The sequence below is a fragment of the Nocardia sp. NBC_01499 genome (assembly GCF_045040275.1).
In the GTDB taxonomy this organism is placed as follows: domain Bacteria; phylum Actinomycetota; class Actinomycetes; order Mycobacteriales; family Mycobacteriaceae; genus Nocardia.
This window is the reverse complement of record NZ_CP109426.1, coordinates 2,184,691-2,242,361: the sequence shown is the minus strand read 5'-3', so window position 1 is coordinate 2,242,361 and position 57,671 is coordinate 2,184,691. Positions and strand designations below refer to the sequence as shown.

At 67.3% G+C, this 57,671-nt stretch carries 48 protein-coding genes (2 of these 48 only partly in view); 33 read left to right on the top strand and 15 right to left on the bottom strand.

The window, feature by feature from the left end:
- Nucleotides 1-294: the 3' end of an adenylosuccinate synthetase gene (locus OG203_RS10170; protein WP_405165427.1), read on the top strand. It extends 960 nt beyond the left edge of the window; 294 of the gene's 1,254 nt are visible here — the last part of the coding sequence; the start codon falls outside the window, past its left edge; the stop codon is at nucleotides 292-294.
- A 611-nt stretch (nucleotides 295-905) separates the two neighbouring features.
- On the top strand, nucleotides 906-1,565 hold the full coding sequence (locus OG203_RS10165) for an NUDIX hydrolase (RefSeq protein ID WP_405167818.1): 660 nt from the start codon (nucleotides 906-908) through the stop codon (nucleotides 1,563-1,565).
- A gap of 439 nt (nucleotides 1,566-2,004) precedes the next feature.
- On the opposite strand, the gene OG203_RS10160 is transcribed toward OG203_RS10165, so the two are convergent.
- The 3 genes from OG203_RS10160 to OG203_RS10150 all read right to left on the bottom strand — a co-directional run bounded on the left by OG203_RS10160 (nucleotide 2,005) and on the right by OG203_RS10150 (nucleotide 4,380).
- Complete coding sequence (locus tag OG203_RS10160) at nucleotides 2,005-2,856, bottom strand: isocitrate lyase/phosphoenolpyruvate mutase family protein (protein ID WP_405165426.1); 852 nt, start codon at nucleotides 2,854-2,856, stop codon at nucleotides 2,005-2,007.
- A gap of 236 nt (nucleotides 2,857-3,092) precedes the next feature.
- Nucleotides 3,093-3,425, bottom strand: a complete 333-nt coding sequence (locus OG203_RS10155; protein ID WP_405165425.1) for a YnfA family protein — start codon at nucleotides 3,423-3,425, stop codon at nucleotides 3,093-3,095.
- A gap of 196 nt (nucleotides 3,426-3,621) precedes the next feature.
- Nucleotides 3,622-4,380 (bottom strand): metallophosphoesterase, encoded by a 759-nt coding sequence (locus OG203_RS10150; RefSeq protein WP_405165424.1) that lies wholly within the window; start codon nucleotides 4,378-4,380, stop codon nucleotides 3,622-3,624.
- A 370-nt stretch (nucleotides 4,381-4,750) separates the two neighbouring features.
- On the opposite strand from OG203_RS10150, the gene OG203_RS10145 reads away from it, so the two are divergent.
- The 18 genes from OG203_RS10145 (at nucleotide 4,751) to OG203_RS10060 (ending at nucleotide 25,415) form a co-directional block, all read left to right on the top strand.
- A complete protein-coding gene (locus tag OG203_RS10145; protein ID WP_405165423.1) occupies nucleotides 4,751-5,644 on the top strand; it encodes an alkaline phosphatase family protein in 894 nt (297 codons plus the stop codon).
- 293 nt (nucleotides 5,645-5,937) lie between these two features.
- Complete coding sequence (locus OG203_RS10140) at nucleotides 5,938-8,349, top strand: RelA/SpoT family protein (protein WP_405165422.1); 2,412 nt, start codon at nucleotides 5,938-5,940, stop codon at nucleotides 8,347-8,349.
- 385 nt (nucleotides 8,350-8,734) lie between these two features.
- A complete protein-coding gene (locus tag OG203_RS10135; RefSeq protein ID WP_405165421.1) occupies nucleotides 8,735-10,363 on the top strand; it encodes a cutinase family protein in 1,629 nt (542 codons plus the stop codon).
- 54 nt (nucleotides 10,364-10,417) lie between these two features.
- Nucleotides 10,418-11,380, top strand: a complete 963-nt coding sequence (locus OG203_RS10130; RefSeq protein WP_405165420.1) for a hypothetical protein — start codon at nucleotides 10,418-10,420, stop codon at nucleotides 11,378-11,380.
- Nucleotides 11,381-11,396: 16 nt separating this feature from the next.
- The gene (locus OG203_RS10125; RefSeq protein ID WP_405165419.1) at nucleotides 11,397-12,275 is read left to right on the top strand and encodes a MinD/ParA family protein; all 879 of its coding nucleotides are present in this window, start codon (nucleotides 11,397-11,399) and stop codon (nucleotides 12,273-12,275) included.
- Nucleotides 12,272-12,940, top strand: coding sequence for a hypothetical protein (locus tag OG203_RS10120; RefSeq protein ID WP_405165418.1), 669 nt, complete (start codon nucleotides 12,272-12,274; stop codon nucleotides 12,938-12,940). Before OG203_RS10125 ends, OG203_RS10120 begins: the two co-directional genes overlap by 4 nt.
- Before the next feature lie 51 nt (nucleotides 12,941-12,991).
- Nucleotides 12,992-13,288, top strand: coding sequence for a hypothetical protein (locus OG203_RS10115; protein WP_063043704.1), 297 nt, complete (start codon nucleotides 12,992-12,994; stop codon nucleotides 13,286-13,288).
- On the top strand, nucleotides 13,288-13,572 hold the full coding sequence (locus OG203_RS10110; RefSeq protein WP_405165417.1) for a hypothetical protein: 285 nt from the start codon (nucleotides 13,288-13,290) through the stop codon (nucleotides 13,570-13,572). The genes OG203_RS10115 and OG203_RS10110 overlap by 1 nt, the downstream gene beginning before the upstream one ends.
- Nucleotides 13,569-14,192: a hypothetical protein gene (locus OG203_RS10105; protein WP_405165416.1), complete on the top strand. Its 624-nt coding sequence runs from the start codon at nucleotides 13,569-13,571 to the stop codon at nucleotides 14,190-14,192. The genes OG203_RS10110 and OG203_RS10105 overlap by 4 nt, the downstream gene beginning before the upstream one ends.
- Nucleotides 14,189-15,004, top strand: a complete 816-nt coding sequence (locus OG203_RS10100) for a hypothetical protein (RefSeq protein ID WP_405165415.1) — start codon at nucleotides 14,189-14,191, stop codon at nucleotides 15,002-15,004. Before OG203_RS10105 ends, OG203_RS10100 begins: the two co-directional genes overlap by 4 nt.
- Before the next feature lie 65 nt (nucleotides 15,005-15,069).
- Entirely contained in the window at nucleotides 15,070-16,542 is a 1,473-nt protein-coding gene (locus OG203_RS10095) for a hypothetical protein (RefSeq protein WP_405165414.1), read from the top strand.
- 2 nt (nucleotides 16,543-16,544) lie between these two features.
- A complete protein-coding gene (locus OG203_RS10090) occupies nucleotides 16,545-18,035 on the top strand; it encodes an SCO6880 family protein (RefSeq protein WP_405167817.1) in 1,491 nt (496 codons plus the stop codon).
- 7 nt (nucleotides 18,036-18,042) lie between these two features.
- Nucleotides 18,043-20,409 (top strand): hypothetical protein, encoded by a 2,367-nt coding sequence (locus OG203_RS10085; RefSeq protein WP_405165413.1) that lies wholly within the window; start codon nucleotides 18,043-18,045, stop codon nucleotides 20,407-20,409.
- Between the two features lie 55 nt (nucleotides 20,410-20,464).
- A complete protein-coding gene (locus OG203_RS10080; protein ID WP_405165412.1) occupies nucleotides 20,465-20,773 on the top strand; it encodes a transposase in 309 nt (102 codons plus the stop codon).
- Nucleotides 20,774-20,819: 46 nt separating this feature from the next.
- Nucleotides 20,820-22,505, top strand: a complete 1,686-nt coding sequence (locus tag OG203_RS10075; protein WP_405165411.1) for a peptidoglycan DD-metalloendopeptidase family protein — start codon at nucleotides 20,820-20,822, stop codon at nucleotides 22,503-22,505.
- 98 nt (nucleotides 22,506-22,603) lie between these two features.
- Nucleotides 22,604-23,131, top strand: coding sequence for a hypothetical protein (locus OG203_RS10070; protein ID WP_405165410.1), 528 nt, complete (start codon nucleotides 22,604-22,606; stop codon nucleotides 23,129-23,131).
- A 39-nt stretch (nucleotides 23,132-23,170) separates the two neighbouring features.
- Nucleotides 23,171-25,006, top strand: coding sequence for a type IV secretory system conjugative DNA transfer family protein (locus OG203_RS10065; RefSeq protein WP_405165409.1), 1,836 nt, complete (start codon nucleotides 23,171-23,173; stop codon nucleotides 25,004-25,006).
- A gap of 22 nt (nucleotides 25,007-25,028) precedes the next feature.
- Nucleotides 25,029-25,415: a DUF4913 domain-containing protein gene (locus OG203_RS10060; protein ID WP_405165408.1), complete on the top strand. Its 387-nt coding sequence runs from the start codon at nucleotides 25,029-25,031 to the stop codon at nucleotides 25,413-25,415.
- Between the two features lie 122 nt (nucleotides 25,416-25,537).
- On the opposite strand, the gene OG203_RS10055 is transcribed toward OG203_RS10060, so the two are convergent.
- The gene (locus tag OG203_RS10055; RefSeq protein WP_405165407.1) at nucleotides 25,538-26,089 is read right to left on the bottom strand and encodes a hypothetical protein; all 552 of its coding nucleotides are present in this window, start codon (nucleotides 26,087-26,089) and stop codon (nucleotides 25,538-25,540) included.
- Nucleotides 26,090-26,491: 402 nt separating this feature from the next.
- The gene (locus OG203_RS10050; protein WP_405165406.1) at nucleotides 26,492-27,370 is read right to left on the bottom strand and encodes a peptidylprolyl isomerase; all 879 of its coding nucleotides are present in this window, start codon (nucleotides 27,368-27,370) and stop codon (nucleotides 26,492-26,494) included.
- A gap of 196 nt (nucleotides 27,371-27,566) precedes the next feature.
- Between OG203_RS10050 and hisS the strand changes: the two genes are divergently transcribed.
- The 5 genes from hisS (at nucleotide 27,567) to OG203_RS10025 (ending at nucleotide 33,126) form a co-directional block, all read left to right on the top strand.
- On the top strand, nucleotides 27,567-28,847 hold the full coding sequence (hisS, locus tag OG203_RS10045) for a histidine--tRNA ligase (RefSeq protein ID WP_405165405.1): 1,281 nt from the start codon (nucleotides 27,567-27,569) through the stop codon (nucleotides 28,845-28,847).
- A gap of 459 nt (nucleotides 28,848-29,306) precedes the next feature.
- On the top strand, nucleotides 29,307-29,954 hold the full coding sequence (locus OG203_RS10040) for a hypothetical protein (protein ID WP_405165404.1): 648 nt from the start codon (nucleotides 29,307-29,309) through the stop codon (nucleotides 29,952-29,954).
- 971 nt (nucleotides 29,955-30,925) lie between these two features.
- Nucleotides 30,926-31,936, top strand: a complete 1,011-nt coding sequence (locus OG203_RS10035; protein ID WP_405165403.1) for a malate dehydrogenase — start codon at nucleotides 30,926-30,928, stop codon at nucleotides 31,934-31,936.
- A gap of 295 nt (nucleotides 31,937-32,231) precedes the next feature.
- Nucleotides 32,232-32,429, top strand: a complete 198-nt coding sequence (locus OG203_RS10030; RefSeq protein WP_405165402.1) for a hypothetical protein — start codon at nucleotides 32,232-32,234, stop codon at nucleotides 32,427-32,429.
- A 328-nt stretch (nucleotides 32,430-32,757) separates the two neighbouring features.
- Nucleotides 32,758-33,126, top strand: a complete 369-nt coding sequence (locus OG203_RS10025; protein WP_405165401.1) for a hypothetical protein — start codon at nucleotides 32,758-32,760, stop codon at nucleotides 33,124-33,126.
- Nucleotides 33,127-33,134: 8 nt separating this feature from the next.
- On the opposite strand, the gene OG203_RS10020 is transcribed toward OG203_RS10025, so the two are convergent.
- The 6 genes from OG203_RS10020 to OG203_RS09995 form a co-directional block, all read right to left on the bottom strand.
- Complete coding sequence (locus OG203_RS10020) at nucleotides 33,135-34,214, bottom strand: 2-oxoacid:ferredoxin oxidoreductase subunit beta (RefSeq protein ID WP_405165400.1); 1,080 nt, start codon at nucleotides 34,212-34,214, stop codon at nucleotides 33,135-33,137.
- Nucleotides 34,211-36,163 (bottom strand): 2-oxoacid:acceptor oxidoreductase subunit alpha, encoded by a 1,953-nt coding sequence (locus tag OG203_RS10015; RefSeq protein ID WP_405165399.1) that lies wholly within the window; start codon nucleotides 36,161-36,163, stop codon nucleotides 34,211-34,213. Before OG203_RS10015 ends, OG203_RS10020 begins: the two co-directional genes overlap by 4 nt.
- Nucleotides 36,164-36,292: 129 nt before the next feature.
- Nucleotides 36,293-37,309 carry an Rv2578c family radical SAM protein gene (locus tag OG203_RS10010; protein ID WP_405165398.1) on the bottom strand — a complete coding sequence of 339 codons (1,017 nt, stop codon included), beginning with the start codon at nucleotides 37,307-37,309 and terminating at the stop codon, nucleotides 36,293-36,295.
- Nucleotides 37,310-37,361: 52 nt separating this feature from the next.
- Nucleotides 37,362-38,324 carry a GlxA family transcriptional regulator gene (locus tag OG203_RS10005; RefSeq protein WP_405165397.1) on the bottom strand — a complete coding sequence of 321 codons (963 nt, stop codon included), beginning with the start codon at nucleotides 38,322-38,324 and terminating at the stop codon, nucleotides 37,362-37,364.
- Nucleotides 38,325-38,374: 50 nt separating this feature from the next.
- Nucleotides 38,375-38,773 (bottom strand): nuclear transport factor 2 family protein, encoded by a 399-nt coding sequence (locus tag OG203_RS10000; RefSeq protein ID WP_405165396.1) that lies wholly within the window; start codon nucleotides 38,771-38,773, stop codon nucleotides 38,375-38,377.
- Between the two features lie 296 nt (nucleotides 38,774-39,069).
- On the bottom strand, nucleotides 39,070-40,071 hold the full coding sequence (locus OG203_RS09995) for an NAD-dependent epimerase/dehydratase family protein (RefSeq protein ID WP_405165395.1): 1,002 nt from the start codon (nucleotides 40,069-40,071) through the stop codon (nucleotides 39,070-39,072).
- Between the two features lie 230 nt (nucleotides 40,072-40,301).
- Here OG203_RS09995 and OG203_RS09990 point away from each other — a divergent pair, with 230 nt between their 5' ends.
- Nucleotides 40,302-40,631, top strand: coding sequence for a type VII secretion target (locus OG203_RS09990; protein WP_405165394.1), 330 nt, complete (start codon nucleotides 40,302-40,304; stop codon nucleotides 40,629-40,631).
- Nucleotides 40,628-42,292, top strand: a complete 1,665-nt coding sequence (locus tag OG203_RS09985; RefSeq protein ID WP_405165393.1) for a hypothetical protein — start codon at nucleotides 40,628-40,630, stop codon at nucleotides 42,290-42,292. The genes OG203_RS09990 and OG203_RS09985 overlap by 4 nt, the downstream gene beginning before the upstream one ends.
- A gap of 659 nt (nucleotides 42,293-42,951) precedes the next feature.
- On the opposite strand, the gene OG203_RS09980 is transcribed toward OG203_RS09985, so the two are convergent.
- Both OG203_RS09980 and OG203_RS09975 read right to left on the bottom strand, forming a co-directional pair.
- Nucleotides 42,952-43,485 (bottom strand): hypothetical protein, encoded by a 534-nt coding sequence (locus tag OG203_RS09980; protein ID WP_405165392.1) that lies wholly within the window; start codon nucleotides 43,483-43,485, stop codon nucleotides 42,952-42,954.
- A gap of 792 nt (nucleotides 43,486-44,277) precedes the next feature.
- Nucleotides 44,278-45,198, bottom strand: a complete 921-nt coding sequence (locus OG203_RS09975) for a neutral zinc metallopeptidase (protein WP_405165391.1) — start codon at nucleotides 45,196-45,198, stop codon at nucleotides 44,278-44,280.
- Between the two features lie 161 nt (nucleotides 45,199-45,359).
- Between OG203_RS09975 and aspS the strand changes: the two genes are divergently transcribed.
- The gene (aspS, locus tag OG203_RS09970) at nucleotides 45,360-47,153 is read left to right on the top strand and encodes an aspartate--tRNA ligase (RefSeq protein ID WP_405165390.1); all 1,794 of its coding nucleotides are present in this window, start codon (nucleotides 45,360-45,362) and stop codon (nucleotides 47,151-47,153) included.
- A gap of 561 nt (nucleotides 47,154-47,714) precedes the next feature.
- Here the strand turns inward: aspS and OG203_RS09965 are convergent.
- Complete coding sequence (locus OG203_RS09965) at nucleotides 47,715-48,449, bottom strand: hypothetical protein (protein WP_405165389.1); 735 nt, start codon at nucleotides 48,447-48,449, stop codon at nucleotides 47,715-47,717.
- Between the two features lie 192 nt (nucleotides 48,450-48,641).
- Between OG203_RS09965 and OG203_RS09960 the strand changes: the two genes are divergently transcribed.
- From OG203_RS09960 to OG203_RS09950, 3 genes are all read left to right on the top strand, one after another.
- Entirely contained in the window at nucleotides 48,642-49,160 is a 519-nt protein-coding gene (locus OG203_RS09960; RefSeq protein ID WP_405165388.1) for a hypothetical protein, read from the top strand.
- Nucleotides 49,161-49,384: 224 nt separating this feature from the next.
- On the top strand, nucleotides 49,385-50,554 hold the full coding sequence (locus tag OG203_RS09955) for a phosphotransferase family protein (RefSeq protein WP_405165387.1): 1,170 nt from the start codon (nucleotides 49,385-49,387) through the stop codon (nucleotides 50,552-50,554).
- A gap of 303 nt (nucleotides 50,555-50,857) precedes the next feature.
- Nucleotides 50,858-51,220 carry a hypothetical protein gene (locus tag OG203_RS09950; protein WP_405165386.1) on the top strand — a complete coding sequence of 121 codons (363 nt, stop codon included), beginning with the start codon at nucleotides 50,858-50,860 and terminating at the stop codon, nucleotides 51,218-51,220.
- 1,016 nt (nucleotides 51,221-52,236) lie between these two features.
- Here OG203_RS09950 and OG203_RS09945 read toward each other — a convergent pair.
- Entirely contained in the window at nucleotides 52,237-53,901 is a 1,665-nt protein-coding gene (locus tag OG203_RS09945) for an alkaline phosphatase D family protein (protein ID WP_405165385.1), read from the bottom strand.
- A gap of 497 nt (nucleotides 53,902-54,398) precedes the next feature.
- On the opposite strand from OG203_RS09945, the gene OG203_RS09940 reads away from it, so the two are divergent.
- Both OG203_RS09940 and alaS read left to right on the top strand, forming a co-directional pair.
- A complete protein-coding gene (locus OG203_RS09940) occupies nucleotides 54,399-55,745 on the top strand; it encodes a replication-associated recombination protein A (RefSeq protein WP_405165384.1) in 1,347 nt (448 codons plus the stop codon).
- Nucleotides 55,746-56,385: 640 nt separating this feature from the next.
- Nucleotides 56,386-57,671, top strand: partial view of an alanine--tRNA ligase gene (alaS, locus tag OG203_RS09935; RefSeq protein WP_405165383.1) — the beginning only. Its footprint extends 1,378 nt past the window's final position; 1,286 of the gene's 2,664 nt are visible here — the first part of the coding sequence; it begins with the start codon at nucleotides 56,386-56,388; the stop codon falls past the right edge of the window.

Here is a 57,671-nt window from a genome sequence, read left to right as displayed (position 1 = left end):
GGCATCGACGCCCTCGCCCTAACCCACTTGGACACTCCGGGAACTCGTTACGCGACAACGGGTTACGCCACCCCCAACGGTGTGATCGACCACCTGCCGCCGGGCACCTGGCAAGACCTCACCCACCAACAACACCTCACCGACCTACTATCCACCGCCCACCCGATACTCACCGAAATACCGGACGACGTGGTGCCCTGGTTAGCGCAGACACTCGACATACCAGTCGTACTGACCTCCAACGGCCCCACCCGAACCCACCGCACGCTCACGACAACAACCGCCGCCGCCTGAGATCGTGATGCGCGCCGAGCCGCCACCACCTATCGCCAGCCCTGGCCCGTCGTGGTCGATCACGAATGCTGCCAGATCGGCGGGTGCAGTCCGCCAATCCGGTAGGCGTCCGCGCCTCAACTTTCGTCAGCTCTTGGCCGTGTCGTGGTCGGTCGTGAACGCTGCCAATACTTGTCGGGGGGTCCGCGGGTCCGGTCGGCGTCCGCGCCTCAACTTTCGTCAGCTCTTGGCCGCGTCGTGGTCGGTCGTGAACGCTGCCAATACCCGACGGGGGAGTCCGCGGGTCCGGTCGGCGCCCGCGCATCAACTTTCGCCAGCCCTTGGCTACGCCGTGGTCGATCATGAATGCTGCCAGATCCGGCAGACGAATCCGCCAATCCGGTCGGCGTCCGCGCGCCACCTTTCGCCGACATCACCAGCACCATCCGGTCAAACCACCGAGCGGGACATGGCGGCGTCAAATGTCGAGAGGAGCCGCCATCATGTCCCGTTCGACGCTCGCCCTTCGACTTCTGGCGGCGATTGGCGGTGATGTCCCGGTCGGGATCGAGCTCGGCGGGGTGGGTGCCGGTAGGGGGGAGGGGTGGTCGGGTGCGGCAGGATTGGGTGGCGTGGAGCAATCCGTTGTTTCGGTCGATGTGGTGGCGTTGCGGTTTTGGAGCGACGACGCGGGGGTGAGTGTAGGGATCGCGCCGCGCGCGGTGGCCCCCTTTGCCGGTGAGCTGGCACTGCCGGGTGTGTTGCTCGGTCGTGGCGAACGGCTGGTCGGGGCCGCGCGACGGGCGGTGCACACGAAACTCGGGGTGCCCGAATCCGCGATCGGCGCAGTGGGTCAGCTGGTCACCTTCGATGAACCGAACCGTGACCCGCGCGGCCCGACGCTCTCGATCGCGATGTGGGCAGTTGTCGGCCCGCACGAAGGCCCCGCACAGTGGATCGACTTCGATGCGATACCGAAACTGGCCTTCGACCACAACCGCATCGTCACCGCGTCCCGCGCTCTACTCACCGGTCTCCTGTGGAAGGACCTGCCTTTCACCCAGGCACTACTCGGCGAAGAATTCCCCGCCACCAGAGCCGTCGCAACCACAACATCTCTCTCCGGCACCCGCCCCGACCCCGCCAACCTCAACCGCACCCTGGCCACCCTCCCCGGCCTGACCCGCACCACCGAACGCCGCCGCGTAAAACCCACCGGCCGCCCCGCCGCAGTGTGGACCTTCGGCGCAGACTCCCAGCCGAAAAGCACTGCGCCACAAAGGGCGCCGTGACAGGACGATGAGCGGCCCGGCCGCCCGCAAACCGTGCCACCAAACCTCAGCGGCACCCGCCACTCGAGCGGTGGCAGCCACTACGGCCTGGCGAACCTCAACTGCACCCTGGCCGCCCTCCTTGGTCTGGCGCGCGCCACCGAACGCCGTCGTGTGAAGCTACCGGCCGCAGAGTCTCAGCGCCGACTGAGTCGGCAGTTCACGCTGCGAACCCAGATCTCGAACGGGCGACCGGAGGCCGTCGCGTCAGGCGACCGGCCGCCCGTGTCGGTGTGGGCACTCAGCGCAGGCACCTAGCTGAAAAGCGCTGCGCTGCTGGGCTTCTGCACCGACTGACTCGGGAGTCCGCGCTGCGGCGGTCCCGTGAGCGGCACATGGCTGTGGCGTATCGCGAGATCGCCCCCCCATGGTGTGTCACTCACGGACCGCGGATTCGGGTCTAGCGGGCGACCAGTGATTGGACTGCGCCGAAATCGAGGCTGTTTTCCAGGGTTGTATAGGTGCCGTGTTCGAGGAGTTCGGTGGTTGCGGTTTCGGCCAGTTTGTAGGCCGCCTGGGCGATGGCCGAGCCGACGCTGACTCGGCGCGCGCCTGCCGCCGCGAGTTCGGCGACGGAAGGTGCTCCCGGCCCGGTCATTACGTTGATCGGCAACGGGGACTTGCCGACGAGGTCGGTCAGAGTTGGGAGGTCGAGGAGGCCGGGGACGAAGAGGCTGTCGGCACCGGCCTCGGCGTAGGCGGTGGCCCGGGTGAGGACCTCGTCGAGACGGCCTTCCGGTGCACCGATGCCGAACAGGTAGACGTCGGTTCTGGCGTTGATCACCAGTTCCGGCAAGCCTGCCTGCTTGGCGGCGTCGCGTGCCGCGCGCAGTCGGTCGGACTGGGCGGCGGTGTCGAACAGGGGTCCGCCGGGTGCGGTCGAGTCCTCCAGGTTCACGCCGACGGCACCGGCGCCGACCGCGGCGATGATGGTGGCCGCGACATCCTCGGGTGCTGGCCCGTAACCGCCTTCGACGTCCGCGGTCACCGGGACGTCGACGACAGCGGCGATCCTGCGGATGACGCCGATCGTGTCCTCCCTGGTGAGTTGCTGGCCGTCGCCGGTGCCGAGCGACCAGGCAACGCCCGCACTGGTTGTCGCGATCGCCGGTGCGCCAGCGCGCGCGATCACCGCCGCACTAGCCGCGTCCCACGCGTTCGGCAACACGAACAGGCCTTGTTCGTGCAGCGCCCGGAAGGCTGCCGCCGCATTGCGCTGGGTGTCGGTGATGGGCTGAATGTCCTGTGCCACGGTGGCTCCTCGCCAGACTGTTTCGATGACCGGTCGCCTCTAGGTAACACCGGAAACCTCGGGAGCCATCCCGATGGCGTGCTCCGAAACCGATGCGGCAGAACATCATCGCTCGAGCTTGCCCGGCGTACCCGCGAACTCGGCCGAAAGACGAACTCGGTCGAAAGACGCAGCGCGCGCCGCAATCGTCGGGGACCGTGCCGTCCGATGACCGGAGACCGGACGTGCTCAGCCGGTCAGCGCCGCGGCGCGTACATGATGATGGCGACACCAACCAGGCAGATGGCCGCACCGAGGTAATCCCAGCGGTCCGGATGGAACTTGTCGACGAGCATCCCCCAGGCGAGCGAGCCCGCGACGAAGACACCACCGTAGGCCGCGAGAATGCGGCCGAAGTTGGGATCGGGTTGGAAGGTCGCGACAAACCCATAGGCCCCCAGCGCAACGACCCCCGCCGCAATCCAGAGCATCCCGCGATGCTCCCGCCACCCCTGCCACACCAACCACGCCCCGCCGATCTCAGCAACAGCAGCCAACCCGAACAGCAGCAGAGAGCGGACGACGGTCATGGGGTCAACCTACCGACCACCGTGCCCCGTCAGGCGCGACAGCCCGGCTGACGCGGCGATCGCTCGCTGCGCGGCAGGCAGTGATGTGCGCGGCAGGTAGCAACCTGCGCCGCAAGCGACGGCATGCGCTGCGGTGCCGATGCGGGTAATCCGTGCCGGTGTTCGGTGGTAGCTGCGCATCGCGGGATGTGGTTGGTCAGCGCTGTGGAGCGGTTGCTGGCGCGACGTCGTAGACGGCGTAGGCGCGGCCGATCACCGGATACGACACGTTGCGGACCGGGACTCCGCCTGCGGTGCAACCGATTTCGGCGCCATTGTGCGCGTGCCCGTGCAGGGCGAGCGTCGCACGGCCCGCATCGATCGCTTCGCCGAGAGCGTGGCAGCCGAGACCGGGATAGATCTTGGGCGGCTCGCCGACGAGGGTGTCGATGACGGGGGAGAAGTGCATCAACGCGATGCGGACGTCGGTGTCCAGGGTGTCGAGGGCCTGACGCAGCCGTAGCGCGTCGAGTGGACCGCGGCGCATCCGAGCCTGGTGCTCCTCGGTGCCTTCGTCGGGGCTTCCCGGGTAGTCGGGAAAGCCGCCACTGCCGCCCATCACTCCCGCGATGCCGACCCGAATTCCGTTCAGCTCCAGCGTGATCGCGGTCCCATCGAGCATATGTACGCCAATGTCGGTGAGCTGGGCGGAGATTCGGAAGCCGAGCTTGTGATCGTGGTCGTGATTGCCGAGCACGGCAACGACCGGCACCGGGAGGTCGGCGATTTCGGCGCACAGCAGGTCGGCTTCGGCGAGCCTGCCGCCCTCGGTGAGGTCGCCGGCCAGCAGCAGCACGTCGGCGTGCTCGGCCAGACGCAGGAAGTCGGGCCGGAATCGACCGACCACGGCGGGCCGCAGATGCGTATCGGCGACGGCCGCGATCCGGATACCCCGCTGCGCGGAATCGGCTGGCATGGCGTCAGCCAGCCACATCGCCGACGAGGTGTCAACCGCAATCCGACGTTCACCCGCTCGCCACCCGCCCGTGAGCTGCTTGCATAGCTGATAGCTATCGAGCGTTCAATCCGTGTTCAGCGAGGCAACGCGCGATGGCGAGGCCGATGAAACGTCAATGAACAGTGCCGCGGCGGCCTACCCATCGGGTCGGTTCGCCCCGCATGGTTCGGACTATGAGCGAGCGCGACAAGCGAGCGAATCATCGGCACGGCGGGTGTAACGGATGGCAGCGCGATGAGGGCGTTGCCGACCGGTCGGACGGCGGGGCGCGAGCATGAGCCGGTTCTTCGCGAAAGCACTTGCCGTCTTGGCTGTTACCGTTCTTCCCATGACGGTCGCCGCAGGTGGGGCACACGCGGACGCCCGCGTCGACAAGGTGGTCCTGATCGGGCTCGACGGCCTGATGTACGACAAGGTCTTGCAGGTGCGGGCGCCGAACCTGTTGCGGCTCAGTGCCGAAGGCATGCTCAGCCGCTCCTCGATCGCGCCGCACATCACCATCTCCGGCCCGTCCTGGGCCACCGTGCTGACCGGGGTGTGGGATCGCAAGCACGGCATCAAGGACAACGACTTCACCGCGGCGCCGTTCGCGAAGTATCCGACGGTGTTCACCCAGCTCGAACGCGCCAACCCGGCGCTGAAGACGCACTCGATCGCCACCTGGGATCAGATCGCCACCATGTCGGGCAGCGGCAACCCCCGCGCTGACGTGGTCGTCTCCACCCCGCCGGTCCCCGACGACCCGGACGAGGCCAAGACCGACGCGGCCACCGCCACCGACGTGGTCAACGCGATCACGAAGTTCGCCCCCGACTTCCTCTTCACCCACCTCGACCAGGTCGATCACGCCGGTCACAGCGACGGCGCCGCCTCGAGCCAGTACCTCGACGCCGTCCGGCGCATCGACGAACAGGTCGGCCGGATCGCCGCCGCCGTCGACGCCCGTGCCGCGGCCAACCCCGCCGAGCACTGGACCATCCTGGTCACCGCCGACCACGGCCACAAGCCCAAGGGCGGCCACGGCGGCCAATCCCCGGACGAGACAACCAATTTCGTCATCGCCCGCGGCCCCGACTTCACCGCGGGCGACACCACCTCCCGCTACACCCTCGTCGACATCACCCCCACCGTCGTCGACCTTCTGCACGTCCCGGCCAGCCCGGACTTCGATGGACAGTCCATGATCAACCGCGAGCCCGTCAGCCCGTCCACCATTCGCTAGCCCCACGTTTGGTCACAACGCCGCCACGCGGACGCCCGATATGTCAGGCTTTCTGTACGCCTCCGAAGCCCCCGGCGAACCCAGCGTCATCCCGGCCTGAGCACCCGCATCGCACCCGCCGCAACCACGCGCCGGACGCCAGCGCGCGGCCGGGACTAAAGTTGATGGCCTGGGCGGTTGCAGCGGTCGGATAGGGTGGTTCGACCGAGGCACGCGGCGCGAACGTCAGGCCCGGAGGCGGCAAACCACGGAGGGCCCGTGAGCGCCGCAAGTGGGCACTGAGAGGTGGTGGCATGACTCAGCACTTGGGCGAGGCGAATGTCGAGCAATCGGACGACGCCCCGCAGTCGAATGGTGCCGCCACCGGGGGAGAGCAGCCGAGTAACGGCACTTCGGCCACCCCACCCGCGTCTACACCCGCGCGTCAGCCTGGCACCTCCGCGGCGGTCCCGACCTCGGCGTCGCGTCGAGTGCGCGCCCGCCTCGCCCGCCGGATGACCGGTCAGCGTGGCATCGCCGCGGTCAAGCCGGTGCTCGAGCCGCTGGCCAGCGTGCACCGCGAGCTGTACCCGAAGGCCAACCTGACGCTGCTGCAGCGCGCCTTCGATGTGGCCGACGAACGGCACAAGCACCAGTTCCGCAAGTCCGGCGACCCCTACATCACCCACCCGCTCGCGGTGGCCAACATCCTTGCCGAACTCGGCATGGACACCACGACGCTGGTCGCCGCGCTACTGCACGACACCGTCGAGGACACCGGCTACTCGCTCGAGCAGCTCACCCTCGACTTCGGCCCCGAGGTCGCGCACCTGGTCGACGGCGTCACCAAGCTGGACAAGGTCAACCTCGGCGCGGCCGCCGAGGCCGAGACCATCCGCAAGATGATCATCGCGATGGCGCGTGACCCGCGGGTGCTGGTGATCAAGGTCGCCGACCGGCTGCACAACATGCGCACCATGCGCTTCCTGCCGCCGGAGAAGCAGGCGAAGAAGGCCAAGGAAACCCTCGAAGTCATTGCGCCCCTTGCTCATCGGCTCGGCATGGCGACGGTCAAGTGGGAGCTGGAGGACCTCGCGTTCGCGATCCTGCACCCGAAGAAGTACGACGAGATCGTGCGGTTGGTCGCCGATCGGGCGCCGTCGCGCGATACGTACCTGGCGAAGGTGCGCGCGGAAATCGTGAATACCCTTGCGGCGTCACGGATCAACGCGATCGTCGAGGGCCGTCCGAAGCACTACTGGTCGATCTATCAGAAGATGATCGTCAAGGGTAAGGACTTCGACGACATCCATGACCTGGTCGGCATCCGCATCCTCTGCGACGAGGTGCGCGACTGCTACGCGGCCGTCGGCGTCGTGCACTCGCTCTGGCAGCCGATGGCGGGCCGGTTCAAGGACTACATCGCCCAACCGCGCTACGGCGTCTACCAGTCGTTGCACACGACCGTCGTCGGCCCGGACGGCAAGCCACTAGAGGTGCAGATCCGCACCCAGGACATGCACCGCACCGCCGAATTCGGCATCGCCGCGCACTGGCGCTACAAGGAGACCCGGGGCAAGCACTCCAACGACTCCACCGAGGTCGACGACATGGCGTGGATGCGCCAGCTGCTCGACTGGCAGCGGGAGGCGGCCGACCCGGCCGAGTTCCTGGAGTCGCTGCGCTTCGATCTGAAGTCGCCGGAGATCTTCGTGTTCACCCCGAAGGGTGACGTGATCACGCTGCCGCAGAAGTCGACCCCGGTCGACTTCGCCTACGCCGTGCACACCGAGGTCGGGCACAAGTGCATCGGCGCCAGGGTCAACGGTCGCCTGGTCGCGCTGGAACGTCAGCTGGAAAACGGTGAGGTCGTCGAGGTGTTCACCTCGAAGGCGCAGAACGCCGGACCGAGCCGCGACTGGCAGAACTTCGTCGTCTCGCCGCGCGCCAAGGCCAAGATCCGGCAGTGGTTCGCCAAGGAGCGCCGCGAGGAAGCCCTCGAAAACGGTAAGGAGCAGATCTCCAAGGAGGTCCGCCGCGTCGGCCTGCCGTTGCAGCGGCTGATGAGCGTCGACGCGATGACCGCCGTCGCACACGAACTGCACTACACCGATATCTCCACCCTCTACACCGCGGTCGGCGAACACCAGGTCTCCGCGCACCACGTGGTGCAGCGACTGATGGCGCAACTCGGCGGCATCGGTGACGTGGAGAACGAACTCGCCGAGCGGTCCACCCCGTCCACCACGCCGAACCGGCAGCGGACCACCGGCGACGCCGGCGTGCTGATCCCCGGCGCGTCCGGCACCGTCGCCAAGCTGGCCAAGTGCTGCACCCCGGTGCCCGGTGACGAAATCATGGGCTTCGTGACCCGCGGCGGCGCGGTCAGCGTGCACCGCACCGACTGCACCAACGCCGGATCGCTGCGTGATCAGGCCGAACGCATCATCGAGGTGTCCTGGGCGCCGTCACCGTCCTCGGTGTTCCTTGTCGCCATCCAGATCGAGGCGCTCGATCGCACCCGACTGCTCTCCGACGTGACGAAGGTGCTTGCCGACGAGAAGGTCAACATCCTGTCCGCGTCGGTCGCCACCCACGGCGACCGGGTCGCGATCAGCAAGTTCACCTTCGAGATGGGCGACCCGAAGCACCTCGGACACCTATTGAATGTGGTCCGGAATGTGGAAGGCGTCTATGACGTCTACCGCGTCACTTCAGCTGCTTAGCGCGAATGCGCGGGGCCGCCTGAAATTGTCCGGCACAGCCACTCCCCTTGACGTGTCATTTGTTGTGCGAGTGGCAACCTCGTGGCGAACGATCGGCGAAGCCGAAGATACCTGCACGAATGCCGAAGCAATCGGGCGAACGGAAGGTGGAGTCCCGGTAGGGAATTCGCGTGACCGGCGGGTCGCCGGGCGGTAGCTCTCATTTTCGGACCATCGGAAAGTTGCCGGAGAGGTTTGCTCGGCACGCGCGAATGTGTGCAACCTCTTTCGGCAGTTCATGGAAAGTTTTCGGCGATGCCCCAGCAATAGTCGGAATCTGTTACGGTCTATTGCGTTTCATGGCGTTGAGGGTAGCTGCGGCAACACGGATTGATTGCGGATCGCTATGACGAATTACACGGCAAGAGTCACGGGGGTGCTGACAGCACTCGCCGTGACCGTGGCTATGGCTGGCACCGCCGCGGCCGTTCCGGCGAATCCCGCTGGCCCTTCGACCAACGTCACGCTCAGCGCGTGTCCGGCACTGTACGCCTTGGGAATTCAGGGCACCGGCGAATCGTCACCGGATGCCGCGCCCTCCACCGACACCGGCATGCTGTCCACCGTCTTCCGCCCGATGCTGGCCAAGGCCACCGCCCCTGGACTCGTCGATCGTGCCTATGTGCCATACGAATCCGGCTTCGGCGGGGCGACCGCCGGTGGCGCGGTGCCGTATTCCGAATCGGTGACCGGCGGACTGGCCAGGCTGCGCACGATGGCCAAGGCCGTCGCCGACCGCTGCGCGGACACCAGATTCGCGGTGGTCGGCTATTCGCAGGGCGCACACGTGGCCTCGATGTTCGCGCAGGAGATCGGGAAGGGGCAGGGGGTGCTCCCGGCCGACAAGGTCGCCGCGGTGGCGCTGTTCGCCGACCCGACCCGCAACCCTGGCGCACCCCTGTTCCCCGGCTCGCCGGGCAAGCAGTCGCCGGATCCGGCCCCCGGCACCGCGGGCGATCAGCTCGCCGCCGTCGCCGCGCTGCCCCAGGCGCCGGCCACCGGCGGCGGCATCGGCCCCGACCGTGACATCGCCGCCAACTTCGGCGCCCTCACCGGCCGCGTCGCCAGTTTCTGTGCGGCGGGCGACCTCGCCTGCGACGCACCGCAGGGCGCGCCGATCCTCAAGGCGGTCACCAACGTCGTCGGCCAGTCCAAGCTCAGTGGCGGCGACCCGATCGCCTCGCTCACCTCCATCGCCCAGGCGCTGGCATACACCTCGATCAAGACCGCGACCAAGGTCGCCAACGAGGACGTGCAAGGCAACTCGCTCGCGACGCTGGCCATCTCGCCCAAGGCGTCGATCGCACAGCGCCTCGCCGACGCCGCCGACCCGCGCACCCCACTCGACCTCCCCGGTGCGCTACAGGCGCTGCTGAAGGTCGGCATGATCGGGCTGAACGCGGTCACCACGGTCGTCAAGACGGTCATCAACCCGGCAACCATCGCCGACCTTGCCACCGCCGGTTTGTCGAACCCGCCCGCCGCGCTGCTGTCGCTCGGCACGAAATTAGCCGGCGCCGTCGCCCAACTGGTCCCGCCGACGACCAGCGCTCGATTGGTCACCCAGGCCTTCAACGCGGTTGTCCAAAACATCACCGACAACAGCCAACTGCTCAACACCGCGACCTGGGTGCGGTACTGGGATACCGTCCAGCGGCACGGCGCGTACAACACCGCGACGGTCGCCGCCAATGGCGACTCACCCACCACTTTCGTTGCCGATTGGTTCGCCGCTGTTGCCCGCGATATCGCCGGTAAATTCGGCGCGAACGGCAGCCCACAGGGTGGCGCGGACAAGCCGCCGATGGGATTCTCCGGCGCGTCACCCGGCGCGTCGACTACGCCGAATTCTTCCGGTACGGGACAATTTCCGTTCGGGACAGGAGCCGACGGCGCCTCATCCGGCGGCGCGACGTCGATTCCGCCCACCGATCGACCCGGCACCGCCAACACCTACCCGTTCTCCACGAACTGATCGCCGAGAGGGTCCGACGATGCGCTATGTGCCTCGCTCAGCGGGAATGGGGGAATGTTGAAGTCGTACAAAGAACTGTCCCGTTGGTACGCCGCGCTGGAGCCGGAAACGGCGCCGGTGCCCCCGGGTGAGCCGAGTTCGGTACATCTCGACGAGAACGGCCCGGCGCGGTACCCGCACTACATTCGCGACGAACCGCAGCCCGAGGTCCCCGCCGACCTCTCGGCGCAGCGCAGCGAATTCACCGGCGGCTGGTCGGACTGGGTAGGCCGGGCACCCGGCCCCGACGACGACTACGCCCCGCGCGACGCCGACCTGGTGCGTTTCCCGTGGCCCGACGACGATGACTACGACGACCCGCTGGACGAGCCGCGACCGCGCTCGTCCAGCGCCTTGCGTCTGGAGGCTCGCGCCCGTCGGTCGCGGCGCGGCCGGGTGTTCGTCGTGCTCGTCATCGCGGTGCTGCTGCTCGGCGCCGCGGCCGCCGGCGTGCTGTTCCTGCTGCACTCGTCCAACGCGCGCTCTGCGTCGCCGCGGCTGCCTGCCTCGTCGGCGTCGGTGCAGTTCACCGCAGGCAGTGCCCAGGCTGGCGTGAGCACCGACAGCCTGCGCGGCAAGTCGCAGGCCGGGGTGACCACCCAGCCCTTCGGCGCGTGCGCGACCGAGCGCACCGCGTCGATCGTGCGCGGCGCCGAAATGGGCAGTACCACAACGGGTCCCGACGCTATCCTGGCTTTTCAGTACGCGTATTACGTCGAGCGTTCCGGCGAGCAGGTCAGGCAGGTCGTCGCACCGGACGCCGCCGTCTCACCCGCGTCGACCATCCAGCGCGGCATCGACACCATCCCGGCGGGCACCACGCACTGCGTGCGGATCGTGACCATCGCAGACAACCGGTACTCGGTGGAGGTCACCGAGTACCGCCCAGGCGGCGTGCCCGCCACGTACAACAAGCAGACGGTCACCACCGCGGTGATCGACGGCCGCACCCTGATCACAGGTATCGCGGCCGGATAGAGGAGAGCAGGAAGCGATGGGAGAGGACTGGAGCCGCTGGCTCGACGAGGCACCCGACCAGGGTGAACCGTCGGGTCGGCCCGTGCGCTCCAAGGCTCCGGTGGTGCGATTGCGGCGCGGCAAGGGCGGCGGTTCCGGTGCGGAACAGCCGTTACAGCGCCCCATCCTGGTGGTCGGCGGCTGCGGTGGTGCGGGAACCACCACGACGGCACTTGGCATCGCGGGTGAGCTCGGCATAGCGGGAACTCCGACGGTCGCGGTGGACGCGACCGCGGCGGGCAGCGATCTGGCGCTGCGCGGCGCGGATGAACACCTGCACCCGATCAGCCTGCAATCGTGGTTATACGGGCGCGGCGACGACGAACCGGCCCCGCTGAAGGAATGCCTGTCCCGCGCGACCTCCGGAATCGGTTTACTGTGGCGCGATTCCGCGCCGCTGCGCAGGCGCGCGACCTACCTCACGGTGGCGCGAGCGGTATACGACTCCGGCTTCACCGCGGTATACGACGGCGGCAGCCCGATTGCCGGACGGCAGCTGCGCCCGCTGCTCGATGACGCGGATGTCGCTCTGGTGCTTGCCATTCCGGCGCGGGCCGACGCCGCGAACCGGCTGCGGGTCACCCTGGAATGGCTCGACGACCAGTTCGGCGACTCCGCCGAGGGGCAGGGCGGCGGCATCGTCGGCGACACCACAATCGTTGTCTCACACCAACATCCGGGTACCGAGTCGGGCGTTGCCGAGCATTTGCGTGAGCACCTGTCCGGCTGGGTCCGCGATATCAGGGAAATTCCATACGACCCACACCTGGCCAGGGGTGAACTGGTCAGGCACGCGTCGTTGGGCATCGATACGCGCCGGGCCTATGGGCGCCTGCTGGCCGGGGTGGCATCATGACCGCCGCCATGAAATTTCGACGTCAGACCGAATCCGCGCCCGCGGGCGTTGTCGCCCCGCCGGAGTCACGCCGCGCACCGATCTGGGACCGTCCGGTACCCGGAATCGGGCGGGCCCCGCTGGTGTGGCTGCTCGGTGTGCACGGCGGTGCCGGAGCCAGTAGCCTCGCGCATGTGCTTGCGCCCGCGGCGGATTCGGGCCGCCGCTGGCCCGGCGTCTTCGACCGCGAATCCCCCTTCGTCGTGCTGGTCGCCAGGGAAACCATCGCCGGTCTTACTCGCGCGCATGACCTACTGCGCCAACATCATTCGGGTTTCGCCGGTTCCTGCGAGGTGCTCGGGCTGATCACCGTCGCCGCGCGACCCGGTCGGCTGCCCGCCGAGATCCGCCGCTACCGCGACGTGGTCGGCTCGCTGGCCGGTCAGCTGTGGCAGGTCCCGTGGTATGAGGAATGGACGCTGGTCGAACCGGAGAAGCTGCCGGTGTGGGCGCCCGGTGACGCACTGCCACAGAAGAAACGCAAGATCGACCCCTTGGAGGAGGTACCGCTCGATGTCAGGGAGCTCGGCGCCGACATCGTCGCGGCGGCTCGAACGGCACTGGAGGAGGCACAACTCGACGATCCGGCGCAGGACCGGGCAAGTAGAAAGCCACCCGATCAGTGAACGTCCGCATCGAATCGGCGACGACTCAACTACTTTCGAGAAAGGCACCCGATGAGCATGATTCTCCTCGCCGTGCACGACACGTACGGCACCGTACTCGCGCAGGTCGGTAACCCGACGCCCGAGGCACCGCCAGGCTCGGAGAAGATCCTGCAGCTGGTGCGTTACCTCACCTGGTTCGTCCTGCTGTCCGGCATCTGCGGAATCACCTACGCGGGCGGCAAGTTCGCGTGGGAGAAGTGGACGGGTGGCGGACTCGAATCGCCGAAGATGGTGGCCGGCGCCATGATCGGCGGCGTCGTCGCGACCAGCGCCGGCACCATCATGAACGCCGTTATTGGAACCTGATGTCCGACATATCTACCGTGCGCGCGTCGGCAGCCGAGCTGCTGGCCTACAAACAGATGCCCCCCGAGGTCCTGGAACCGCTCATGCAGCTACTCAACTGGCTGCTGTGGTTCGTCTTGCTGGTGTGTCTGGCGTGGATGATCGTCTCCGCGGGCAAGCTGTGGATCTCCTTCCGCAGCGACCTCGCGATGAACGACGCCTCGCACGGGGTGCTGATGAGCCTGCTCGGGGCGATAGTGGCGAGCACAGCGTCGGGAATCGCGCTGGCCTTCCTGCCGACATGAGCGAGCGTAGCGAGCGACCTATGGGCCCAGCGGGGGCTATCGGCGCCGCATTGCTGATCGCGGCGGTCGGCTGCGGTAACGGCGACGGCCGAACCGGGCCCGACCTCTCGGCGCCGCCGACGGGCGTGCGGTGGCAGCCGTTCCAAGGCGTGCCGCTGCCGCAGACCGATCAGGGGCCCAAGTCGGTAGCCGACGGTGCCGCAACGGGTTTCGAGCATTCGCCGCGCGGCGCGGGCGTCGCGGCGATCAACCACGCGGTGCGGTTGGCGGTGGCCGCCGACAGCCAGTGGGCGAAAGTCGCTGCGCAGGAAGTGGTTCCAGGCGCCGCGAAGGACGAGTGGGCGGTGAATCGGATCCAGCTGTCCATCACCGGACCGGCCAGCCCCGACTACGCGCCCCGCGTGCTCGGCTATAAGGTCACCGGCTACACCGACCAGCGCAGCACCGTCGACGTGCAGACCCAATACTCGGACAGCTCGAAGGCGGTGAACCACACCACCGTTGAATGGTTCGGTCAAGACTGGCGGTTACTGCTGCCCGATCCGGGCGCGACCGCTAGACCGATCGATCCGATTGACGTAATACCTGATGACATCGTGAAATTGGAGGCACCGAAGTGAGTGAGAAGGAGTATTACACGCGTGATCGCGTCTCCTTCGGTGCCGTCGCGTCCGCCGCCGTGCTTGCGCTCATCGTGATCGTGGGAATCGTCGTCTACGTGACCCGTGACGACAACAGCTCCCCGGCCAGCGCGCCCGCGCCTGCCGCGTCGGCTGGCGGCACCGGCTTCGCCAGCCCCGAGGTCGATATCCTCGGCAGGCGTGTCGACGTGCCGAACAACCCTGCCGGGCAACCACTTCCGCAGGATCCGTCGCGGCAGCGCAAGGCCTCCGACGCGGACTGGCTGACCGCGGCGCCCGAGGGCACCACCGCGCCGCACGGCTGGCAGCGGGTCTACGGCGCCTCCGTGCCGTTCTCCACCTCGGACGGGCCGGCGCGCATCGAAGACGGTCTGGCCGTTGGCTATTCGCACACGCCGCAGGGCGCGGTGCTTGCCGCGGCGCAGATCACCTATCGGCTCAACGCCCGCCCCGCCGACCGTGATCTGTATGTGACGCAGGTGCGCGTCTCGGCCCAGCAGATCGCCGCCTACGACAAGGCGCTGGCCAGCGACAAGCTGCCCGCGCAGCAGCCGGAGACGCTGACCAAGTACTTCGTCGCCTCGGACGCGTTCAAGGTCGACGACTACGCCGACGACTTGGCCATCATCCGGCTCGCCTCGCGCGGCGACGTGATCGACGGCAAACAAACGTGGGCGGCGATCCGCCTGGTCATGGTCTGGGACGCGGGTGACTGGCGACTCAAGCCCTCGACGTCGAACACCGCACAAACCGGGAACCTCGAATCGCTGAGCGGGTGGACGAAATGGTGAGCACGATCGGCAAGGCCCGAGACCACGTTGACGGCCGACCTGCGGAGCAGCGAGGGGTGCAGACAATGGTGAGTCGAATACTCACGATCTTCGCGGTCATCTTCACGGTGATGATGGCGACGCCGACCGTGGCCTACGGCCAGCAGTACGGCTTCGACCAGACGTGCAACGACATCCACGACAGCCTCGACAATGTCGGCCTGCCTGGCATCTCCCTCGGCGACGCCGCCTCCGCCGCGTGCAAGGCGGGCAATGCCGCCTCCCATCCCGGTCAGGCGGCCACCGCGGTCAAGGACAAGGCGTGGGACTCGACCTTCGGCAAGGTGGTCGACTCGCTGATGAACGGCCTCGGCGAGGCCATCATCCTGGCGCTGACCTTCTGGATGAAGGTGCCCAACGAGGCGGCCAGCGACGGAGGTTCGCTGTTCACGAAGATCAACGACTACACCTATCAGGCCCAGATATTGCTCTTGATAGCCTCGGTGATCCTGTCCGGCGCCCGATTGGCCGAGGCAAGACGCGGGGCAACGATTAACGAGGCCGCCGAATCGTTCCGGATGTTCGCCAGAGTGGTGTTCAGCTCGTGGATGCTCGGCGCGGTGATCGTCGCAGGCACCCAGGCCTCGGATCGGTTCTCCGAGTGGATCATCAACGACTCGACCAACGGCAACGCCAAGGACCTGGCCGAGCTGATGGTGAAAACCAGTAAGCTGCAGGCGTTTTCGCCGGGCCTGGTATTGATCATCGCGATCGTCGGGCTGCTCGGCGCGCTCGCGCAGATCATCCTCGCCATCGTCAGGCAGGGGCTGCTGATCATCGCGGCCGGTGTGCTCCCGCTGGCGGCGGCCGCGTCAGGGATGAACGTCGGAAAACAGTCCTACCAGAAGCTGATCGGCTGGATCATCGCGTTCATGCTCTGGAAACCGGTGGCCGCGATCGTCTACATGATCGCGTTCACCACTGCGGGACATGTGGATTCGCTGACCGCCACCAACGGCCTGCCGGATGGTGAACAGGCGCAACGCATGCTGGTCGCCATCGTGCTGCTGTGCAGCGTCGCGTTCGTGCTGCCCGCGCTGATGCGCTTGGTCACGCCCGCGGTCGCGATCGTCGGCAGCGGCGGTTCCGGTCTCACCGCGACCGGCGGCACCCTGCTCGCCGTCGCGGGCCTCGGCGCCATGGGCACCAAAGCCGTTGGCGTCAAAGGCACCGCGGCGTCGGGTTCGCCGGGCTACGTCGGCGGCAGCGGCGCGGGTCCGCGTCCGCCGGGCGGCGCGGGCGGACGCGGCAGCGGCGCACCACGGCCGACCCCACCGCGCGGTGGCGGCGGACCGGCTGGTGGCGCGGCACCGCGCGCCTCCGGGCCCGGCGGCGCGGCGGGAGTACCGTCCGGTGCGGCACGGGCAGCGGGCCGGATCGGCGCGGCCCGCGCCGCGACGAGCAGCCTGAACCGTGCGGACCAGGCAATGGGTGATGTGGCCGGTGACCGTTGGGCGAATCGCTCGCCCGACCTCGGGAGGAGCACCATTCCGCGATGACGATGACGACGAACGATACCTACGAGCGTCGCTCGTACGGGCTGTGGCAAAAGCCCCGCAGCGCAGGCCTTTTCGGGCTGCGCTGGGAAGAGACCGTGATCGGTTTCGTGGTGGTGATCACGGCGTTGATCACCGCGATGGTCGGCGGCTTCAAATGGGGTCTGATCGTCGGCGTGACCGGCGTCGTGATCATGGTTCCACTGGTGTGGCGCACGGGCGGCCGATCGGGCTACGAGACGGGATTGATGATGTTCAACTGGATGCGCTCGCGCAAGAACGGCGAGCACGTGTACCGGGGTGGCCGGTTCTCCCGAATCCCGGGCGGCGTCACCCGATTGCCCGGTCTGCTCGCGCCGTCGAAGCTGTACGAGGGCATCGACGCGGGCGGTTACAGCTTCGGCATGATCCACCTGCCGCAGTTCGCCCAGTACACGGTGGTGCTGCGGGCCTGGCCGCAAGGCCATGAGGCGGTCGATCAGCCGGTGATCGATCGCTGGGTGTCGGCGTGGGGCACCTTCCTCGCCTCGGTCGGCCAGACCAGCGACATCGTCGCGGTCGTCCCGGTCATCGACACCGTGCCGGAGACCGGAAACCGTTTGCTCACCGAGGTTTCCACGATCACCAGGCCGGAGGCGCCGGAGCTTGCGCAGCAGGTGATGTACGAGCTCGCCACCGAGCTGCCGCAGGAGCGGGTGCAGTTGCTGCCGCGGGTGGCGATCACCTTCAAGGCCACCACCGCCGAGCGCCGCAAGAACCCCGCCGAGGAGGCGGTCGAGATCGGCCGCCGCCTGCCTGGCATCTGCGCGGCACTCGCCGAGGCGGGCGTGCGCGCCCAGCCGATGTCGGCGGACGAGGTCATCTCGTTCATCCGGCGCAGCTACGACCCGGCCTCGCAGGCCGACTTGGAAGTCGCCGCAAGCGAACCCAACGGCCACGGCCTGGATTGGGCTGACGCGGGCCCGGTTTCGCACGACGAGAAGTGGGACCACTTCGTGCACGACGGTGGCCGCTCGGTCACCTGGGAGATGGACGCGGCGCCGGAGGGCGCGGTGGACGAGCGGGTGCTGCAACGCCTGCTCGCGCCCAATCCCGAAGTGCCGCGCAAGCGCATCGCCATCGTGTACCGGCCGCATTCGGCCGCCGACGCCGCCGAGATCGTCGATGACGACTTCAAGAACGCGCTGGTGGCCCAGCAGAGCGAACGCGGTGTGGTGTCCGCGGCCGCGACCCTGCGGGTCGGTGCGACCCAGCAGGCCCGTGAGGAGCAAGCCCGGGGTCACGGTGTGACCCGCTTCGGGGCGTTGGTGACCATCACCGAGCCCCTGCGCGGCGACCTGCCGCGTATCGAAGCCATCACGCGCGACCTGTCCACGCAGGCGCGGTTGAAGATCCGGCGGTGTTACCGCTACCAGGCGGCGGCCTTCGCGGCTTCGCTCGGTTGCGGGGTGATCCTGCCGGAGCACGCGACTATTCCTAAGGCACTGGCGGGGTGAGTGATTCATGGCACGTGACAACGAGCCACCCGTACGGGATCGCGACGAACCAGCGGCCCGGCGCGGTAAGCGGCGCGACGAGGTCGAGCGCGACGAGTGGGGCGAGCGCCCCGCACCCGAGCGCGGCCGCCGCGGCGTGCGCGAACGGTCCGGCATCGAGGAGATGCCGGACCGGCCACGGCGATTCGGCAGGGGCGCGGCGCGGGTGACCGGCGACGACCGGTCGGGACTCGACGAGACATCGGAGCGGGAACGCGCGCGGGAGGCGGCCGAGCGACGGGCGCGGTCCGAGAGCGCCCGCGCCGACGGGTCGCGTCCGGAGCGGTCACGCGCTGCCTCGCGCAGTCGCGACGCGCAAGCGCTCCCAGCCGAAAACGGCCGGGGCGAGCGAAGTTCGGACCGGGCGCGCGGCGACGCGGCCAGGACGGCGCGGGCCCGCGACGGTGCGCCCGAGCGACCGGCCCGGCCGAGCCGGTCGGGTCAGGCGGACTCGCGCGGCGCGAAGGCGGCGCGCAACGGCAAGTCCGAGCGCGGCGTGCAGGACCGCAATGGTTCGCGGGCCGCACGTAATGCCCAGCGCCCCACCAAGACCGACTACACCGCCGACCGTGCCATGGGTACGCCGGTGATGGACAAGGCTGCCCTGCGCGCGAAGGCCAAGTCCGACCGGCGCAAGACCTCGGGTCCGCCGCTGCTCGACGAGCCGACCCGCGCCAAGCTGGAGATGATCGTCCGCGAGCAGACCGGCCTGCGGGCGGCGTTCGCGCAGTTCCGGATTCGCACCGACGACATCCGCCGCCGCAACTACGCCGCGCGCGCCGAACAGGTCTTCGAGGACGGATTCGACCGCAGCACAGCCCAACTCACCGATCGCGGCTACGCGGGTGAGGGTGGCGGCCGGATGAACGTGGTCGGCCGTCCGGTCGAATACCGTGCCACCACAGCGCAGGTCGCCGGGTTGTGGCCGTGGTCGGTCGGTGCCGGTGCGCCGCTGATCGGCACCCCGCTCGGCTCACACCTGCACACCGGTGCCCCGGTCTGCTTCGACCCGATGAACTGGTTCATGCGCGGCAGCTTCATCACCGCGCCAAGCCTATTCGTGCTCGGTCTCAATGGTTTCGGTAAGTCGTCGCTGGTGCGCCGGATCGTGTTGGGCGGCATCGCCCAGGGCATCACGCCGCTCATCCTGGCCGACGTCAAGCCGGACTATCGCAGGATGGTCGAGCTGGTCGGCGGCCAGGTGATCGATCTTGGTTACGGCCACGGCAAGCTCAACCCGCTCGCCGCCGGTGTGCTCGGCGCCGTGGTGCCGATGCTGGATGACCATCCCGCACTGCAGATTCAGGTGCTGCAGGATCTGCGGGCGCGCCAGGTGACGCTGATCGCGGGTCTGGTCGAACTGGTCCGCGGTGCACGGGTGCGTGACTACGAAGAGACGCTCATCGCCACCGCCTTGCGCATCCTCTATCAGACGGGCAGTGGCTACACCCCGGACCAGCCGCCGATCATGGAGAACCTGCTCGACGTGATCGTCGCGGGCGGTGAGGAATTGATGCTCGACGCGGGCGCCGACGACGTCGACGAGTACAACAACGCGATCAAGAATCTGCGTCGCTCGTTGCGCGCGCTCACCCAGGGTCCGTTCGGCGCGATCTTCAACGGGCAGACCTCGGTGCCGATCGACACCGGCGCGGTCGCGGTCTGCATCGATGTCTCGCACATCCCGTCCGGCGACAAGAAGCTCAAAGCCGCGGTGATGCTTGCCTGTTGGGCCGACGGGTTCGCGTCGGTCGAGGCCGCGCACGTGCTCTCCGACGCCGACCTCGGCCCGCAGCGCTACTTCCAGGTGGTGATGGACGAGCTGTGGCAGGTGCTCGGCCTCGGCGATTTCATGATCGACCGCGTCGACGAGCTCACCCGCCTGCAGCGCGGCATCGCCACCTCGCTGATCATGATCAGCCACACCATCAAGGACCTGCAGGCGCTCGGCTCGGAGGCGGCCATCGCCAAGGCGCTCGGCTTCCTGGAACGCGCGCGCGCCAAGATCTTCGGCGCGCTGCCCGGCGAGGAGGTCAAGCGGCTCGACAGCATCGTGCCGTTCACCTCCGCCGAGGAACAGATGGTGACCGGCTGGTCCGCGCCGCAGGCGTTGACCGGTGAGGCGCTCAAGCCGGGCCAGCAGCGGCCGTCGCCGCCGGGCACCGGCAAGTTCCTGCTGAAGATCGGTGAGGATCGGCGGCCTGGCATTCCGTTCCACATGGAGTTCACGCTCTCGGAGAAGGAGAGCGGCATTCACGACACCAACCAGCGGTTCAGCGAGTTCACCGAATCGACTGCCCGAGGGACGGATTCGCCGAGCGGGAGCGCCGCATGAGAGATCAGCCGAGACGCGGGTCAGCGATGGTCCGCCTCGATGGGAGGTGGGTCGGATGATGCCGCACCGCTCCTACCGCCGGGTGTCGCCCGAGGTGCGCAAGGCCGCCGTGCAGCAGGTGGTCGCGCTCACCGGGCAGATGCGCAGCGAGTCGGAGGCCTGCCGGGTCGTCGCCGAACAGATCGGCGTGCACACCAACTCGGTGCGCAACTGGGTGCGCGCGGCCGAGGGGCCGAGCCTGGAGCGCTTGGACGCGTCCGCGCTGCGCCGCAAAGTCGCACTGCTGCAACAACAATTGGCGGCCGCCGCCGAGATGAACCGCACCCTGGCCGACACCCTCAACGAATCCCGGCGCGGCCAGTGAACCCTGTCGTGCCCGGGCGTGGAGGGCCGGGCCCGGCGAGGCTGCGGTGACCGGCAAAGCGCTGCTGTGGGGCGCGCTCGGTGCGGTGCTCGCGCTGATGACCCTTGTTGTTGTCATCGTGCTGCCCTCGGTCGACGATCCGTGCGAGGGTGCGTCGGTGCTCGGCACCCCGTCGAGCATGCCGCCGCTCGGTGGCCCCGCGCCGGGTGATCCGCGCGCGAATCCGTCTGGCACGCAAGCGAGTCCGGCCGCCGCGGCGGGACCGTCGGGGACGCAGACGAATCCGACGAGCACAGGGGCGCCGTCGCTGGCCGGGGGCACCGGACCGGTCCGGCGCACCATGCCGCTGGCCGCCGGAACCTTCACGGTGTCGGACGTTTTCGGCGCGCGCGGCGGCACGCACCTCGGTGTCGACCTGGCCGCCCCCGACGGCACCACCATCTACTCGGTATCCGACGGCCGCGTCGTAGCCGCCGGTCCCGCATCGGGTTTCGGCAACTGGGTCGTCGTCGACTCGGTGGACACCAACGGCCGCGGCTACTCCGCCGTCTACGGCCACATGTGGGACACCGGCGTGCACGTGCACGTCGGTGACACGGTGACCGCGGGCCAGCCCATCGCCCAGGTCGGCTCCGCTGGCGAATCCAGCGGCCCGCACCTGCATTTCGAGATCGTCCCAGGCGGCCGATTCACCGGCGGCCGCCAGATCGACCCGCTGCCTTGGCTCGACGGCGCGCCGACCCCGAATGTCGGTGGCGCGCAGGCCTATTCCACCGACCCGCGGTGCAACCTCGGCTTCGGCACCCCCGGCGGCGCGCTCGCCGCTGGCAAGGTGCCGCCGGAGCTCGAAATCTGGTATCGCCGTGCGGGTTCGCTCTGCCCGCAGATCACCCCCTCGCTGCTCGCCGCGCAGGGCAAGCAGGAATCCGGCTTCCGCCGCGGCGCCACCTCGCCCGCCGGCGCGCAGGGGCTCGCGCAGTTCCTGCCGAGCACCGCGGTCAGCATCGACCCGGATGACGGGCAACCGTATGTGATCGACGCCGACGGCAACGGCACCGCGAGCCTCTGGGACGACGGCGACGCGATCGTCGGGCAGGGCCGCTATATGTGCGCGCTCGCGCACAAGATCGTGCAGTGGGAGTCCCAGGGCAAGGTGCAGGGTGACGTCACCGCGCTGTCCCTGGCCGCCTACAACGCCGGTGAGGGTGCCGTGCTCGCCTCCGGCGGCATGCCGAATCAGGTTGCGGCGCACCTGTCCGAGACCCAGCCCTACGTGGCGAACATCCTCGCGATGGAGGCGCAGTACCGCGCGCCCGGCGCGCTCGGCCGATTCGATCCGAAGGAGGGCGGCGGCGGAAGCCAGATCGTCCAGGCCGCCCACGATTGGCTCGGGCAGCCATACGTGTGGGGCGGCGGCGGTCCGGAGGGGCCGACCGGCGGTGGCATGGACGGGCCAGGCTTGACCTCGGCCGCGGTGTTCGCGGCCTCGTCCGGCGCGGTGACGCTGCCGCGCACCGCCGAACAGCAGTGGGAGGCTGGTGCCGAGGTGCCGATGAGCAAGATTCAGGAGGGGGATCTGGTGTTCAGCGCGTTCGGGCCGCGCGGGCCCGCGCAGGTCGGCATCTACTCAGGCAACGGTCGGATGATCCAGGCCGTGCCTGGCATGCGTGGCGGCGGTGGTGTCGGCGAGGTGCAGGTGCCGGGGGACAGCCGGGCGAGGAGGGTGCTGTGAGCGCCCGATCCGAACACGCGAGGTCGGGACTGCATAAGTGTCGGTCCTTGCGGCTAGCCTGGAGAGATAAAGCACAGGTACGCGCGAAACTGGTGGTGATGCTGGTGGTGAGCGTCGCGATGCTTGGCGCGGCCTGCGGTCGCGGAGACCGCGCGGACGCGGGATCCGGTGGGGCGCACCCGGCCACGTCAACGACCCGATTGCTCGAGGGTGTGCCCGCACCCGATCCGGTGACGCCCGACGGCGTCGCGGTGGCCGCGCTGAAGGAGATCTACACCTGGTCTCCGGCCACCGAAGCCCAGGGCGCTTCGCTGGCGCGCGCACGAAAGTGGTTGGGCCCCAGCCTGGTTCGTGTGTTGGACAGCGCACCGACCGGGCTGGAGACGCCGAAGACGACGCTGCAGTGGGCGGATTGGGCTACCGCGAAGGCGAACATCCAGGCGTTCACCTTCGCCTCCGGCGAGAAGCCGCCTGGCGGTGGCGATCCGAACATGCAGCAGTTCAAGATCGGGATCGAGCAGACCGTCGTCTACCCGGACGGCCGCAAGGAACCGCTGCCGCCCGCGACGGTCATCGCCACCGTGGTGCGCACGCCCGACGGCTGGCGCCTCGACGCGTTCCGCTGACCACCAAGACATTTCCCGTACCGAAAGTAGGAGGCAGACATGGCGAAGAAGGTGGTGAAGGATCCGGCCGCGGTCGGGCCGGACACGACCATGATCCTGCTGTACGCCGGTATCGCGGTCGTGGCCACGCTCTGGATCGCGCTGCATCTCGGCAACATGCTCGCGGTGACCCCGCAGTCCATCCCGATCAACCCGATCGCCATCGTCGCGGATCTGGCCAGGGGCAAACTGCATTGGCCGCGCGCGTCGACGGTGATCGTGCTGCTCGTTGTCCTGGTGCTGGTGGCCTGGGTGGTCATCCGCAAGCGGCTGAGGAAGCGCGCGACGATCGGCGTGCTTCCGGTCGACGAGAAGGCCGACGTGATGGGCCAGGGCGGCGCGATCGCGCACCTCACCGCGAAGGGCGTGCGGGAGAAGGCGCAGCAGCTCGGCGTGCGGCTCGGTAGCGAGGATGTGCCCGGCGTGCCGATCGGCATCGGGATCGCCGACAACCAAATGCTGTATGGCTCCTACGAGGATCTGCACCTGGACATCTGGGGCCCACGCCAGGGTAAGTCGACCTCGCGGGTGATTCCGGCGATCCTCACCGCGATCGGCCCGGTGCTGGCCACCTCGAACAAGCGTGACGTGGTCGACGCGACGCGAGATGTGCGCGAGGCCAAGGGAAGTCCCACCTTCGTCTTCGACCCGCAGGGCGTCGCCGGCGAGGAGGCGACCTGGTTCTGGGACCCGCTGGCCTGGGTCAATGCCCGCCTCGAGGGTTGTGAGATGCGCGCGGCGCGGCTGGCCGGACACTTCGCCGATGGCGACGACGGTTCCGATGCCAAGACCGACGCGTTCTTCGACCCGGAGGCCGAGGATCTGCTCGCCGGGCTGTTCCTGGCCGCGGCCGTCGGCGACCGCAACGGCAGCAGGCCGATCGTGCAGGTGTGGGAATGGGTGACCAACCCCGGCGATACCGAGCCGATCGAGCTGTTGCGCGCGGCACGGCACCACTACACGGCCTCGGGTTTGGCCTCCCAGTACAACGCCGACTTGCGTACGCGCAGTGGCATTTTCGGCACCGCGAAGAAGATGATCCGCTGCCTGAAACTGTCGAACGTACACCCGTGGATCACCCGAGGCGGCGATCGCCGCGAGTTCGACGAGCTGGAGTTCATCGAACGCAACGGCACCCTGTACAGCCTGTCGCTGGAGGGGCGCGGGTCGGCGGCGCCGCTGGTGAGCGCGCTCACCGAGGCCGTGATCGACGTGGCCATGCGCAAAGCATCGCAGTCCCTCGGCGGCCGCCTGCCCATCCCGCTGCTCGCGGTGCTCGACGAGGCCGCGAACGTGGTGCGCTGGAAGGATCTGCCCAAGCAGTACAGCCACTTCGGCTCGCGCGGCATCGTCGTGATGACCGTGCTGCAGTCGTGGGCGCAGGGCGTGCGCTGCTGGGGTGAGCCAGGCATGAACGCGCTGTGGGCCGCCGCGAACATCAAGGTGCTCGGTAGCGGGGTTGACGACACGAACTTCCTCCGCGAGCGTTCCGAGGCGATCGGCGACTACGAGGTCGTCTCGGCCTCGGTGTCGGAATCCTCTGGGGGCAAGAGCTATTCGCGTTCGCTCGGGTCGTCGAAGACGTTCAGCGTGCAGGCGCTCGCGCAGTTGCCGCGCGGTCGCGTGATCGTCTTCCCGTCCGGCGCGCCGCCGGTGCTGGTTCGCACGGTTCCCTGGTGGGAGGGCGAGTACGCTGCCGAGGTGACGAAGTCCATCTCGCACCATGATCCGCAGCGCAAGACGGAGATCGGTGACCTGATGCCGGGGACGCCATCGTTGAGCAAAGGCACCCAGCCGCCGGAGTACGGGAAAATCGAGGAGGTCAGGCCACTGTGAGTGGGCGCAGCGAGGCTCGGTCATGACTGAGCAACAGCAGCAACCGATGATCTACGCGAACGTGGTGGAGTTCGTCGAGAACTACCTGAGCCTGGTCTATCGGCGTCAGGTCACCGATCTCAGCGACACCGTCTGGTGCCCGGAGTGGTTTCAGCACGCTGAGGCGGTCGCCCGGTTGGACGCCATGTGGCGGGCTTGGGAGCACTTCCGGCTCAACGGATCAACGGGATTGAGCGTATGGTTCCTCGACCACGCCGACCCGCACATGGCCAAGCTGTTCGATCCCAAGGGGCCGTTCAAGTACTGCAGCGTGCGCAACGGGCACAAGGACATGCTCAGCCCGCTGCCGTTGAAGTCGCCGCAGCACGGAATGTTCGGTGACCCGACCGTCGGTGACTTCCGGATGTGACGCAGTGCCGGATGTAAGGCAGTGCCGGATGTAAGGCAGTGCCGGATGTAACGCAGTGCCGGATGTGACGCAGAGCGAAAAGCAAACGCCCGCTTGATAAGCGGGCGTTTCGCGTATGTCTGCTAGCGGGTGCGCTCCAGGCCGCGGGCTTGTTCTTGTTCCCTGGCCCTGGTGACCGCGGGCGCCTCCTCGGGGCGGGTGCGTACCGCCTCGATCGGTGGCTGCGCCTGGCCTACTTCGATCAGCATCCGTACCGCGGCGAGTTCCGGCGCGACACCCATTTTCGCCAGATGCGCGGCGATCGCCATGCGGCGCTCGGGGGAGTCGTATTGCAGCACCGGCTTGGCGTGCGCGGCGGCGATGCCTGCCATGCGCGTCGCTTCGGCTTGGGCGGTGAAGCGGTCCTTCTCCAGCGACACACCGCGTTCCGGGATCGGCTTCTCGATCATCCGAGCCAGTTCGGTGTTGCGCGGGTCCTTGGCCTTCGAGTCGCGGGCCTCGCGGATTTGCATCTCGCGGGCCTCTTTCATACGGGCCTCGGTGACCTTCACGCGCGCTTCGGCTTCTTTTTGACCACGCTCGCGGGTCCGCAGTGCGACGAGCGTCGCAAGCTGCAACATGGTCCTCATCATGGCCGCTGTCTCGCGGCCGATGTCGTCCAGTTCCTCGGACATGGCTGCTCCCCGGTGCTGCAGTGATCACTATGGATGTTGTGGTGCTTCGTCTGGACGCCGCCAGGGGACTGTAGTCCGTCCGACGATGCCCCGGCTGCAAACGTGGACACCGGGAGAACTCGTGTCGCCACATTCCCTTGCTCGGGGGTCGCCCGGTTGAGGGGTTGCCACGCTACGCGAACTCCGTGTTTCGAGGTTACCCGAGAAAGCGCCGCCGCAACCGTACGGCCGTGCCGCTTATCAGCATATATCGCACAATTCCGACAGTCTCGGTAACTCGCCGGAGGATCTCCGGTCTAAGCCAACCCTTACCGAAGTATTAGGGTCGCCTTCATGTCGCGACACGTGTCGGGCCCGGCACCGAGGAACGATGCCGGGCCCGAACGGGTTTCGCGCGGTTCGTCAGTCGAGCCGAACCGACTTGATCTCGACCGGCTGGCTCGGCTTGCCGTCGCCGGGGCCGTTGGAGTTGTCCTGGCCCGCCTTGGCGATCTTGTCCAGGGTGCCCATGGTGTTGTCGTCGACGGTGCCGAAGATGGTGTAGTTCGGCGGCAGCTGTGAATCGCCGTAGACGATGAAGAACTGGCTGCCATTGGTGCCGGGACCCGCGTTCGCCATGGCGAGCGTGCCGCGCTTGTACGCGATCGGCTGCTGGGCGGCATTCGGATCGTTGGCGTCGAGCTGATCGGTCGGGTACTCGTTGTCGAACTCGTAGCCGGGCCCGCCCATACCGCTCGCGGTCGGGTCACCGCACTGCAGCACCTTCAGGCCGTCGCTCGCGGTCATCCGGTGGCAGCTGGTGCCGTCGAAGAAGTTCTGCGACGCCAGGCTGACGAAACTGTTCACCGTGCAAGGCGATTCGGCGTTGTTCAAGGTCAGGCCGATGGGACCCTGGTTGGTCTCCATGCTGAGGCTGACCTTCGCGTCGTTACCGCCGGTCGGAATGCCGTTGACCTTGGTCGGCTTGGTCACCGGCTTGTCGGCCGGTTTCTGGCTGTCCTTGTAGACGCAGTTCACCATCGCGGGCTTGGCCGCCGCCGCGGGCGGTGCCGCCGCGGACGGTGCACTGCTGGAATTCGTCGCGTCCTTGGCATCGGAGCTGCTGTCGTCGCTTCTGGTCAGGAAGTACACCCCGGTTACCGCCGCGACTATCACGACAACGCCGAGCACCGACCCGGCGATCGTGAGTTGCTTGCGCCTTTTCGCGCGCTCGGCCCGGTTGGCGAGCTGGCGCTCCAACTTACGTTTCGCCGCTGCTCGCCGCTGTTCGTTGCTCGGCACTACCACGTTCCTCCCGTGTCCGGTTGTTACGGCATGAGAGTCTGCCATTTATTCCTGAGACTGCCCGACACTTCCTGAGAGCGGTGCGCCTCACATGTCGCGGGAAGCGCGCATAACGGACACCGACGTGCCCGCGGCTCGCGGTAGCGGTAACCGGTTGGACTTGATGGGGCGTGGTGGTGAAAACTGGACCATCGTGACCAAGACCAGCAGCTTTTCCGGCCCGAAGGGGATACCCGACTACGTCCCGCCCGGCTCGGCCGAATTCGTCGCGGTGCGCGACGGACTGATCCGCGCCGCCCGGCTGGCTGGTTACGGACACATCGAGCTGCCGGTCTTCGAGGACACCGGGCTGTTCGCGCGTGGCGTCGGCGAGTCGACCGACGTGGTCAGCAAGGAGATGTACACCTTCCCCGATCGCGGCGACCGCAGCGTGACGCTGCGCCCCGAGGGCACCGCCGGTGTGATGCGCGCCGTCATCGAGCACGGGCTCGATCGCGGGCAGCTTCCGGTGAAGTTGGTCTACAACGGGCCGTTCTTCCGTTACGAGCGACCTCAGGCCGGTCGATACCGGCAGCTACAGCAGGTCGGCATCGAGGCGATCGGCGTCGACGATCCGGCGCTTGACGCCGAGGTGATCGCGATCGCCGACGCCGGTTTCCGCGGGCTCGGGCTCGACGGGTTCCGGCTGGAGCTCACCTCGCTCGGCGACGAGACCTGCCGTCCGCAGTATCGGGAACTGTTGCAGGAGTTCCTGTTCGGGCTGCCGCTCGACGAGGAGACCAAGCGGCGCGCGCAGCTCAACCCGCTGCGCGTGCTCGACGACAAGCGGCCAGAGGTGCGCGAGATGACCGCGAACGCGCCGCTGATGATCGATCACCTCTCCGAATCCGCGAAGACGCACTTCGAGCAGGTGCTCGGGTACCTGGACGCGCTCGGCGTGCCGTACGTGGTGAATCCGAGGATGGTGCGCGGGCTCGACTACTACACGAAGACCACCTTCGAGTTCGTGCACGACGGGCTCGGCGCGCAGTCCGGCATCGGTGGCGGCGGGCGTTATGACGGGCTGATGGCGCAGCTCGGCGGACAACCGTTGTCCGGCATCGGATTCGGGCTCGGTGTCGATCGCACGGTGCTCGCGTTGCAGGCCGAAGGGAAAACGGCGGGCGACGCCGCGCGCTGTGAGGTGTTCGGCGTGTCATTGGGGGAGGCCGCCAAACAGCGGCTGGTGGTGCTTGCCGCGCAGCTGCGTGCGGCGGGAATCAGTGTGGATCTGGCCTATGGCGGGCGCGGGGTGAAGGGCGCGATGAAAGCGGCCGACCGGTCAGGGGCGAAGTTCACCCTGGTGCTCGGCGACCGCGACTTGACCGAGGAGACAATCGGTTTGAAGGATATGGCAACCGGGGAACAGCGCCAGATCCCGCTTTCGGACACGGTCATCGCGATCCGAGAGGCCCTCGACGTCTCGTCCGCCTAGAGCGGGTCCCGCGATGGCGACAGCGGCTCCCTGATCACGCGATCATCAGCAACGGGACAGGGTGGCGGTGTTTCTCGGCCATGTTCCGTTGATTACGCGGAGTGGGTTCGGTGGCGCGGCATGAGATCGAGCGGCGGTGGTGGTCAGTCGTGGAATGTTTCTGCATGGTCCCGTTGATCGAGAAGGTTGGGCTCATAGGTGACGCGATCAACGGGACATGTTGGCGGCGTTGCTCGTGGAATGTCTCGGCCACGTCGCGTTGATTACCAGGGGCGCGTTCTGTGATCACGCGAGCGTGATCAACGGGACATGGTGGTGGCCGTACTCGCGAAGTGCCTCCACCATGTCTCGATGGTCGTAGCGAAGGGGAACGTCCACGAAGAGACACCGGGGCGGGGGATGCGGGGGTAACGTGACTGCGCGCACTACGTGGCGCGGGAGTCGCGGAGAGGTGGGCCGGTGTCGTCGAATTCTGGTGAGCAGCAGACGAATCCACCCGTCGGGCTGGATCTCGTCGCGCCCGAGATGTACGCCCCGATGCTGCGCCGCCTAGCGCTCGCCGCGGCCGGTATCGGCATCGGGTCCGCGCTATTGGCCGCGACCGTGGTCAGCTGGCCGATCGCGGTCGCCATCGGATTGGTCGTCGGCGCACCGACCGTCGGCTACGCGGTCGCCATGCGACGGCGGCGAATGTGGTTGGCAGGCACCATGATCCACGCCCGCCGCCTCTTCGGTGAACGGCAGGTCGAGGTGTCCGCGGCCACCGGCGTCGAGGTACTGATCTTCCCCGCCCGCCTCAGCCGAATCGTCCTGCGCGTCACCGCCGGCGAAATCTCCCAAATCATCCCCCTGGCCATGTACACCGACGCAGGCAGCGGCCGCGAAATGCACCTCCTAGGCCTACGCCGCCTAGCCGACGCCCTCGCCACCAGCCAACTAGCCGCCGCCGTCGCAGTCTCCGCCCTCCTGACCAACCAACTACGCGCCGAAGCCCGCGACGCCGGCCTCCCCGAACGCCCCCTATACCGCGCCGTCCAAATGGCCCGCACCAAGGACGCCGTCTCCCCAATAGTCCTCACCGACCGCGAAGTAGCCGCCCTAACCTGACCCCGCCGCCCCCCCCAATTCGCTGCCCGCGCATGAAATGCCAGCAATTCCGTGCGCGTCCAGCGATCCGATGCGTGCGAGATCAATGCGTGTGCCGTGGTTGGTGCGCGCGGGTGGCCGTCATTCTGAGGCGTCGCTTGCCGATCGAGTGTTCGCTGTGGACGTTGTCGTTCGCTGTGCATGAAAAGGCCAGTAGGTCTGTGCGCGAAGCGGATCCGTGCGCGGGTTGCCTGCCGAGTGGTGCTGTCAGTGGTCGCGGAGTAGTCGTGGCCTGGATTCCGCCGGCAGATGGAACGGACTTTGCGCGCTGCGGACGATATTGCTGGCAGTTCCATCCGCGCGAGATCAGTGTGTGCGCGGTATTTGGTGCCGGCGGGTGTCGTCACCCGGAGATGTTGCCTGTTCGCAGTCGAGCACTCGCTGCGCGTGGTCGCTGGCTGCGCACGACATTCCTGGCAATTCCGTGCAACCAAGCCGGTTCGTGCGTGAGCGATCGTCCCGCTCCGGGTGCGGTGGGTGGCGCCCGTTCGCGATCGAGTGCTTGCGGCAGGCGGGTCGCTGGTGCGTACGGTTTCGCTGGCAATTCCGTGCGCGCCAAGCCGGTTCGTGCGCGGCGGCTGTCGTGCGCGGCTGATCGTCGCTCTCCGGGTGCGGTGGCCCGTTCGTGATCGAGTGCTTGCCGCGTGTGGTCGCTGGCTGGGCACGGTATCGCTGGCAATTCCGTGCGCGTCCAGCGATCCGATGCGTGCGAGATCAATGCGTGTGCCGTGGTTGGTGCGCGCGGGTGGCCGTCAATCTGGGGCGTCGCTCGTCGCTGGCTGGGTGCGGTTTCGCTGGCGATTCCGTGCGGGCGAGGGGTAAGGCGGGTTGGTGTTCGGGGGTGACTGTTGTGTAGCTCACCGTGCGGTTTCGGGGGCGGTGCTAGTCGTTAGGGTGAGGTTTGAGAGTCCGACTACCGCTAGGAGTTTGCCGTGAGTACCGCAGCTCGGAACGCGCCCGTGACCGTTGCCGTGACCGGAGGGGCGGGGCAGATTGCTTATGGGCTGCTGTTCCGGATCGCGTCCGGGGCGATGCTCGGTGCGGATACGCCGGTGCGGTTGCGGTTGGTGGAGATTCCGGCGGCGGTGGCTTCGCTGGAGGGGGTGGCGATGGAGTTGGAGGACGGTGCGTTCCCGCTGCTGGAGTCCATCGACATCAGTGATGATCCGTGGGTGGGGTTTTCGGGTGCGAACGTCGCGGTGCTGGTGGGTGCGCGGCCGCGGACGGCGGGGATGGAACGGTCGGATCTGTTGGCCGCCAACGGCACGATCTTCACCGAGCAGGGTGCCGCGATCAACGCGAGTGCCGCCGATGACGTGAAGGTGCTCGTGGTCGGCAATCCCGCCAACACGAACGCGTTCATCGCGATGAACAACGCACCCGACGTCCCGGCCGAACGCTTCACCGCGATGACCCGCCTCGACCACAACCGCGCGATCGCGCAACTGGCCAAGAAGACCGGCGCGCCCGCCGCCGACATCGCCCGAGTTGCCATCTGGGGCAACCACTCCGCGACCCAATTCCCGGATATCGCGCACGCCACCATCGACGGCCGCCCCGCCCTCGATCGCATCGGCGACCAGACCTGGCTGACCGACGACTTCATCCCCACCGTCCAGCAGCGCGGCACCGCCATCATCCAGGCCCGCGGCGCCTCCTCCGCCGCCAGCGCGGCCAGCGCCGCCCTCGACCACATCCACGACTGGGTCCGCGGCACCGCCGACGGCGACTGGGTCTCCATGGCCGTCCCGTCCGACGGCTCCTACGGCGTCCCCGAGGGCCTGATCAGCTCCTTCCCTGTAACCTGCACCAACGGTACCTACACCATCGTCCCCAACCTCGCCATCGACGACTTCGCCCGCACCCGAATCGAAGCCAGCGTCACCGAACTCACCCAAGAACGCGACGCCGTAATCGACCTAGGCTTCGCCAAGCGCGCCTAACCCCTCCCCGAACGGGACATGACGGCAGCGCAACTCGCATTTCCCGCCACCATGTCCCACTTGACGTCCACCTGGCCGCCGAACGGGACATGGTGGCGGCCCCACCCGCACTTTCCCGCCGCCATGTCCCGTTCGGCGTCTATCTGGTTGCCGAGCGGGACATGGTGGCGGGTCTACTCGTACTTTCCCGCCATCATGTCCCGTTCGGTGAGGTCTGCTTGCCGAGTTGAGCCATGGTGGCGGTGTCGCTCGTCGCCTTGTTCCGTTTGGTGTTTCGCTGGCCAATGTCGGAGTGGTGGCTTATCTGAGCGCGCTGATAGCTCGCCGAACAGGGCATCTCACCGAACGGGACATGACGGTAGCGCTACTCGCGTTTCCCCGCCGCCTTGTCCCGTTCGGCGTCTACCTGGCTGCCGAGCGGGACATGGTGGCGGGCTTACTCGTACTTTCCCGCCATCATGTCCCGTTCGGTGAGGTCTGCTTGCCGAGTTGAGCCATGGTGGCGGTGTCGCTCGCCGCCTTGTTCCGTTTGGTGTTTCGCTGGCCAATGTCGGAGTGGTGGCTTATCTGAGCGCCCTGATAGCTCGCCGAACAGGGCATCTCACCGAACGGGACATGATGGCGGCGCTACTCGCGTTTTCCCGCCGCCATGTCCCATTCGGCGTCTATCTGGTTGCCGAGCGGGACATGGTGGCGGGTCTACTCGTACTTTCCCACCATCATGTCCCGTTCGGTGAGGTTTGCTTGTCGAGTTGAGCCATGGTGGCGGTGTCGCTCGCGGCCTTGTCCCGTTTGGTGTTTCGCTGGCCAATGTCGGAGTGGTGGCTTACCTGAGCGTGCTGGTAGCTCGTCGAGCAGGACGTCTTCCCGAACGGGACATGACGGTAGCGCTACTCGCGTTTCCCCGCCGCAATGTCCCGTTCGGCGTCCACCTTGCCGCCGAGCGGGACATGGCGGCAGGCCTATTCGCACCTTCTCGCTGCCATGTCCCACTCGACGTCCACCTGGCCGCCGAGCGGGACATGGTGGCGGGTCTACTCGTACTTTCCCGCCATCATGTCCCGTTCGGTGAGGTCTGCTTGCCGAGTCGGGACATGGTGGCGGTGCCGCTCGCCGCCTTGTTCCGTTTGGGGAACAGGTCAGGCGGAGTGTTGAGCTGGAAATTGAGCTGGGAGTGGGGGATTCGGTAACGACGGGGTCAGCTGACGGTCCAGGTTTCGGGGCCGGTCAGCAATGACTGGAGGGAGTCTTGGTCGACGGGCTTGCGTTCCCGAGCCGTGGTCGCCTGTGCGCGTACCCCGTCGTCGTAGGTCGGGCGGGTGACGCTGCGGAAGATGCCGGTGACGACGTGGTCCAGGGATTGGTCGGAGAGGCGGGAGAGGGCGTAGGCGTATTCGGGGTTGTCGGTGTAGGCGTCGTGGACGACTATGTCGGATTCGGCGACGGTGTCGGTGCCGACCACCTGTAGGCCGAAACCGCTTTGTACGACGGCGAATTCGTTGTTGGCGCCGAAGCGGATGGGTTGGCCGTGGTGCAGGGGGACGAGGTGGTCGGCGGCGTTGTCGCGGCGCAGGGCGTCGAAGGAGCCGTCGTTGAAGATGGGGCAGTCCTGCAGGATTTCGACGAACGAGGTGCCGCGGTGTTCGGCGGCGGCACGCAGCACTTCGGTCAGGCCAGCGCGGTCGGAGTCCAAAGCCCGTGCGGCGAAGCTCGCTTCGGCGCCGAGCGCGATCGACAGCGTGTTGAACGGATGGTCGACCGAACCCATGGGGGTCGACTTGGTGACCTTGCCCTCTTCGGAGGTCGGCGAGTACTGGCCCTTGGTGAGGCCGTAGATCCGGTTGTTGAACAACAGGATCGTCATGTTCACGTTGCGGCGCAGCGCGTGGATGAGGTGGTTGCCGCCGATGGACAGCGCGTCGCCGTCGCCGGTCACCACCCACACCGACAGGTCGGGGCGGGTCACCGCGAGCCCGGTGGCGATGGCGGGCGCGCGGCCGTGGATGGAGTGGATCCCGTACGCCTCGAGGTAATACGGGAAGCGGCTCGAGCAGCCGATCCCGGAGACGAACATCAGGTTCTCCCTGCGCAACCCGAGTTCGGCGAGGAAGCCGCGCACGGTCGCCAGGATCACGTAGTCACCGCAACCCGGACACCAGCGCACCTCCTGATCGGTCGCGAAGTCCTTCACCCGCTGCGGACCGTCCGCGGTGGGTACCCCGGACAGTCCGGTCAGACCCAGATCGGTGCCGACAAGCGAGGTTTCCACGATGGTCATTCGTTGCCCCCAGTCGTGACGTAGGTGGCCCGCGCTCGGGCGGCGAAGGCCTTGTCCTGTTCCATCTCCTCGATCGAGCCGTCCAAGGCGGCGTCGATCACCCCGACGAGTTCCTGCGCGGAGAAGGCCGTGCCCGCGACTTTCGTCCACGGCCGCACATCGACCAGGTACTTCCCGCGCAGCAGCAGCGCGAGCTGGCCGCCGTTCATTTCCGGCGCGACCACCGTGCGATAGCGGCGCAGCACGTCACCGAGGTTGGCGGGCAACGGATTCAGATGCCGCAGGTGCGCCTGCGCGACGGGCACACCACGGCGGCGCGCGCGCCGGCAGGCCTCACCGATCGGCCCGAAGGAACTGCCCCAGCCGATGATCAGCAGTTCGGCACGCCCATCCGGATCGTCGACCTCGAGATCGGGCACGCTGATGCCGTCGATCTTGGCCTTGCGCAATCGAACCATCAGTTCGTGATTGGCCGGGTCGTAGGAGATGTTGCCGCTGCCGTCGGCCTTCTCCAGCCCGCCGATCCGGTGTGCGCGCCCCTTGGTTCCCGGGACGGCGAGCGGCCTGGCCAGGGTTTCCGGGTCGCGGGCGTAGGGCTGGAACGGGTCAGCGTCGTCGCCTTCCGGCTCGAACGCGGGCTCGATCGGTTCGAGATCGGTGACACGCGGAATCGACCACGGCTCCGAACCATTCGCGATCGAGCCGTCGGACAGCAGCAGCACCGGCGTGCGATAGGTGAGCGCGATCCTGGCCGCCTCGACCGCGGTGGCGAAGCAGTCGGCGGGGGAGCGCGGCGCGAGCACGGCGACCGGCGATTCGCCGTTGCGCCCGTACAGCGCCTGCAGTAGATCGGCCTGCTCGGTCTTGGTCGGCAGGCCGGTGGACGGCCCGCCGCGCTGCACGTCGATCACCAGCAGCGGCAGCTCGGTCATCACCGCGAGGCCGATGGTTTCGCTCTTGAGCGCGAGCCCCGGCCCCGAGGTGCTGGTGACGCCGAGCGCACCGCCAAGCGAAGCGCCAAGTGCCGCACCGATGCCCGCGATCTCGTCCTCGGCCTGGAAGGTGGTGACGCCGAAGTTCTTGTGCTTGCTCAGCTCGTGCAGGATGTCCGAGGCCGGGGTGATCGGGTAGGTGCCGAGGAAGACCGGCAGCCCGGCGAGCTGACCCGCCGCGACCAGTCCGTAGGCGAGCGCGGTATTGCCGGTGATCTGCCGGTAGGTGCCAGGCGGGAGCTTCGCGGGCGCGATTTCGTAGGTGGTCGCGAAACTTTCGGTGGTCTCGCCGTAGTTCCAGCCCGCACGGAACGCCAGCACGTTGGCCTCGGCGATCTCCGGCTTTGCGGCGAACTTCTCCCGCATGAACTTCTCGGTGCCGCCGATCGGCCGCCCGTACATCCAGGACAGCAGGCCGAGCGCGAACATGTTCTTCGCGCGCTGACCGTCCTTCTTGCCGACGCCGGAGGATTCGGTGGCGCCGAGGGTGAGCGAGGTCATCGGGACGCGATGCAGCACGAAGTCCGACAGCGTGTCGTCGTCGAGCGGGTCGGCGGCGTAACCGACCTTGGTGAGATTGCGCTTGGTGAACTCGTCGGTGTTCACGATCACGGTCGCGCCGCGCGGCAGATCCTCCAGGTTCGCCTTCAGCGCGGCCGGATTCATCGCGACGAGCACGTCCGGCTGGTCGCCCGCGGTGAGGATGTCGTAGTCGGCGATCTGGATCTGGAACGACGAAACACCAGGCAGTGTGCCCTGTGGCGCTCTGATCTCGGCGGGGAAGTTGGGCTGGGTGGCAAGGTCGTTGCCGAACGCGGCCGCTTCGTGCGTGAAACGATCACCGGTCAGCTGCATACCGTCACCGGAGTCACCGGCGAACCGGATGACTACCTTTTCCAATTTCGCTGCGGTGACATCGTTTTGGGCCGTGCCGACCTCAGTGTGGTGCGAAACCATCTGCCTGCTTCACTTCCTCGTCGATGAGAGGGGTGCCATCGCCAAACTACTCCGCACCGCGCGGTGCGTCCGCCCGAAATGTGAGGTTCTCCGGATTTACGTGAAGTTCAGGGGTCGGTGTGCAGGGCGTCAGCCGAACAATGCCAGCTGTGGGTCCGCGGTGTGCGCACTTTCCGGCTGTGGCTGCGGTTCGGCCGGTATTTCCCGCCGCAGGGCGTGTCGCTCTAGTAGCGGATCCAGGCGGCCGCGTAGCCAAGCCGCGTACTCGGGCGTCACATAGGCGCCACGGCCGTAGAGCTGACGGTAGCGCCGGACCAGCGCCGGATGCGCCTCGGCGAGCCAGCTGAGAAACCAACCTCGGGTGCTGCTGCGCAGGTGCATCGGGAAGGCGACGGCCGAGCTCGCCCCGGCATCGGCGATCGCGCCGAACAGCTCGTCCAGGTGCGCCTTGCCGTCGGTGAGATACGGAATCACCGGCGCCACCATGACATTCACCTCGAAGCCTGCGTCGGTGAGCGCGCGAACCATCTCCAACCTGGCTTTCGGTGACGGGGTGCCGGTTTCCAGGCTGCGATGCAGGTCGAGATCGAAGATCGCGATGGATACCGCCACGCTCACCCGCACCTCGCGCGCGGCCAGGGTGAGTAGTGGCAGGTCGCGGCGCAGCAGCGTGCCCTTGGTGAGGATGGAGAACGGCGTGCCCGAGTCGGTGAGTGCGCGAATGATGCCGGGCATCAACCGATATCGCCCCTCGGCCCGCTGATACGGGTCGGTGTTGGTGCCGAGCGCGACCGGTTCCTGATGCCAGGAGCGGCGGTTGAGTTCTTTGCGCAGCACGGCGGCTATGTTCGTCTTCACCACGATCTGGGAGTCGAAATCCTTGCCTGCGTCCAGATCCAGATACTCGTGGGTCGGGCGGGCGAAACAGTAGCGGCAGGCGTGTGAGCAGCCGCGCATTGGATTGATCGTCCAGTGGAACGGCAGGTTCGAACTTTCCGGCATCTTGTTGAGCGCGCTTTTGCACAGCACTTCGTGGAAGGTGATGCCCTCGAACTCGGGGGTTTGCACGGTGCGCGTCAAGCCTGCCCGGGTGAGGCCGGGCAGTGCGCCGTCGTCGGCGTCCAGGGTTTGGCTTTGCCACCGCACCCAACCAGTCGAACATATGTTCGCCTGATTGGCAATCGGGTGTCATCGCCGATCAAGGGTTGGGTGTGCGGAGGGTGAAGGTGGCGCGGTATTCCTTGGGTGTCACTCCGACGATCCGGCGGAAATGGTGACGTAGGAGCGGGCCGGTGCCCAATCCTGTTGCGCGGGCGATCTGTTCGACGTCCAGAGCGGTGGCCTCGAGGAGGTGCTGGGCATGGCGGATGCGTTGCAGGGTGAGCCAGCGGTGCGGGGTGGTGCCGGTTTCGGCGGTGAAATGGCGCAGCAGTGTGCGGGTGGACATGTTGGCCCGGCGGGCGAGTTCGGCGACGGTGTGTTCCACGGTCAGGTCGTCGAGGATGCCGTCGAGTACCGGCTGCAGGCCGGTATCGGTGGTCGTCGGAACCGGCTGATCGATGAACTGTCGCTGGCCGCCCTCGCGATGTGGTGCGACGACCATCCTTCTAGCGATCAGATTCGCTGCGGTGGAACCGATTTCGCGACGGACCAGGTGTAGGCAGGCGTCGATGCCAGCGGCGGTGCCCGCGCTGGTCACGATCGATCCGTCATCGACGAACAGCACGTCCGGATCGAGGTCCGCCCGTGGGAAACGCCGCTGGAAATCGTCGATGTAGCGCCAATGTGTGGTGCATCGGCGATCATCCAGCAATCCGGCAGCGCCGAGCAGATAGGCGCCGCTGCACACCGAAAGCAGCGTCGTCCCCCGATTTGATGCGGCACGTAATGCGTCCAGGACCGCCGGTGAGTAGTCGCCGCGCACGGCGGCCGCCGGGACGATCACCAGATCGGCATCGACCAGCCCGGTCAAGCCGACCGTCGGAACGACAGCGAAACCTTGTTCGCAGTGCAATGGTTCACCGGGACATTCACCGCAGACCCGGAAATCGAACGCCGGGCCGCCCTCGCCGGTACGGTCCACCCCGAAAACCTCGCAGACCACACCCAATTCGAACGGTGTGAAATCCTCGACCAGAACGGCGGCGATCGTGCGCAGCATTGTCGAATGCTAATCGCGACGCCCGGTGGGGCCTGTTCGCGCCACGCCAGTTACCGCACGTCCGTGCTGGTTTCTTCCCGGTGATAGAGCTTGGCCACGATCATCCAACGCTGTTCGACAAGCAGCAGGTTCAGGTAATCGACCATGATGTTGTCGTTGAGCCGCAGTCGCACCTTGGCCATGGCCATCTCCGGCGACAACATATCGATCGCGAGCACGATATCGTCGCGTGCGGCGCCGTTCTGCTCCGGTGCTCGGCGAGCACGCATGAGCTCGCGGTACTCGTCGCGCGGGCGTACCACGACGACGCCATCCTGGGCGGAGTAGAGCACCGCCGAAGGGTGGAATACCCGGTCGAACAGGTCCATGTTCTGCGTGTAGAGAACGTCGAAATAGTCGTTGAGCATTTCTTCGATTGCGGCAGTGGTGCGTACTTCGGGCTTGGTCATCCTGATCTCCTCGTCTTCTTATCGGCCACAGCGATCATTCAGCAATCACCGCGAGTGGCACCAGTGGCGAAAACGACGCCTACTGACAAGAAAACGCCATCCGATCACGTCGGGGTTTGTCGTCGGCCATCTCGAACGCGCCTGCTTCGAGGCGGCGGAATGGGCGCAGCGTCCATTCGGCACGGGTGTCCGCGGTGTGCGGCGAACAGCGCGCCGATGTCGGGGACGGACACCAGGCACTTGGTGGGCGGCTGGACAAACCTGACTAGCCGCCGCGGGTGCCGTTCAAGCGGGGATCAAGCGATCTGCCGGGTGTCCGGGGTCGCCGGGGTCGGGTCGGCGAAGAAGGCGACCAGGTCGCGGACAGTCTCGTCGGTGGGCCGCGGGCGGTAGTCGAGTTCGCGTTCGGCCTTGCCGTGATCCACTATCGGAGCCGAAATCAGCGCGCCCAGTGCGGCTTTGGAGACGATGTCGGATTTGAAGAGCTTGCCGATCGGGGCGAGTACGGGGATCGCGCCCGCGACGAGCTTGGGGGAGATGGCGAACCTCGGGCCGCGCTTGCCACCGTGGCCCGCGGCCAGTCGGCAGAGGTCGAGCATCGAGATCATCTCGCCGCCGAGCAGGTAGTTCTCGCCGGTGCGGCCGCGTTCGGCGGCCAGGATCAGTCCCTGTGCGACGTCGCGCACGTCGACCAGGTCGAAGCCGCCGCCGATCATCGCGGGGATGCGGCCCTGTGCGGCGTCGCGCAGTGTGCGATTGATGCGCGACAGTGGCTTGCTGTAGTCGAGTGGGCCGAATACGCCGGTGGGGTTGCACAGCACCGCGTCGAGGCCCTGGTCGATCACCTTGCGCAGCGCCACCTCACCCGCCCATTTTGAGCGGTCGTAGACGGGAAGCGCGGTATCGGTGGAGCGCGGCGCGGTCTCGTCGATGCGCCCGCCGCAGCTGTACTGGTTGAACGCGTGAATCGAGCTGGCATGCACCATTCGCCGCGCGCCGACCTCGAGCGCGGCCTCGGCGACCACCCGGACGCCCTCGGTGTTCACCTTCCAGGCCAGGTCGTTCTTCTCGGCGAGGGTGATCACCGCGACCAGGTGGTAGACGATCTCGGCGCCGTGCAGCGTCTCCCGCATCGATGCCGGGTCGAGCACGTTCCCGCTGACCCAGGTGACGTTCGGCTCCTCGGGCGTCGGCGGAACCGCCCGGTCTATGGCCGTGACTTCGTGGCCGCGCGCGACGAGCAGGCGGAGCAGATTCGTGCCAAGGTACCCGGCTGCGCCGGTCACTGCGACCTTCATGGCATCGAGAATATAGAACTTGTTCTAATTTGCAACACGTTCCAGTTCCTTTCTATTCCCTCTGTGAACGTCCTATTCCCTGTGTGAACGTCTCGATGGGCTCGAAAGTTGCCGGTACCGTCCGCTATATTGGGCCCAACCGTAGCGGTCATGCCGTTCGGCAATGGGCAGACGGTGACGACGAAGAAGTTCACGACACTGATGTGCACGACGATTTGGGGGGCAACTCGATGAGTGATCTCTCGGTAGAGACCGACGCGGTCCGGGCGTTCGCCGCCACGAACGCGGGCATCGCCGGTGATCTTGCGGGGGCAGGTAATTTCGACGCGGTCAAGAACGTCTCGGCACTCGTGCCGGTGTTCGGCTTGATCGGGGTCGACTATCTGGCGATGTTCGCCGCGGCACAGGTGCTGCAGGCCAAGGACATCAACGATCTGTCCGCCAAGTACAACAAGCTTTCCGAGTCCGCGTTCAGCGCGGCCGCGGCCTACGACGCGACCGACTGGTCGAGTGCTGGCGCGCTCAACGCCATCGGCAACCAGATCGGCGGCGCCGTATGAAGCCGCTCGATACCGGGGTGATCGCCCCCGAAGAACTCGCGATGGCGCACGCCGCCGATCAGCACGTCGCGGTCGGCCAGCAGGCCGTGCTCAACGCGACGCAGAACTCGCAGGCGATCCTCGATGTGCCGCTTGGCCAGGTGCCCCCCGATCTGCCGCCGATCGAGCCGCCGGAGTTCGTGCTGTCCAAGCGGATCAGCGAGGACCAGCACAACGCGCTCGGCACCGTGCCGTCCGGTATGCCAGGGCTCAACGGCAATCCGGCACCGGACGGGCACGGCATCTCCGGCGTCCCGTCCGATGTTTCGGCCCTGCTCGGCGATACGCACACCGCGCTGCAGCATGCCGCCGCGCCGCTGAATCAGGCACTCGATCACGCGACCGGTGTCCTGAACGGTGCCGTCGGCTCGGCGCCGAGCACGGTCGCCGCCGCGGTGAGCCAGGCGACCGCCGCGATCCCGACCTCGCTGCCCGCACTGCCCGCCGACCCGGTCGCGGCGCTCATGCAGGGCATCTCGGTGCCCGCGCTGCCCGGCGTCGACATGCTGATCAAGCCGATCCTCGATCTGCTCAGCAGCTTCGGCACCGGTGTCATCGGCGCGCTCGACCCGACCGCGATCCTGAGCCAGTCCTCCAAGGTCATCGACATGGCCATGCAGGTCGGCAAGGGCAGCATGACCACCGTCGAGCAGCTGTGGCAGAGCCAGGCCGCGCGCAACGCGCAGGCCACCAGCCAGCAGCACAATGTCGAAGGCCAGGAAACCAGCAAGCGCGGCATCGACATCTCCGATCTCACCCAGAAGGCCGCCGCGGTGGTGCAGCAGGGCAACGCGCAATTGCTCACCGTCGCTTCGTCGTTCGCCACCGAGGCGGCCGCGATGGCCCCGGTGATCCTGACCCCGCCCGCCCAGGCCACGCTGATGGCCTCGGCGACCGAGCATCTCGGCCAGGCCGTCGGCATCGTCAATGCCACCCGCGGCGATCTGGCGGGCAAGACCGGTGAGCTGGGCGGCATGGTGCAGCAGCTGGTCGCACCCGGTGGCGGACCCGCGCCGCAGGAGGTCGCGCAGGCGCTGGCACAGAACGTCGGCCAGCCGATCCTGGAGCAGGCGCAGTCGGCCGCGTCGGACACCGCGACCAAGGCGGCGGGCCTTGACTCGTCCACGTCCAACTCCACGATCCCCGCCTCGACCACACCCGCGTCGGTGCACAGCATGAGCAGCCCGAGCACGACCGGCCATGGCATCTCCACCGGCGTGCCAGGCAGCTCGCACCTGAGCGCGGGCAGCCCGAGCGGTCGGCCGAGCACCACCGGCATTCCGTCGATGCCGAAGGTGGCCGCACTGCCCGGTACCAGCATGTCGCCGATGCGCCCGATCGGTGGCGTGCCGGGCAGCACCGGGTTCGGCCCCGGCGCGACCGGTTCCGCAGGCTCCAGCGCCTCGGGAACCGGAGCAGGCAACAGCTTCATGGGCGGCGGCGCGGGCGCTGCCGGACAGCGCAGCGGCGAGGACGAGCACTCCCGCACCGTGCAGCCCTACCAAAGCGCAACGGGCAACGACGATCTCACCGGCCCGCTCGGTGAATCCACACCGGACGTCATCGGTGCGACCCACTCCGACGAGATCGTCAGCTCCGACTACGAACAGGACCAGTTCTAGGTTTGTCCAGCAGAGCCCGGCTCGAGCAGCGAACGTTCGCTTGAGCCGGGCTTTCTCCTGTCTGAGGTAGTGCTAGGTCGGAGCCTGCCGCCGACGATCGCTGTGCTGCGCATGAACTTTCGAGCTGCGCACGAAGTCGTCAGCAATTTCGTGCGCGGCGGGCACTCAGGTGCGCGTCGACTGCCCGCTGCGGTACGGATCGTCCGACAGAACTCAGCTCGAACAGCAAGGGTTCGCTCGAGCCGGGTTGTTGCTGTCCGGGGTAGCGCTCCCCGGAATCTGTCACCGAGATTGACTGTGCTGCGCACGAACTGCCGCGGCGCGCACGAAGTTGCTGGCGAATTCGTGCGCGGCGGGCTAGTGGCTTCGGGAGGGATCGTCCGGCGTGGTTCAGTTGGAGCAGCGAAAGTTCGTTCGGGCCACGCTTGTTGGCGTCCGGGGCAGTGCTCGGTCGGAGCCTGTCACCGAGGTTGACTGTGCTGCGCACGAACGGCCGCAGCGTGCACGAAGTTACTGACAACTTCGTGCACGGCGGGCGAATTGGGGTGCGGCGAGTCCCGGTGTGCGGCTCCCGGAAGGGGGACGAGTTATCTGGCTGAGGTCGAATTGCCCGGTCGCGCAGGGAATTTGCCGGCAGTTCGGGGCGGCGTTGCGCGGGGTTAGGTGTCCTGGACGAAACTGTCGAGGAGTTTGCGGTAGAGGTCGGCGAAGCGTTTGCGTGCTGCCTGCTGGTCGGGCGCGAGGCCTTCGGTGGATTCGGGTGCGTAGACGACCAGGTGGGCGTCTTCTTCGGGGGACTGGGGCATCAGGTCGATGATCTGGGTGCCCTGGTCGGTGATGGAGGGCATGCCGAAATCGACGGTGGCGAGTGCCTTGGTCTCGGTGAGGGCGGCGGCCAGTACCTCGGGTGGGATGTGGCCGTTGACCTTCTGCGGGAGGTTGTCCGGATTCCGTTCCGAGGCAACGGCATCGGGGATCTTAACGGCCCGCCCGTCACTGGAGACCTCCAGTTGCGGGCGCAGGTCGACCCGAGTCTGCCACCCGCTCGGGATGGTGGTCAGCGTGAGTAACGCCAGTGGGGCGGAGATCGGGCCGTGCACGGCCGGCAGTGCGGGCGGTTCGGCGGTCGCGGTGCCCGCGCCGATCGTGAGCGCCAACATGGCAACCAGCACTGCGGCTTTCGTTCGTCGCATGGATCGCAACCTCCCTGTCAAATGAAAACGCTCCGCTGACATCGCACAGTGATGTCGGCGGAGCGTCAAATCCACGCGTGGCGAAGGTCGGCGAGTCGCGGTCAGCGCATTCGCGTTGTCCGCCAACCGGATCGACGAGCGGGCGGAATGTCGCAGACACTTTGGTGACGAAGAGGTCATGGGCCGCAATACAAGCGCAGTGCTGACGGGCGGTGCTGACGCGCAGTGCCGACGGGCGGTGCCGACGAGCAGTGCTGACGGGCGGTGCTGACGTGGAGTACCGACGAGCGGTGCTGACGCGGGGTGCTGACGGGCGGTGCTGACGGGCAGTGCTGACGGCGATGCCGACGAGCGGTGCTGACGCGGAGTGCCGACGGGCAGTGCTGACGTGCAGTGCTGACGCGGAGTGCCGACGTGCAGGGCTGACGCGGAGTGCCGACGGGCAGTGCTGACGTGCAGTGCTGACGCGGAGTGCCGACGTGCAGGGCTGACGCGGAGTGCCGACGGGCGATGCTGACGTGCAGTGCTGACGTGCAGTGCTGACGTGCAGTGCTGACGGGCGATACCGACGAGCAGTGCCGACGCGGAGTGCTGACGGGCGGTGCCGACGCGGAGTGCCGACGTGCAGTGCCGACGGGCAGTGATGCTGACGGGCGGTGCCGACGGGCAGTGCCAGCGACGGCACCATGCCCACATGCGCCATTGCCTCGGCCTAGGGGCGTGTGGATCGCACTCGCCAGCGACCGCCCGCTGGCTTCCTGCGGCACGTTCGCGATCCGGGTGAGGGCTTCGTCAGTGCAGCGCGGGCGGATTCGTCAGGTCCCGAGCCGAATACGTGTCACAGGCTTTCACCTGTCCGGTTCGGTAGCCGGTGAGGAACCAGTTGCGCCGCTGTTCGGAATTCCCGTGGGTGAACTTCTCCGGGTTCACTCGGCCTTGCGCGGCGCGCTGGATCCGGTCGTCGCCGACTGAGGACGCCGCCGACAGCGCGTCGTTGATGTCGTTGTCGGACAACGGCTTCAGCAGCGGCTGGCCACCGCCCGGTGTCGGCGTCTTGTCCGCGAAGTATGCCCAGATGCCCGCGTAGCAGTCCGCCTGCAGTTCGGTGCGTACCGCGCCCGAATTCGCGCCCTGCGGATCCTTTTGCGCGCGGCCGATATCGCCGAGCTGGTTCTGGATGTGGTGGCCGAACTCGTGCGCGACCACGTACTCCTGGGCCAGCGGGCCGCCGCTGGAACCGAAGCGATCCACCAGTTCTTGGAAGAAGCTGACGTCGAAGTAGGCGGTGCGGTCGGGCGGGCAGTAGAACGGGCCGACGTCGCTGGTCGCGTTGCCGCAGCCGGTGGCCGTCGCGCCGGAGAACAGGTGCAGGTTCGGTTGCACATACTGCGTGCGCGTCTGCTTCGGCAGCTGATCGGACCACACCGCGTCCAGGCTCTGTGCGGTGAGGATCACCCGGCAGTCGACGTACTTGTTCGCGTCCGCACTGGTCTTACAATGTGCCGGGGTGCCGGCGCCTGGCTGGGTTTGCTGCTGGTCCTCGTTACCGGTGAACTGGCCGAGGACCGAACCGGGATCACCGCCGAGCAGCAGTGTGAGCACCAGCACGATCAGGCCGCCCGCGCCACCGCCGAGTGCGATCTTGCCGCCCATGCCAGGCCCGCCGGAGGACGCCCGATTGGGATCGATTTGCATGCCCTCGTTGAACGTCATCGTCGTCGCTTTCTCGTCGTCGCCACGCCCCGGACATACCCGGCCGATACAGCTTCGCACGGGTGTGGCGACATCGGTTTCCACTCGGCGGACGTGTCTCACTACGATGGGACCGCACCTGGTCATATCGTGCCGGTGCCGGAGTCGTCGAAAGGAACCTTGTGCTGCGCACCCACTTGGCTGGTTCGCTGCGAAGCGAGCATGCCGGTCAGACCGTGACCCTCACCGGATGGGTGGCCAGGCGGCGTGACCACGGTGGCGTGATCTTCATCGATCTGCGTGACGCGTCGGGAGTGTCGCAGGCCGTGTTCCGCGAGGGCGAACCGGCCGAGCAGGCGCACCGGCTGCGGGCCGAGTACTGCGTGCGGGTCACCGGCGTGGTCGAGCTGCGACCGGACGGCAACGAGAACCCGGATCTGCCGACCGGCACCATCGAGGTGAACGTCACCGAGCTCGAGGTGCTCAACGAGAGCGCGCCGCTGCCGTTCCAGCTGGACGAGCAGCCCGGCGAAGAGGCGCGGCTGAAGTACCGCTACCTCGACCTGCGTCGTGAAGGTCCGGCGCACGCGATCCGGCTGCGGTCCAAGGCGAACGCCGCGGCCCGCGCGGTGCTGGCGAACCACGAGTTCGTCGAGGTGGAGACGCCGACGCTGACCCGATCGACCCCGGAGGGCGCCCGCGACTTCCTGGTGCCGGCGCGCCTGCAGCCCGGCAGCTTCTACGCGCTGCCGCAGAGCCCGCAGCTGTTCAAGCAGCTGCTCATGGTCGGCGGCATCGAGCGCTACTACCAGATCGCGCGCTGCTACCGCGACGAGGACTTCCGCGCCGACCGACAGCCCGAGTTCACTCAGCTCGACATCGAGATGAGCTTCGTTCGCCAGGACGATGTGATCTTGCTCGCCGAGCAGATCCTTGCCGGGCTGTGGAAGCTGATCGGCTACGACATCCCGACCCCGATTCCGCACATGACCTACGCGGAAGCCATGCGGCGCTTCGGTTCCGACAAGCCGGACCTGCGTTTCGGCATCGAGATCACCGAGTGCGCCGAGTACTTCAAGGACACCCCGTTCCGGGTGTTCCAGGCTGATTACGTTGGCGCGGTTGTCATGCCGGGCGGTGCGAGCCAGCCGCGGCGGCAGCTCGACGCCTGGCAGGAGTGGGCCAAGCAGCGTGGTGCCAAGGGACTGGCGTACGTGCTGATCAACGAGGACGGCACGCTCGGCGGCCCGGTCGCCAAGAACCTGAGCGACGCCGAGCGCGACGGTCTTGCCAAGCATGTCGGCGCGGTGCCCGGCGACTGTGTGTTCTTCGCGGCCGGTCCGGCGAAGGCGCAGCGTGGGCTGCTCGGTGCCGCGCGCGCCGAGATCGCCCGCAAGGTCGGGCTGATCGATGAGAACGCGTGGGCGTTCGTGTGGATCGTCGACGCGCCGATGTTCGAGCCCGCCGCCGAGGCGACCGCGAGTGGCGATGTGGCGCTTGGTCATTCGGCGTGGACCGCGGTGCACCACGCGTTCACCTCGCCGAAGCCGGAGTCCGTCGACACCTTCGACACCGACCCGGGTTCCGCGCTCGCCTACGCCTACGACATCGTCTGCAACGGCAACGAGATCGGCGGCGGCAGCATCCGTATCCACCGCCGGGATGTGCAGGAACGCGTCTTCAAGGTGATGGGCATCAGCCTGGAGGAGGCGCAGGAGAAGTTCGGATTCCTGTTGGACGCCTTCGCGTTCGGCGCGCCGCCGCACGGCGGCATCGCGTTCGGCTGGGACCGGATCGTCGCCCTGCTCGCCGGGCTCGACTCGATCCGTGAGGTGATCGCGTTCCCGAAGACCGGCGGCGGCGTCGACCCGCTGACCGACGCGCCCGCGCCGATCACGGAGCAGCAGCGCAAGGAAGCCGGGCTGGACGCGAAGCCCGCGCCGAAGGGTGACAAGGCGGACAAGCCCGCCGAATAGCGAGCTCGAGCGGTTCGCGCGCGTAGACAAGGGCGGCGATGGCGAGCCTGAACGGTTCACGTGACGGTGGGCGCTGAATAGTGCGCTCGAACGGTCACTTTCGGGCAGCACCGGTTCGTCGGCCCGCTGCCGGGCAGCACCGACCATGAGCTGGTTGTTGCTGCCCGGCAGGGGTAATCGTGTGTGAGCCCGGCCTCGCGTTGACGGGCGGCAAGGCCGATGCGGAGGTGGGCAAGCCCGGGGAATGGTGAGTTTGAGCGGTTCGCGCGTAGCCGGACAAGTGGGCTGAATTGCGAGCTTGAACGGTTCGTGCGCAGGTGACAAGGGCGGCTAATTGCGAACCCGTACGGTTTCTTTCGGGCTGCACCGATCGTCCGCCCGCGTCCGGGCAGGACTGCGCACGAAGCGATCCGTTGCTGCGCGGCAGAGGTGATCGTGCTCGGGCCCGATCCCGCGCTTTCCGCGTGGTGAGGTGTCGGGCGCGCACTCTTTCCGTAAGCCGCACACCCCTATACCGGTGTGCGGCTTCGTGAAAGGGTGCGCGGCTTACCTCTGGTGGGTTCAGATCGGGGAGACGACGCCTCCGGTGAGGGTGCGGTAGGCGTAGGTGACGGCGATGACCGCGACCGGTCCGGCGACCAGTAGGCCGAGGCCGCACAGCAGCGCGCCGACGAATGTCACGAACAGCACGGCGAGGGCGAGTAGCAATACCGGCCAGATGTTGGTGATCACCAAGGTGGCGCTGGACTTGAGAGCCTCGAAGGGGCCCTCGTTCTGATCGATGACGAAGTGCAGCGAGAACATGCACAGCACGCCGACGACCAGGCCGGGCAGGATGCAGATCGCCGCCCCGATGAAGGACAGGACGAATGCGAGCAGGGCGGTGATCAACACGTTGCCCGCGTTCACGAAACGGAAGTACGACCCGAAATGGGGTTTGCTGCCATCGGTTTCGTACAGCGCGCCGCGCACCATGGCGGCCTGCAGCAACCACACGGCAGCCAGCACCGCGAGGAAGATCAGCAGCAGCGGGAACATCGTCGTCGGATCGGTGAGCTGCACGACGAGCACGAACGCGAGGTAGATGACCAGCCCGGCCGCGATCACCCCCATCCACGGGCCCGGGTTCGAGCGGAACTTCTCCCAGCCGTAACTGAGCGCCTGACCGACATCGAGGGTGCCGGGGGTGGTGGCAGCAGCCTGCTGGTAACCGTAGGTCGGTTGCCCAGGTTCCGCGCCCTGCGGCGGCATCATGCCCGACTGCATGCCTTGGGGTGGGGGCGAACCGTACGGCATGTTCCCTTGTGGCGGCATCGATCCCGGTGGCATCGCACCCGGGGACATACCGCCGGGTGTCATGCCGGGACCGGTTCCCGGCGGACCGTAACCGGGTTGTGCTGGGTAACCGGGCTGGGCTTGTTGGCCAGGCTGGGCTGAGTAATCGGGCTGTGCTTGTTGACCGGGCTGGGCTGAGTAACCGGGCTGCGCTTGCTGACCGGGCTGCGTCGGGTAACCAGGCTGTGCCTGTTGGCCGGGTTGTGCTGGGTAACCGGGCTGTGCCTGTTGGCCGGGTTGTGCTGGGTAACCGGGCTGCCCCTGTTGACCAGGCTGTGCCGGGTAACCGGGCTGCGCTTGTTGACCGGGCTGCGCTTGTTGACCGGGCTGCGCTTGCTGACCGGGCTGCGCTGGGTAACCAGGCTGCCCCTGCTGACCAGGCTGCGCTTGCTGACCAGACTGCGTCTGATAACCGGGCTGCGCCGGATAACCCTGCTGACCAGGCTGACCCGTTTGCTGTGGCGATGCCACCGGCGGCGGTGGCTCGACGGGTTCATTACCGTACTGCGCCGCGCCCGGCCCCTCGAACTGCGGATACCCGGCCGACCCTGCCATCTCGTGGCGGCCTTGTCCGGCCCCCGTCTCCGGGGACTGCGGGGTGTGACTCTCGTGCTGGCCTGGCCGCGCGGCATAGCGTTCGTCGTCTCCGGGGTCGGGAGCGTCGCCAGCTGATTCGTGGGGCGGGGGAGGCGGTGTGCCGGTCATGCCATAGACCTTTCCACTCAACTGGTTTGCGGTGTGGCGCAGAGCAGTTGACGATGAGAAAACCTGACGGGTGCAATCGTGTCAAGCAACGCGCGCTCGTCCCGTAACCTCGAGGGAGACACGCCGAACGACGCGGAAAGGTTGTGTATCCGCTCGCTAGAAGTGACCTGATGCGAGTAACTTGAAGGGCGATGACCGCACTATTGGCCGAACGCGCCGCCGAAGTCGTGTCCGCAGCGCAACAGTTGCTCACAAAGCGAATGGGTGCTCCGGTAAAGCTGAGCGATCCGATCGAACTCAGCGGTAGTGGTAGAACGACGGTTCTCCGTGTGCGTGTAGCGGAAAACGCCTTCTCATTACCGCGAACCCTGATCGTGAAACAAGTTCGCGGACACTCGCATGACCGCACCACGGGCGGTCTCGCGCCCGGAGTCGCCAGCATCGACTCCGCGTTCCTGCGTGAAGCGGTGTCGTATCAGTTCACCACCGCGTTGAGCCGCGAACAGCGGCCCGGTGCGTACCTGATCGCACACAGCCTGCCGGAGCGGTTGCTGATCCTCAGCGACCTCGGCGAGAACTCGCTGCTCACCCAGATGTTGCAGTCCGGCGCCGAGCCAGCGACCAGGAACGGGCTGATGGCGTTCGCGCAGGCACTCGGCCGGATGCACGCGGCAACCGTCGGTCGCGAGGCCGATTTCGTCGCACTGTTGCGTCGCGTCGACGTGGTGCATCGGGTGGATGGCATTGCCCAGCAGGCTGAATCCGCGATCGCCGAGGTGCCAGGTCTGCTGCAGCGCGAACTCGGCATCGAGGTGCCCGGCGAGATCGCCGAACGGATCGTGCGTGGTAACCGGCTGTTCTCTGCCGGGCGATTCCGCGCGTTCAGTCCGTCGGATCTGTGCCCCGACAACGTCATTCTCAACGAGGAGGGCGCGCGCTTCCTCGACTACGAGTGGGGCGGGTTCCGTGACGCCACCCTCGATATCGCCTACACGCTGGTGTCGTTCCCCGGCTGCCTGTGCGACTTCGAACTGTCCAGGGAACGTGCCAGGCAGATGGTCGAGGCGTGGCGTTCCGAGGTGGTCGGGGTGTGGCCCGCGCTGGCCGACGACGAGCTGATGTCCGAGCGCATCCTCGAGGCCCGGCTGATCTGGGTGTGGTTGTCCACCTACTGGTTCCTGCCCGCGGACCACGCGCGCATCGCGGCCGCACGCGAGCACGGGCTGTCCGTGCCTCGGTCGGAGGCGTTGATCAATCGTTGGGCCGCGCTGGCCGAAGACGCGCGCTGCACCGGCGACGACATCATCGGCGACTTCGCCGAAGACGTCTCGGCGATGCTGGAAGAGCGCTGGTCCGAATAGAATTCGCGGACTGCCGGAATTCGCATCACTGAAAGTTTTTATCTGCCAACGCGTTGGCGGTGAATGGATAATGCAAATCCGACCGCGGGCAGTCGAATTAAGCCCAGCTACCCGGGTTATCAGTTACCGCGGTAGCTCAATTGCTGAGCCGCACGCCTTTTGACATCTGTGCGCGTGTCCGTGCGGTGAGTCGGTGTGTGACTGTTCTGGCCGGGTGCCCATGTAATCGGGGGCCGGTGGTAGTGCGGTGGTCGCAGTATTCTGGGGTGTTCTAGACCACGGGGTTTGAGAGGGGTGGTCACTGTGAACGCTGTGCTGTTGATAATCATCGCGGGTGTCGTCGTCGCCGTGCTGGCGGTGCTGGTCGTCCGTCAACGGAAACTTCGTCGGGCCGCGGACGTCGACTCGTTGACCCGCGCTCGCCAGTCCGGTGGGCTGCTCAGCTCGCAGCTCAGCAGCCCACGAAGCCAGCGGCACCGAAGGAAAGGTTCCGGCGGCAGTGGCAGTGGCTGGGCCGTTGGCAGCATCGGCCTCGGCTACAACGGCGGCGACGGGGCCCACGGTCACGGAGGTCACGGTCACGGTGGTGGCTGCGGTGGTGGCCACGGCGGCGGCTGCGGAGGTGGCGGTGGTTGCGGAGGCGGCGGCTGCGGCGGCGGGTCGTAGCGAACACTCCGTCAGTTCGCCGGTGCCGAGCGTGGCTCGACGGCGAACCGATTTGCGTATCAACCGGCACAGACGACTCGGCCCCGCCACCATGTCCCGTTCGACAGCCCGGCCAGCGCAGCGCTGTCGTCGATAGGGACATGGTGGCGGAGACACGCCGTATAGGCCGCCACCATGTCCCGTTCGACGATCCAACCCGTGCAATCCGGCGATCCGGTCGCCGCCTGGGCGACCCGGGTGGACGGCGAGCCGATCTAGACGTCAACCAAACCGGCGACTTGGCCGAATGCCGCGGCCATGTCCCGTTCGGCGCAGGGCAGCGCTGTCGCCGAACGGGACATGGTGGCGGTGATACACCGAGCCGGCTCGCCACCATGTCCCGTCCGACGATCCAACCCGCGCAATCCGGCGATCCGGTCGCCGCCTGGGCGGGCCGGGTGGGGCGGCGAGCCAATTACGTGTCGACCCACAGACGAAACTCCGGCCGGTCCGCCGCTACTGGTCCGACAACCCGGACAGAGCAGCGCTGTCGTCGACAGGGACATGGTGGCGGTGACACGCCGAGCGGGCCCGCCATCATGTCCCGTTCGACGATCCGACCTGGCGGCCCGGCGACGGGCTGTGTGCGGTACCTGTCCGATCGAATGCCGTGTCGGCTCATGGTCCTGGGTGTGGCTCGGGCGCAGTCGAATGCCGTGTCGGGTCACGGGTACTGAGCGTGAGTCGAGGCGCCCGCCCCTCGAAAGCCCGGTTGGTTCGTGGCTGCTGATCGTGGTTCGAGGTGCCCGCCGGACTGAATGTCGTGTCAGCTCAGAGGTGCCGAGTGTGGCGCGAGGCGGCTACTCGCCGAAATGTCGCGTCAGCTCACGGGTGCCGAGCGTGTGTCGAGGCGCCCGCCCGATCTGCTGTGTCGGATCGCGGGTGCTGAGTGCAGCTGGAAGGCGCCCGCTGGCCGAATGTCGTGTCAGCTCAGAGGTGCCGAGTGGCTCGAGTTGGTTACCCGGTCGAATGCCGTGTCAGCTCACGGGTGCTGAGCGTGGCTCTAGGCGACCGCCCGATCGGACAGCGAGTGAATTGGCATGTTGTACACCGGAATTGGGGTCGGCCACGTCGATGAGATAGAACCAGTCCATCTGACTCTGCTTCGGGGTGACCTCGAGCACCCCGTAGCCGTGTGAATCCAGTTCGACGTAGCGCAGGTGTCGGTTGATGCCCTTGATCGTGTCAGCGATCGGTGCCGAGTTCACCTTCAGCATGTCGCCGATGCTGGTCGAGGTGATCGACGGAACGACGAACTCGGCGCCCGCGGTGACGCCCGCCGGATAGTTCGCGGCGTCGACGGGCAGGTCGGCGGCCCACGACGAATGGATATCGCCGGTCAGGAACACCACGTCGGAGACCTGCTGTTCGGTGATCGCACGGAACAATCGCTGCCGGTCCGCGGTGTAGCCGTCCCACTGGTCGCCGTTGACGGTGAGCCCGGACTGCGGCACGCCGAGGGCGCTGGTGATCGCGGCGGTGGTGGCCGGTTCGAGCGGCGGGAAGACCAGCGGTGCGATCATCACCGAGTTGCCGACCAGCTTCCAGCGCACCGGTGCGGACGCCAATCCTGCGGTGAGCCAGTCCATTTGGGCTTTGCCGGTGATGGTGCGCGCCGGATTGTCCGCCTCGCGCCAGCCCGCGCCTGGCTTCGCTTCTTGATCGCGGTAGCTGCGCAGGTCGAGCATGGACAGTTCGGCCAGCGTGCCGAAACGGAGCCTGCGGTAGATCTGCACGTCCGCACCGGATCCCTGCGCGCGCACCGGCATCCACTCCAGGTACGCCTGCGCGGACGCGGCCCTGCGGTCCTGCCAGTTGCCCTCGGTCGCGGGATCGTGGTTGTTGGCGCCGCCGGACCAGGAGTTGTCGGCGGATTCGTGGTCGTCCCAGGTGCAGATGAACGGCTGGCGGGCGTGCAGGTCGAGCAGATCGGGGTCGGTCTTGTACTGCGCGTGGCGAATTCGATAGTCGGACAGGGTGACCGTTTCGTTCGCCGGATCGTGCGGGCGCACGCTGCCGTTGCGGCCGCCGTACTTGCCGCGGCCGTACTCGTAGATGTAATCGCCGAGGTGCACGATGGCGTCGAGATCGGTGCGCGCGGCCAGGTGGCGGTAGGCGCCGAAGTATCCGGCCTCCCAGTTCGCGCAGGACACGATCCCGAAGCGCAGGCGCTCCGGTGAGTCGGAGATCGCGGGTGCGGTCCGGGTGCGGCCGATCGCTGACATCTCGCCGAGTGCGGTGAACCGGTAGAAGTAGACGCGGCCCGGCGCAAGCCCGGACACATCGACCTTCACGGTGTGGTCGGAAGACGCTGTGGCCGTGACGTTTCCGGACGCGGCGAGGTTGCCGAACGACTCGTCATCGGCGATTTCCCAACGCACGCTTGCCGATTCGCCGACACCCGAACCGGGCGTCGCATCGTCGGAAACGGTGACGCGGGTCCAGAGGATCACACCGTTCGGCAACGGATCGCCGGAAGCGACACCGTGCCGGAACACCACACCCGCCGCATGCCCGGGGGCGGCAGTCAGCAGCGCCGTCGCAGTGGCGACCGCCCCACCTTTCAGCAGCGTGCGCCGTGCGAAGGGTTCGAACGAAGAATCTGAAACGACCACGTTTTCAGCCACGGGTACAGATCCCATCCGATGCGTGGTCGACAAGCAAATCGGCTCGCCGCCCACGGGGTCGGATCGTCGAACGGGACATGGTGGCGGCCTATACGGCGTGTCTCCGCCACCATGTCCCTGGCGACGACAGCGCTGCTCTGTCCGGGTTGTCGAACGGGCGTCGGCGGACTGGCCGGAGTTCGCCTGTGGTCGACACGTCAATTGGCTCGCCCGCCCGCCCGCCCGCCCAGGCGGCGGCCGGACCGCCGGATTGCACGGGTTGGATCGTCGAGCGGGACATGGTGGCGGCCTATACGGCGTGTCTCCGCCACCATGTCCCTGTCGGCGATGGCACTCTCCCTGTCGGGTGTTCGACGGGCGGTAGTGGTGGTCTGGTGGGCGATTCGGCTGTGTGGTCGACCTGTAGATCGGCTTGGCATTGGGGGGTGCGGGCGGGGGATGGGGTGGGGGTGGTGGATTGCTGGGTATGGGGTGTTCGGGGTTGTCGGTGGGCGTCGGTAACGTTGCGCGGTGTGACCGATGGCTTGTTCGACGTGCCGGGGGACGGTGTGCCCGCAGAGCACAGCATTGACAATGTGGTGCGCCGGGATTCCGGGGCGCCGCTTGCTGTGCGGATGCGGCCTGCGTCGTTGGATGAGGTGGTTGGGCAGCAGCATTTGCTCGGGCCGGGGTCGCCGTTGCGGCGGCTGGTCGAGGGGTCGGGGGCGGCGTCGGTGCTGTTGTATGGGCCGCCGGGTACGGGGAAGACCACGCTGGCGTCGCTGATTTCGCATTCCACCGGGCGTCGGTTCGAGGCGCTGTCGGCGTTGTCGGCGGGGGTGAAGGAAGTGCGTGCGGTCATCGATGTGGCGCGGCGCAGGCTGTCGGCTGGTGAGCAGACGGTGCTGTTCATCGATGAGGTTCATCGGTTCTCCAAGACGCAGCAGGACGCGTTGCTTGCGGCGGTGGAGAACCGGATTGTGCTGCTCGTCGGCGCGACCACCGAGAATCCGTCGTTTTCCGTGGTGTCGCCGCTGCTGTCGCGTTCGCTGGTGCTGCAACTGCAATCGCTCACCGAGGACGATATTCGTCAGGTGCTGCAGCGGGCGATCCACGACCAGCGCGGGCTGGACGATCAGTTCACCGTGTCCGACGAAGCACTCGACCACATCGTGCGCATCGCGGGCGGCGATGCCCGCCGCGCACTCACTGCGCTGGAAGCGTCGGCCGAATCCTCCCTGGACGGCAAGGTCGGCGTCGAACTCGTCGAGGCCAGCGTCGACAAGGCCGCCGTCCGCTACGACCGGGCCGGTGACCAGCACTACGACGTGATCAGCGCCTTCATCAAGTCCATCCGCGGCTCCGATGTCGACGCCGCGCTGCACTACCTGGCGCGCATGCTCACCGCGGGGGAGGACCCGCGCTTCATCGCGCGCCGCTTGATGATCCACGCGAGCGAGGATGTCGGCATGGCCGATCCCACCGCACTGCAAACCGCCACCGCGGCCGCGCAGGTCGTCCAGTTGGTCGGTCTGCCGGAAGCGCGTCTCGCCTTGGCGCAGGCCACAATTCACCTGGCCAGCGCGCCGAAGTCGGGTGCCGTGATCGCCGCGATCGGTGCCGCCATGGCCGACGTCGCGGCGGGCAAGGCGGGCGCGGTGCCGCCGCACCTGCGCGACGGGCACTACGCGGGCGCGGCCAAACTCGGCAACGCGCAGGGCTACAAGTACCCCCACGACAACAAAGACGGCGTGCTCGCCCAGCAGTACCCGCCGGACGAGTTGGTCGGCGTCGACTACTACCAGGCCACCGACCATGGCAACGAACGCGAGGTCGGCCCACGGGTCGACAAGCTGCGCCGGATCATCCGCAGCAGGTAGGTCTGGCCTCGCCATTCGATCCGGCCATGCTCGGGCTGATGACCACGAATGCGAGGTTGGCCTGCGGGTGGACAAGCTGCGCCGGATCGTCGGTGGAAGGTCTGGCTTCGCCATTCGTTCCGGTCATGCTGGTTGATGACGATCCCGAAGGCGAGGTCGGCCCGCGCGTCGACAAGCGGCGCTGGATTACATACGAAAGTAGGGCTATCCGGTATTCGTCCCGGCCGTGCGCGGCCTGCGGGTCGACAAGCGCCGAATCATCTGCTGATAGTTGGTCTGGCCTTGCCATTCGTTCGGGCCGTGTCGGGCTGGTGACGACCACGAACGTGAGGTCGGCTGTGAGTGGACCAGCTGCGCCGGAGGATCGGCGGAAGGTCTGGCCTTGTCATTCGTTCGGGCCGTGTCGGGCTAGTGACGACCATGAACGCGAGGTTGGCTGTGAGTGGACAAGCGGCGCCGGATCACATGCGGAAGTACGGCGTATCACGGTATTGGTTCCGACTGCGCGCAGTCCGCGGGCGGACTACGCTCGGGGTTCGCGGCTGGACAATCGACCGGGTCGCCGCGAGATAGCCCGGTGGTCAACACCACCCCGAGTCGATGAAAAAGCACGTGCACCGCACCGGTAGGCTGGATATCTGTGCAGACCCACGAGATTCGACGGCGCTTCCTGGACCATTTCGTCCGTGCCGGGCATACCGAGGTACCGAGTGCCTCGTTGATCCTGGCCGACCCGAACCTGCTGTTCGTCAACGCAGGAATGGTCCAGTTCGTGCCGTTCTTCCTCGGTCAGCAGACCCCGCCGTACGCGACCGCGACCAGCGTGCAGAAGTGCGTGCGCACCGGTGACATCGAGAACGTCGGCATCACCACCCGGCACAACACCTTCTTCCAGATGGCGGGCAACTTCAGCTTCGGCGACTACTTCAAGCGCGAGGCGATCACCTTCGCCTGGTCGCTGCTGACCAACAGCGTCGAGGACGGCGGCTACGGCTTCGATCCGCAACGCCTCTGGGCCACCGTCTACCTCGATGACGATGAGGCCGAGCGGATCTGGCTCGAGATGGGTGTCCCGGCCGAGCGGATCCAGCGGCGCGGCATGGCCGACAACTACTGGTCGATGGGCATCCCAGGCCCGTGCGGCCCGTGCTCGGAGATCTACTACGACCGCGGCCCCGAATACGGCATCGAGGGCGGCCCGGAGGCCGACGAGGACCGCTACATCGAAATCTGGAACCTCGTGTTCATGCAGAACGAGCGCGGCGCGGGCACCAGCAAGGACGACTTCGAGATCCTCGGCCCGCTGCCGAAGAAGAACATCGACACCGGCATGGGCGTCGAGCGCGTCGCGTTCCTGCTGCAGGGCGTCGACAACGTCTACGAGACCGACCTGCTCCGCCCGATCATCGACAAGGCCGAGGAGCTGACCGGCCGGTCCTACGGCGTCACGCACGAGGACGACGTGCGGTTCCGGGTGATCGCCGACCACGCGCGCACCGGCGCCATGTTGATCGCCGACGGCGTCAACCCCGGCAACGACGGCCGCGGCTACGTGCTGCGCCGCCTGCTGCGTCGCATCGTGCGCTCGGCCCGCCTGCTCGGCGCCGAGAAGCCGGTGATGGGCGAGTTCATGAAGGTTGTCAGCGACCTGATGTCGCCGTCCTACCCGGAGCTCGCCACCGATTTCCGCCGCATCGAGACCGTCGCGGTCGGCGAGGAGACGGCGTTCCTCAAGACGCTGAACACCGGATCCACCCTGTTCGACAACACGGCCGCCGCGGTAAAGGCCAAGGGCAGCAACACGATTGCGGGCACCGACGCCTTCACCCTGCACGACACCTACGGCTTCCCGATCGACCTCACCCTGGAAATGGCCGCCGAGGCGGGCCTCTCGGTGGACGAGGACGGCTTCCGGTCGTTGATGGC

Bases quoted from the DNA above. Each gene is read 5' to 3' on its own strand.
- OG203_RS10155 (WP_405165425.1), bottom strand. From the start codon at position 3,425: ATGACCGTCGTCCGCTCTCTGCTGCTGTTCGGGTTGGCTGCTGTTGCT.
- OG203_RS10150 (WP_405165424.1), bottom strand. From the start codon at position 4,380: ATGCCAGCCGATTCCGCGCAGCGGGGTATCCGGATCGCGGCCGTCGCC.
- OG203_RS10145 (WP_405165423.1), top strand. From the start codon at position 4,751: ATGACGGTCGCCGCAGGTGGGGCACACGCGGACGCCCGCGTCGACAAG.
- OG203_RS10140 (WP_405165422.1), top strand. From the start codon at position 5,938: ATGACTCAGCACTTGGGCGAGGCGAATGTCGAGCAATCGGACGACGCC.
- OG203_RS10135 (WP_405165421.1), top strand. From the start codon at position 8,735: ATGACGAATTACACGGCAAGAGTCACGGGGGTGCTGACAGCACTCGCC.
- OG203_RS10130 (WP_405165420.1), top strand. From the start codon at position 10,418: ATGTTGAAGTCGTACAAAGAACTGTCCCGTTGGTACGCCGCGCTGGAG.
- OG203_RS10125 (WP_405165419.1), top strand. From the start codon at position 11,397: ATGGGAGAGGACTGGAGCCGCTGGCTCGACGAGGCACCCGACCAGGGT.
- OG203_RS10120 (WP_405165418.1), top strand. From the start codon at position 12,272: ATGACCGCCGCCATGAAATTTCGACGTCAGACCGAATCCGCGCCCGCG.
- OG203_RS10115 (WP_063043704.1), top strand. From the start codon at position 12,992: ATGAGCATGATTCTCCTCGCCGTGCACGACACGTACGGCACCGTACTC.
- OG203_RS10110 (WP_405165417.1), top strand. From the start codon at position 13,288: ATGTCCGACATATCTACCGTGCGCGCGTCGGCAGCCGAGCTGCTGGCC.
- OG203_RS10105 (WP_405165416.1), top strand. From the start codon at position 13,569: ATGAGCGAGCGTAGCGAGCGACCTATGGGCCCAGCGGGGGCTATCGGC.
- OG203_RS10095 (WP_405165414.1), top strand. From the start codon at position 15,070: ATGGTGAGTCGAATACTCACGATCTTCGCGGTCATCTTCACGGTGATG.
- OG203_RS10090 (WP_405167817.1), top strand. From the start codon at position 16,545: ATGACGACGAACGATACCTACGAGCGTCGCTCGTACGGGCTGTGGCAA.
- OG203_RS10085 (WP_405165413.1), top strand. From the start codon at position 18,043: ATGGCACGTGACAACGAGCCACCCGTACGGGATCGCGACGAACCAGCG.
- OG203_RS10080 (WP_405165412.1), top strand. From the start codon at position 20,465: ATGATGCCGCACCGCTCCTACCGCCGGGTGTCGCCCGAGGTGCGCAAG.
- OG203_RS10070 (WP_405165410.1), top strand. From the start codon at position 22,604: ATGCTGGTGGTGAGCGTCGCGATGCTTGGCGCGGCCTGCGGTCGCGGA.
- OG203_RS10065 (WP_405165409.1), top strand. From the start codon at position 23,171: ATGGCGAAGAAGGTGGTGAAGGATCCGGCCGCGGTCGGGCCGGACACG.
- OG203_RS10060 (WP_405165408.1), top strand. From the start codon at position 25,029: ATGACTGAGCAACAGCAGCAACCGATGATCTACGCGAACGTGGTGGAG.
- OG203_RS10055 (WP_405165407.1), bottom strand. From the start codon at position 26,089: ATGTCCGAGGAACTGGACGACATCGGCCGCGAGACAGCGGCCATGATG.
- OG203_RS10020 (WP_405165400.1), bottom strand. From the start codon at position 34,214: ATGACCATCGTGGAAACCTCGCTTGTCGGCACCGATCTGGGTCTGACC.
- OG203_RS10015 (WP_405165399.1), bottom strand. From the start codon at position 36,163: ATGGTTTCGCACCACACTGAGGTCGGCACGGCCCAAAACGATGTCACC.
- OG203_RS10005 (WP_405165397.1), bottom strand. From the start codon at position 38,324: ATGCTGCGCACGATCGCCGCCGTTCTGGTCGAGGATTTCACACCGTTC.
- OG203_RS10000 (WP_405165396.1), bottom strand. From the start codon at position 38,773: ATGACCAAGCCCGAAGTACGCACCACTGCCGCAATCGAAGAAATGCTC.
- OG203_RS09995 (WP_405165395.1), bottom strand. From the start codon at position 40,071: ATGAAGGTCGCAGTGACCGGCGCAGCCGGGTACCTTGGCACGAATCTG.
- OG203_RS09990 (WP_405165394.1), top strand. From the start codon at position 40,302: ATGAGTGATCTCTCGGTAGAGACCGACGCGGTCCGGGCGTTCGCCGCC.
- OG203_RS09985 (WP_405165393.1), top strand. From the start codon at position 40,628: ATGAAGCCGCTCGATACCGGGGTGATCGCCCCCGAAGAACTCGCGATG.
- OG203_RS09980 (WP_405165392.1), bottom strand. From the start codon at position 43,485: ATGCGACGAACGAAAGCCGCAGTGCTGGTTGCCATGTTGGCGCTCACG.
- OG203_RS09975 (WP_405165391.1), bottom strand. From the start codon at position 45,198: ATGACGTTCAACGAGGGCATGCAAATCGATCCCAATCGGGCGTCCTCC.
- OG203_RS09965 (WP_405165389.1), bottom strand. From the start codon at position 48,449: ATGCCGTACGGTTCGCCCCCACCCCAAGGCATGCAGTCGGGCATGATG.
- OG203_RS09955 (WP_405165387.1), top strand. From the start codon at position 49,385: ATGACCGCACTATTGGCCGAACGCGCCGCCGAAGTCGTGTCCGCAGCG.
- OG203_RS09945 (WP_405165385.1), bottom strand. From the start codon at position 53,901: ATGGGATCTGTACCCGTGGCTGAAAACGTGGTCGTTTCAGATTCTTCG.